The sequence below is a fragment of the Salipiger pentaromativorans genome, assembly GCF_024721115.1.
Taxonomy (GTDB): Bacteria; Pseudomonadota; Alphaproteobacteria; order Rhodobacterales; family Rhodobacteraceae; genus Salipiger; species Salipiger pentaromativorans.
Window position 1 is genome coordinate 1 of record NZ_JAMDHK010000018.1, and the last position, 57,054, is coordinate 57,054.

The following is a 57,054-nucleotide window of genomic DNA, read 5'->3' on the forward strand; positions in this document are numbered from 1 at the left end:
GCGGGCTGCTTGGGCATGATGGGGCTTCCTTCTTCGTCCCGCAAAGTCTATACCAAACCCCTCAGAGCGCGAGGTTTTTCAGACCTTCCTATAAAAAGGCCCGCCTGTTTTGTCGGGCCTTTTTATACGAGCCGAATGGGCGGCGCGTTGATTGGATAAATCCGGATGCGCACGGTCCGAAGCCGTGTGACGCCCCGTCAGAACGGCTCGGGTTCATTGTGAGAAAAAAACACTTGTTAGATTTTTTCAATGCAAGCATGACTCGATAGGAATAAAACATGTCTCTGATCAAGAACTCCCCGAGTTGGGCAGTGGATGAACACAAGATGTTCGCCGATAGTACACGCAGGCTTTTCGATGCAGAGATGGCTCCGAAGATTGAAAAATGGGCGGAGCAGGGAATTGTTGACCGCGACTTCTGGAAAACAGTCGGTCAGCAGGGTGTCATGGGTGGCTCGATTGCCGAAGAATATGGTGGGTTCGGTGGCGGCATCGGGTTCGACGCGATTACCGTCTACGAGCAGGGGCGCACCGGTGATACGGGTTGGGGCTATGGGATCCAGTCCATCGTAATCCATTATCTCAACGCATATGGCAGTGAGGAACAGAAGAAAAAGTGGTTGCCGAAACTGGTCAGCGGCGACAGCGTTGCGGCGATTGCCATGACCGAGCCTGGAACGGGCTCTGACCTCCAGAACGTACAAACCTATGCGGAAAAGGATGGCAACCACTACAAGATCAACGGTTCGAAGATCTTTATCACAAACGGGCACACGGCGGATCTCGTTGTTATCGTGGCAAAGACCGATCGCAACGCCGGCGCTAAGGGCGTTTCATTGATCGTTCTGGAAACCGAGGGCACCGAGGGCTTTCGCCGGGGACGGAACCTGAAGAAACTGGGTATGAAAGGTTCGGATACTGCTGAGCTGTTCTTCGAGGATGTGCGCGTGCCCACGGCGAACCTGCTTGGTCCGGAAGAGGGGCAGGGGTTCTACCAGCTGATGAAGCAGCTGCCTTGGGAGCGGCTGATGATCGGCATTACCGCCCTCGGTTTTATTGATTTTGCGATCGATGAAACGGTGAAATATGTTCAGGACCGCAAGGCATTTGGAAGCCGGATCATGGACTTCCAGAATACACGCTTCAAACTGGCGGAATGCAAAACCAAGGCCGAATTGCTACGTTCTTTCGTAAATGACGGGATCGCGCGTCTTGAAGCGGGCGAACTTGATGCGGCCACGGCTTCGATGGCGAAATGGTGGGGCAGCCAGACGCAGAACGAGGTCATGCATGAATGCCTGCAACTTCACGGCGGTTACGGTTTCATGATGGAATACCCCATCGCGCGACTTTATGCCGACAGCAGGGTCCAGATGATCTATGGCGGCACCAACGAGATCATGAAGGAACTGATCGCACGTTCGCTGGATGTTTGATCCGTCGGGTGCCGGGTCGGAGACTAGTCGCCCCCCGGACCGATGATCTCGTCGTTGTGTTCGCCCAGTCCGGGGGCGGGGCGCAGGTCATGCCGCGCCGGTGTCGCCGAGAATCGAATGGGCGGGCGTGTCATCCAGATCGTACCTTCGGTGGGGTGTTCGACCTTCTGAAAGAAACCGGTTACGGAAAGGTGCGGATCGTTCGGCAGATCCGACAGGGTGTTCACCGGCATGGCGGGAATGTCGGCCTGCTCCATCAGGGCCAGCCAGTCGGCGGTTGTCCGCGTCAGCGCAATCCGAGCAACCATGTCGTAAAGGGCGCCGATGTTACGGCTGCGGGTGTCCATGTCGGTGACCCAGACGTGGTTGATCATGTCGTCGCGCCCGACCGTCTTGAAAAACCGCGCCCATTGGGCGTTGGTATAGGGCAGGATCGTGATGAACCCGTCCGCCGTCTGGAGCGGGCGGCGGTGCGGCACCAACATGCGGGCATATCCGAAATTCCTCGGCACCTCGTCGAATGTCGCGCCGTCCATGTGTTCGGCCAGCAGAAACGCCGTCAGCGTTTCGAACATCGGCACCTCGACATGCTGTGCCTGGCCCGTGCGTTCCCGATGAAACAGGGCTGCCATGACGGCATAAGCCGTGGTAACACCGCCAAGCTTGTCGGCAAGAATGGTCGGGGAATAATCGGGTTTTGCCTCTGGATCGCGAAGGGTGGGCAGGCTGGCCAAACCCGAAACCGCCTGGACGATGTCATCAAAGGCCGGTTTCGAAGCGTAAGGCCCGTCCTGCCCGTATCCGGTTGCAGAAACCGTGATCAGGCTCGGGTTCTCGTTCCGTAAGGTTTCCGGATCCAAAGACAATCTGGCAAGCGCCGCGGGCCGGATGCTTGAAATCATCACATCGGCATCGACCAGCAACTTGCGCAGACGGTCGCGATCGGCTTGCGTTTTCAGGTCGAGTACGACGCTGCGCTTGTTGCGGTTGGCCCCTAGAAACGCAGCGCCCATCAACCTGTGCCGCGATGGCTGAACCTGGCGCAGAAGATCGCCCTCGGGCGCTTCCACCTTGATCACATCCGCTCCCAGATCTCCCAGCATCTGCGTGGCCAGAGGACCGAAGATGATCGACGTCAGGTCGATGATCCTGACGCTTTGCAGGATTGCGGTGTTCTTTGCATTGGTCATGGGTTGATTTCCTGTTCTAGGAACGAGAACCGAATTCCGCGCGAATGGCCGCTCCATCGGCGTCCAATGCGGGGGACGGTCCGATCGCGGCTTCGGTGCTGCCGCGTCGTATCGGGGGCATTGCGATGCTGACAGGTCCCGAGGGCGTGCCGATGGTCGCCCGATCAAGTTGCGGGTGATCCGACAGCGCGGCAACGTCGTTCACCGCCGCCGATGCAATGCCCGCGCCATCGAGCAGCTTCAACAATTCGGCACGTTCGTGCGCGCCGAACACGGTCTTGATAAGCTCTTCGAGTTCCGATTTGTGCGCGATCCTGGCTGAATTATCATGGAATCGCGGATCATCGGCCAAGGCCGGGTCGCCGAGAATCTGTACGCAGAACCGGTTCCATTCGCGGCTGTTCTGGACCGAGATGACGACCTGTTCACCGCCTCGGCAGTGGAATGCGCCGTAGGGGCATATGACAGAGTGACCAAGCCCGGTTCTGGGCGTGGGCTGATTGGCATAGTCGTGAAAAAGAAGCGGAACCGCCATCCAGTCCGCCATGACGTCGAACATGGCCACCGAGAGGCCGCTGCCCTTGCCGGTTCGATCACGCCCGACCAGCGCTTCGCAGATCCCGGCATGGGCTGTCATGCCGGTGGCGATATCGCAGACCGACACGCCGACCCGCCCCGGTCCATCCGGCGTGCCGGTCACCGATGCCAGGCCGCTTTCGCATTGCACCAGAAGATCATAGGCCTTGGCGTTGCGCATCGGGCCGTCCTCTCCGTAGCCGGTGATGTCGCAGGTCACCAGACGCGGAAACCTCTCTCGCAGACTTGCGGAATCGAGCCCGAGCTTGGCCAGCGCGCCGGGCAGCAGGTTCTGAATAAACACATCCGCGTTTTCCAGCATCCTGAGCAGGATTTCACGGTCTTCGTCGGCTTTAATGTCCAAGGCGACCGATTCTTTGCCTCGGTTCAGCCATGTGAAATAGGCGCTTTCACCGTTGGCGGCGGTATCGTAGGCGCGGGCGAAATCGCCGGCTCCCTTGCGTTCGATCTTGATCACACGCGCGCCGGCATCGGCCAGCCGCGAGGAGCAAAAAGGCGCGGCGACTGCCTGTTCCAGCGCAACGACGAGTTTGCCGGAAAGGGGGGCTAAATCTGAACCTGGCATGAGTTTCTCTCAATTGATCCTGAAAGGTTGACTAAATCTAACAATTGTTAGAAACATAATCAATACGATTAGACAAAGACTGGATCGCTTGAAGGAGAACGCCGGTGCAGGACGCCAAACGACCAGACCAGTTTTTCCAACGCGCGCTGGCAGAGGGAGAGATCCTGCTGCCCAAGTGCGACGACTGCGGGGGATATCACTTTTTCCCGAGAGTCCTGTGTCCCCATTGTCATGGCAGCGCGATTTCTTGGAAGAAGGCTAGCGGCAAGGGACGGGTCCACACCACAACAGTTGTGCGCCGAAAGCCCGAACGGGGCGGCGATTACAACGTATGCGTCGTCGAGCTGGATGAGGGTGTCCGGATGATGAGCCGGGTCGAGGGCATTGCTCCGGGTGAGGTCGCCATCGACATGCCGGTAACCGCCTTCGTGGGCGAGGCCGAGGGTGTTCCGGCCGTGCTTTTCAAGCCGTCGGAGGGATAAGCCATGACCACTGAACTTCGGGGGAAATCCGCCATCGTAGGTACCGGTCATGCCGGTTTCGGAGAAGCCCATGGCCTGACGGCCTATGATGTCATGGCGCAATCTGCGCTTGCGGCGCTTGGCGATGCCGGGCTGAAACTGTCCGACGTCGACGGGCTGTTTTGCACCATGATGGAAGACAGCATGCCGGCGCTTATGGCGGCGGAGTATCTGGGCATCCAGCCCCGTTTCATTGATGGCACGATGTCGGGCGGTTCGTCTTTCGTAAACTACCTGACGTCCGCGACCATGGCGCTGGACGCCGGTCTGTGTGATGTCGCGCTGATTGTTTATGGCTCCAACCAGCGCACCGCGTCGGGCAGACTCGTGACCGCTTCACGTCCGCCGGCCTACGAGGCGCCGTATAATCCGCGCTATCCGATCTCGGCCTATGCGATGGCGGCGGCGCGGCACATGCATGAATATGGCACCACCCGCGAACAGCTGGCCGACGTGGCCGTTGCTGCGCGGGCCTGGGCGCAGCACAACCCCGAAGCGTTCGAGCGCGGCCCGCTGACCCGCGAGGACGTGTTGGGTGCGCGCATGGTGGGCGATCCATTGACCGTGCGCGACTGTTGTCTTGTCACCGACGGCGGCGGCGCGATCGTAATGGTCCGCGCGGACCGCGCCCGGGATTTCCCGAAGGCGCCTGTCTATGTGCTGGGCAGTGCTGCGGCAAGCTCGCACCGGCAGATTTCGCAGATGAAGGATTTCACCGTGACCGCAGCCCGCGACTCGGGCGCGCGCGCCTTTGCGACGGCCGGCGTGACCCCTGCGGATATCCAGGCGGTCGAGCTCTATGATGCCTTCACCATCAATACCATCCTGTTTCTTGAAGATCTGGGGTTCTGCGCCAAGGGCGATGGCGGGGCCTTTGTCCAGGGCGGGCGCATCGCGCCTGGCGGGGCCTTGCCGGTGAACACGAATGGCGGAGGCCTGTCCTGTGTGCACCCCGGGATGTACGGTATCTTCACAGTGATCGAGGCTGCTCGTCAGATCCGTGGCGACGCGCCGGGCATTCAGTTGAAGGATATTGATCTGGCGCTGGCGCATGGCAACGGCGGTGTGCTGTCCAGTCAGGTCACGGCCATACTTGGATCGCAAAACACGCTCTGACGGCAACTAAGGGAGGAAAGATCATGCCACTGGATTTCGAAGCACTTTCGAATTGGGATTTCGAAGAGATCAAGCAGACTCTGACCGAGCGGGATACCATCCTTTACGCACTCGGGCTGGGGTTCGGCGAAGATCCGACAGACAAGAAAGAACTGGCCTTTGTCTATGAGGACGGTCTGAAGGCGGTTCCCTCGATGGCGGTCATTTTGGGGTATCCCGGCTTCTGGCTGCGCGATCCCAAGACCGGCGTAAACTGGCAAAAAGTGCTGCACGGAGAACAGTGGCTCGACATCTACAAGCCGCTGCCGACACATGGCCGGATTGTCGGCCGCAGCCAGATCGACTTCATCTCGGACAAGGGCGAGGGCAAGGGCGCTGTGATCTATCAAAGCCGCGAGATCATCGACGCGGACAGCGGCGACAAGCTGGCACGCGTCGCGATGTCGGCCTTCGCCCGGGGCGACGGCGGATTCGGCGGCGAGAACAGGCCCGGCCCGACGCCGGCGGTGCTGCCGGACCGGGTGCCCGATCACATATGTGATATCGAGACGCTTCCGCGCCAGGCGCTGATCTACCGGCTCAGCGGCGACATGAACCCGCTGCATGCCGACCCCGATGTCGCGCGGTCGGTCGGGTTCGACCGCCCGATCCTGCACGGTTTGGCGACCTATGGTCTGGCCGCCCGGGCGATTCTCAAGACGTTGCTGGACTATGATTCTGCCCGGCTTGTCGGTCTGGATGTTCGGTTCTCGGCTCCGGTCTATCCCGGCGAAACCGTGCGGTTCGAAATCTGGGAAGAGGACGGCGAGGCCCGGTTTCGAGCGTCTATTCCTGCACGCGACGTGGTTGTTCTGAACAACGGCGCGGCGCGCTTTGCCTGAGGCAGTGAAGATGGCTCAACCGCTCAAGGATATCCTGGTGCTGGATTTCAGCACACTTCTTCCCGGTCCGATGGCGACGCTCATGCTGTCCGAGGCTGGCGCCGAAGTGATCAAGTTCGAACGGCCCGGAGCCGGCGAGGACGCGCGCCACACGGAGCCAAAGATCGACGGAGAGAGCATCGGATTTGCTGTGTTGAACCACGGCAAGCGATCGGTGGCCATCGACCTCAAGTCAAGGGGCGCAGTGGAACGTCTGCGCCCCTTGATCGAGAAGGCCGATGTTCTGGTAGAGCAGTTTCGTCCCGGCGTGATGGACCGGCTGGGGCTTGGTTATGAAGCGGTGCGAAAGATCAATCCCGGTCTCATCTATTGTTCGATCACCGGCTATGGCCAGACCGGACCAAAGGCCAGCGCCGCCGGCCACGATCTCAACTACGTCGGTGATGCGGGTATCCTGTCGCTCAGTCGCGGACCGGATGACCAGCCAACAGCCCCGTTCGGGCTGGTCGCCGATATCGGAGGCGGAACCTATCCTGCGGTGATGAATATCCTGCTGGCCCTGATTGCGCGGCAGGCAAGCGGGCAGGGGACGCATCTGGATATCGCAATGGCCGAGGGGGCGTTCGCCTTTGCCTATTGGGCCCATGCCGAAGGTGTGATTGCCGGGCAGAACATCGAAAGCGGTGGCAGCCGTCTGACGGGTGGCCTGGCCCGGTATCGGCTTTATACGGCTGCGGACGGGCGTCAGATCGCCGTCGGCGCGTTGGAAGAAAAGTTCTGGCAGTCGTTCTGCGATGTCATTGGTTTGCCTGTGGCCCTTCGCGATGACTGGTCCGATCCAAATGCCTGTGCCGCAGAGGTTGCACGTCGTCTGAGGGAACACCCCTCGACCCATTGGGAGCCTTTGCTGGCTGCGGCAGATTGCTGCTGTTCGGTCGTGAAGACGCCCGCCGAGGCGGCGCGTGACCCGCATTTCAAAGCGCGTGACGTGTTCGGGCGGACCGTAAAAATCTCCGGCCGGGACGCGCCCGCTTTGCCGCTGCCAATTGCCCCGGAGTTCCGTTCTTCCGGAAATTCGGTCGGAGTTGCAGCCACTCTGGGCGAAGACAATCCGCGTTATGGCGTGGACCAACCGAAAACAGAGTAAATCCCGTTGACGGGCAGGATTTGAATCGGTAATCTAACATTTGTTAGAAAAAGGGGGGGCCAATGGACAAGTCTGACGATGACCTGCCGACTGAAGCTGAGCGTTATGTCATGCCATCGCGCTTTGTGGAAAGCGATAGCGTGGAAGTGCAGGGTTTCGTGACATCGGCTTTGCGTGATCTTCCTGTGGACGCAACCAATCGAGACAAGGCGATCCGCCTGTTCGAAGCGGTGCGCGACGATATTCGCTATGATCCCTATTGTTTTGCGCTGGATGAGGACTCTTACCGTGCCAGCCGTATCGCTGGCGCGGAAGCGGCGTTTTGCGTTCCCAAGGCAATTCTTCTGGCGGCTTGTTTGCGTGCTGTGGGTATCCCCGCCGCTCTGGGGTTCGCGGATGTGCGCAACCACCTGAATACACCCAAGTTGCAGGAGTTGATGGGGACCGATCTCTTTATCTACCACGGCTATGTTCAGCTGTGGTTGGGGAATGAGGCCTACAAGGTGACACCTGCATTCAACATGGAACTGTGTGAAAGATTCGGGGTCAAACCCCTGGTCTTCGACGGCTATCACGACGCGCTCTTTCATGAGTTCGACGAACAGAATCACCGGCACATGGAATATGTGAACGACCGTGGTCTCTATTTCGACGCGCCGATGGGTGAGTTCCTGATGGCGTTCAAGGAAACCTATCCGAAGCTGGAAGAATTCAACCGCATCCGGATATCCAAGGATGCGAGCGGATACGATGACGGTTTCGCAAAGGAGGGTGCCTCTTGAGGTATCTGGAAGACTTCTCGCCGGGCCAAGTCTATCGCTTTCGCAGCGCTCCGATGAGCGCGGATTCGATAAAGGCCTTTGCCAAGGAATGGGATCCGCAGCGGCTGCACACCGATGAAGACTATGCAACCGCCATACATGGCAGCCTGATCGCCTCGGGCTTTCAGACCATGCTTGAGGTGTTCAAGCCGGTCATGACCGAGATGATGGTCGATGTTGCCAATATCGGCGGCATGGGCTTTGACAATTTGCGCTGGCTGCGGCCTGTGCACCCGAACGAACCCCTTGATGTCGAACTGACGGTCAACTCGGTCACACCGTCAAAAAGCAAGCCCGACAGAGGTGTTTTGCACTATACGCTCAGCGCCAAAAACCCCGAGGGCGAGGTCGTTTTTTCGACCGACACCCCTGTGATGATCCAGCGAAAACAAAATGACACAAACTGAGTTCCTTTCCAGCGAACAAGAAGACCTTCGCCTGTTGCGCGAGAGCGTGCGCACGTTGTTTGAACGGGCGGGCGGAAGTGACAGAGCCCGACAACTCCGTGATGCCGGGGGCGGTTTCGATCCGGAGATGGTCCGGGAACTGGCCGAGGCCGGTGTTTTCGGCGTGGCGGTGCCCGAAGATCAGGGCGGGCTTGGCATGGGCCTAGCCGCCGGGGGTGTCATCGCCGAGGAAGTCGGCCGTGTGTTTGCCCCGGAACCGGTCGTGTCGACGATAGGTCTGAGCCTCGGCCTTCTGCGCCGCCTTTGTCCGGATCATCCGAAGATGGCACAGCTCATCGGCGGCGAAATTTCATTGGCGGTTGCCTGGCAGGAACGCGGCCCCGACGGGGCGCCTGCCGATGCGACCTGCCGATACGCGGACGGAAAGCTGACCGGTGGCAAGGCCTGGGTCGTCGGTGCGATCGGTTCGCACGGGTTCCTTGTCGTGGCCGAACAGGATGATGGTCCGGTTCTGGTTCTGGCTGAGGCAGACGCGCAGGGGCTTGTCATCGACAAGCGGACGCAGGCGGATGGCAGCTCTCTGGGCGAGCTTTCGTTTTCGGGAACTCCGGCCGCGGAATTGGCCAGCAGCGGTGCGGTTCTCACTGCACTGGCCGAGGCTGTCGCCGATGCAACGGCGCTTGCCGCGGCCGAGCTTGTCGGCGTGAGCGAGCGCGCCTTCGAGATCACGCTCGACTACATCAAGACGCGGGAGCAGTTCGACAAGCCGATCGGATCATTCCAGGTCATCCAGCACCGTGCCGTCGACCTCAACGTGATGTGCGAGGTCGCGCAGGCCGGAGTGCGGGAGGCGCTTGCGCAGATGGACAGCGAAACCGATCCAAAAGTCCGGGCGCGGCTTGCCAGCCGGGCCAAGGCTCGCGCGGTCACCGCCGCCAAGAAGATCACGCGCGACGCCATCCAGCTGCACGGGGCCGTCGGTTATACCGACGAGTTCGACATCGGGCTTTATCTGAACCGAGCGCTGGTTCTGTCCGCTTGGCTGGGCGATGACGCCTACCACAGACGGCTTTGGTTCGAGGCGCGAGAACAGGAAGGAGCCGCACAATGACCGACTGGAACGCAATGAGCGATGCGGATTTCCGCAAGGAAGTGCGCGCGTTCTTCGAGGCGGAATATCCCGAAGAGCTGCGCCACCTGCCGCACCGACCGAAGTTCGCCGAGATCGAACATTGGCACCGCAAGCTTCACGCCAAGGGCTGGGTTGCGCCAGCCTGGCCCGCTGAATTCGGCGGTATGGGCCTAAACGCTGCTAAGCTGCTGATCTTTTATGAAGAGCAGCAGCGCTGGGGCGTCAATCGCGGTCGCGACATGGGCGTGCAGATGGTCGGGCCCCTGATCATCAAATTCGGCACCCAGGACCAGAAAGACTATTGGCTGCCACGTATTCTGAGCTGCGAGGACATCTGGTGCCAGGGCTATTCCGAGCCCGGTGCCGGGTCCGATCTTGCCAATCTGCGCACACGCGCGGAAATTGACGGCGACGATTTCGTCATTAACGGCCAGAAGATCTGGACGACGATGGCGCATGATGCCACGCACATCTTCATGCTGGTGCGCACCGATCCCGATGCGCCGAAGAAACAGCAGGGCATCAGTTTCCTTCTTGCTCCGATGGATCAGCCGGGGATCGAGGTGCGCACGATCACCACCCTTTCGGGTGAGACCGAATTTTGCGAGGTGTTCTTCGACAATGCCCGCACTCCCCGGGAAAACCTGGTCGGCGAACTGAACAAGGGCTGGACGATGGCCAAGGCGCTTTTGAGCTTCGAGCGCATCTTCATCGGCTCGCCAAGTCTGGCCCAGAACGCTCTGGGACAGCTTGAAAGCTTTGCCCGTGGCCGTGGCGCGTTTGACGATCCGGTGTTCCGTGACCGCTTTGCCCAAGCGGCACTGGATGTGGAAGATCATGCCGCGCTTTATGCCCGTTTTGCAGATCAGCTCAAACGTGGCGAGACGCTCGGTGCGGATGTGTCCATGCTGAAGATCTGGGTGACTGAATGCTTCCAGCGCATCACCGAGCTGATGATCGAAGCAGCCGGTCCCGATGGCGGCTCCATCGGGCCGCTTCAGGTTGGCAATGTTAGCGTCGACGTTTTGTCGAGCTTCTACAAGGCCAGACCTACCACGATCTACGGTGGATCGAACGAAATCCAAAGAAACATCCTGTCCAAGGCCGTCCTGGGACTGCCTGGCTGAACCCATACCCTGAGGAGGAAAAGACCTATGTCGGAGCGTTACGCAAAGTACGACAAACTGAAATTTGACTACCCGGCGGATCGCGTCCTGCGCATCACGTTCGACCGGCCCGAGACATTCAACTCGGTCGATGCCGAAACCCACACCCAGATGACGGACATGTGGATCGACATCGACCGCGACCCCGACATCAACGCGGTCATCGTGACCGGCGCGGGCAAGGCGTTTTCGGCGGGCGGCGATTTCAGCCTGATTGAGAAGATGATCGGCGACTCGCACGAGATCATGAAGACGTGGAAAGAAGCCAAGGATCTCGTCTACAACATCATCAACTGCAACAAGCCGATCATTTCCGCGATCAATGGCCCTGCGGCAGGCGCGGGCCTTGTGGTTGCCATCCTGGCCGACATCTCGATCGCCGGGAAACGGGCAAAGATTGTCGATGGTCATCCGCGTCTGGGCGTTGCCGCTGGCGATGTCGCGGCGATTATCTGGCCGCTGCTGACCTCGATGGCCAAGGCGAAATACTATCTGATGACCTGCAAGCCGGTGTCGGGCGAAGAGGCCGAGCGCATCGGTCTGGTGTCAATGTGCGTCGAGGATGACGAGCTTCAGCAGATCGCTTTGGACACGGCTGTCGAACTGGCCAACGGCTCGCAAAGCGCGATCCGCTGGACCAAGTATTCGCTGAACAACTGGCTGCGCCAGGCCGGGCCGATCTTTGATGCGTCGACCGCGCTGGAGATGCTTGGTTTTATGAGCGAGGACGTCAAGGAAGGTGTGTTGTCGCACCGCGAGAAGCGCGCGCCAAACTTCCGCAAGGACTGCCCGCTTTAACGCCCGATTGGACGAGGAGGCATGGAAATGTCTGATGATATCTACAAAGATATAGCGCAAGCCTATGCCGCTGCGGCCGAAAAAGCTCCTGGCCTGAAATCGCGATTTACGGCTGCCGGATTCGATCCGGCAGCCGTCACATCGGTGGCGGACCTCTCGCGACTTCCAGTGATGAAAAAAGAAGAGCTTCTGAAGATCCAGCGCGAGAACCCGCCTTTCGGCGGATTCCTTGCCTCGGATCTGAAGGATATTGGACGGATCTACGTGTCCCCTGGCCCAATTTTCGAGCCGGCCCTTTCGGGCGAGGGAGGTCATGGCCTGGACCTGCTTTTCAAGGCGGCAGGCGTGGGGCCGGGGGATATCATCCTGAACACCTGGATGTATCATCTTGTGCCCGCAGGCTTGCTGTTCGACGAAGCGGCACAGGCCGCAGGTGCCACGGTGATTCCCGGCGGCGTGGGCAATACCGAGCTTCAGGCGCAGATCATCGTCGAAACCGGCGTGACTTCGATCTGCGCCTCGACCGCGTTTTTCCTGACGCTGGCGGACAAGGTGATCGAAACCTATGGCCGCGACGCATGGAAGGTGAAGACAGCCTTCCTCGGCGGTGAGATGGGCGACTGGATGGCCAAGCGCCGCCGGATCGAGGCCGAATACGGCGTGTCCACCTGGGCCGCCTATGCCACCGCCGATCTAGGCCTTGTCGCCTATGAGGATGGCGGCGAAGGCTATCTGGTTCATCCCGACCGCGTGGTGCAGATCTGCGATCCGGTCAGCGGCGAACAGGTCGCCCATGGCGAACCGGGCGAGGTTGTCGTGACCGCGCGCGATGCCACCTGGCCGATGATCCGGTTCGGCACCGGCGACAGCGCCTTTGCCCTGGAAAGCAACGCGGATGGCACCGTCAGCCGGATTTCAGCATTGCAGGGACGGGTCGGGGCAGCGGTCAAAGTGCGCGAGATTTTCGTTTATCCGCGCGTGGTTGAAGAAGTTGTCATCGGCACGCCGGGCGCAAAGGCCGCGCAGGCCGTGGTAACGCGCGAGAACGATCGCGACATGATCCGCCTCTCGCTTGTGCTGGAAGACGGTGCCGACGCTTCTGCTGCGGAAGCAGCCGCCGCCAAAAACTTCAAACTGCATACACGAATTCGTGTCGACGAAGTGAACATTGTTTCGGAACTACCCGAAAATGCAGAACTGATCGTCAACCAAAAGGACCGCTAAGATCGGGTCTCGATCATTCGCGACAACCGCAGAAACAGATGGGCGGCCGGGCAACCGGCCGCCCTCTTTCGTCAGGAACAGAGCGCATCTTTGGCGACCTGGTATTCCCGGTCGAGACGGTCGACGTAGTCCGCCGTGGTCATCACCTCTTTCACCGCTCCGATCCCCTGACCGCTGCCCCAGATGTCACGCCAGGCCTTGGGGCGAATGTCGCCGGTGGCCAGATCGAGTTTGTTGCCGATCCCGGCCAGGTTGTCCGGATCGAGACCGACCGCCCGCACCGACGGTTTCAGATAGTTGGCATGCACGCCGCTGAAATAGTCGGTATAGACAATATCATCGGCCCCGCCTTCGACGATCATTTGCTTGTACTCCTCCGACGCGACCGCCTCGGTCATGGCAATGAAGGGGGATCCGATATACCCAAAATCCGCACCCATGGCCTGCGCCGCCAGAATTGAGCGCCCGGTCGCGATGGACCCGGACAGGGCAAGCGGACCATCGAACCATTCCCGGATTTCCTGAACCAGCGCAAAGGGTGACAAGGCCCCGGCGTGGCCGCCAGCGCCGGCGCAGACCGCGATCAGGCCGTCGGCGCCCTTGTCGATCGCTTTCCTGGCGTATTTGTTGTTGATTACATCGTGCAGTACAGTGCCGCCGCACTCATGTGCCGCCTGGTTGACGTCTTCCCGTGCGCCCATTGATGTGATCCAGACAGGCACTTTCCAGCGCGCACATATTTCGACGTCCCGCTCAATCCGATCATTCGATCGATGGACGATCTGGTTGACCGCGAATGGCGCGGCGGGCCGATCGGGATTGGCCTGATTGTGCGCGTCAAGCTCTTCAGTGATGCGCTTGAGCCAGGCTTCAAGCAGCGGCGGTTCACCTTCGGACTCGCGTGCGTTCAGCGCCGGAAAGCTGCCGATGACGCCGGCTTTGCACTGGGCGACGACAAGATCCGGCCCGGACACCAGGAACATGGGCGAGCAGATCACAGGCAGGCGCAAGCGGCCGAGAGGGGTGTCGGAGTACATTGTCTATTTCTTCTTTGCTGTTTCAACAGGGGGTGCCGAGGCCCGTAGCCGTGACGGGCGCGCATGGGAAGGGAAGCCGAAAAAACGTGCCAGCAGACCGCAAGGAAATACACAGAACGGGTGAATTTTACACATGTCTGATTTTCCGCACCGGACTATTGCCCGTCGCTCAATGCCACTCCTATCGTGTTCCATGCTAGCCCATTCCTGGGAGGAGGAAGCGGTGCCATTGCTCTACAGCCGCTCGGAAAGCGTTGGTCGGATGACTTTCGATTTTCCCGAGAAGAAGAATGCCCTTGATCAAGACGCACGCAAAGAGATGGAACGCATCGTCACCCAGGTGCGCGACGATGACCGCGTGCGCGCGCTGTTGATCACGGGTGCCGGGGGCGCGTTTTGCGCCGGAGGCGATATCAGCACCTTCGCCGGTTCTTCGCCTGTGGCCATGCGGGACCGCATGAAACAACAGCACCGCGTAACCCGGATGCTATATGATCTTGAAAAGCCGGTCGTCGCGGCGGTTGCCGGGCCGGCCTTTGGCGTGGGGTTCAACATTGCGCTTCTGGCTGACGTGATCCTGGCCGCGCCCTCGGCCCGCTTTTGCCAGGCCTATGCGCGCGTGGCGATCGTGCCCGACGGTGGCGGGCTTTACTTGCTGGCGCGGACGGTCGGGACGCAGCGGGCGAAGGCGATGTTCCTGACGGCCCAGGTGATCGATGCCCAAGAGGCGCACGACCTTGGGATCGTCCACGCAATCCACGAAGAAGACGCGCTCGACGCAGAGGCCGATGCGCTGGCCGTGCGTCTGGCCGAAGGGCCGACCCGAGCCTTTGGGCTGGGCAAGTCGATGCTGAACCGTGGCATGGATTGCGATTTCGCGACCTATCTCGAGATCGAGGCAACCGCCGAAGCCCATATCATGCAGACCGCAGATCACCGCGAGGCGGTCGCCTCTTTCAAGGAAAAGCGCCCGCCGGGCTTTGTCGGATCATGAACGCGGCGCCCGATTGTGGCCCGCTGGCCGGTCTTCGGGTGATCGACCTCGGGCAGGTCTACCTTGGGCCCTATTGCGGTCTGATGTTCGCGCTCATGGGGGCCGAGGTCATCAAGGTCGAGCCGCCCGGCGGCGACAGTATCCGCGGCATCGCGGGCGGGCGCGAGAACCCCGCAGCGATGATGCTCAATTCCAGCAAACAGAGCGTGACGCTTGATCTGGGGTCCGAGGGCGGGCGCAGCGCCCTGCTGGCGCTGGCAGATTCGGCCGATGTTCTAATCGAGAATTTCCGTCCCGGTACGATGGAGAAACTGGGGCTGGGGTGGGAAACACTCTGTGCCCGCAATCCGCGCCTGGTCATGGGGTCAGGAAAGGGTTACGCGGCCGATTCCGTCTATCGCGATGCGCCGGCGATGGATTTTCCTATTCAGGCCCTGACCGGGCTGATGTCGGTGACCGGGTTTCCCGATGGTCCGCCGGTGAAATGCGGCGCAGCGATCACCGATTTTCTGGGCGGTATCCACCTTTTTGGTGGCATTATGGCGGCGTTGCATGCGCGCGGCGCGACAGGGCGCGGGGACTTTGTCCAGATCGCGATGCAGGACGTCACGCACCACGCGCTGGCGTCGAATATCGCAAGCTATCTGCTGGCGCCTGACGGGTTCGCCGACCGGGCCGGCAACAGTCAGGCCGTGCTCAAGGTCGCACCCTACGACCTGTTTCCGGCGCGCGACGGGCAGGTGGCCATCATGTGCCTGAATGATCGCCACTGGCAGCAGCTGACCCGGGCCATGGGTCGCCCTGATCTGGCCGAAGATCCCGAACTGGCCGCGGGACCCGCGCGCTGCGCGCGGCGTGCCCAAGTCGATGGCTGGGTGACGGCGTGGACCTCAAGTCAGACCCGCGCCGAGATTTTCGCGGCCCTGAGCAGCGCACATGTGCCGGGCGCCCCGGTGCGCACGCTCGCTGAGGTGGTGTCGGACGATGACATGCGCGCCCGCGGCATGATCCATGACCTTCCGCATCCAGACCTGGGCACGGTCCCTGTTCCAGGGCTGCCGATGCGTTTCGCGGCTCACCCACAGGTCGCCCCTATCCCCGCACCAACCGTAGGCGCCGATACGGCGCGCATCCTGGCCGCGCTGGAACAGGACCTGCCCTCTGCTCAATCAAAGGACACCTACTGACATGTTCAAGCTCGATCCGGAATTGGAGGATTTTCGCAACGAGGCACGCAAGCTGGCTGAGCGCGAGTTTGCTCCCAGGGCCGCCCATTGGGACGAAGCCGAAGAGTTTCCAGCCGCGAACCGCGACAAGCTGGCCGAACTTGGCTATCTGGGAATGTTCATCCCTGAAGAATACGGCGGCTCCGGCGCGCCAGTGATCCAGGGCACGGTGTTTCTGGAAGAAATGGCGCGGGTCTGTTTCAACACGGCGCTGGTCTCGCAACTCTACCTGAACGGCCCATCCCGGGCAATCAGCGTTCTGGGCAGCGACGAGCAGAAAAAGCGGTTCCTGCCAGACATGGCGGCCGGCAAGAAATTCATCGCAATCGCCATCAGCGAGCCAGAGGCGGGGTCGGCGGTGACAGACCTGCGCACCACGGCCACAAGGGACGGCGACGGATGGGTGCTGAATGGCAACAAATGCTGGTCCACGGGCGCCCATGTGGCCGATTATGCGCTGGTCTTCTGCCGTTTCGGCAAGGCCAGCGGGGCGAAGGGGATTGGTGCCTTTGTCGTCGATCTGAAGAAGCCGGGCGCGCGGATCGGCCACATATCGCTGAAGATGGGTGGCCGGGGGCTGACCGAGGCCGAGATTATCCTTGAAAACTACAAGGCCGGTCCCGAGGATGTGCTGGTCGAAGGGGACCCGGAAAGCTCGCGCTCCTTCGCGCTGTTGATGAGCAGTTTCGGACCCGAGCGGGTGGGCAACGCAGCGATGTGCGTGGGGCTGGCGCAGGGCGCTTTCGATGCTGCAAAGTCGTATTCCGAGATTCGCCATCAGTTCGGGCGCCCGATCAAGGAATTCCAGGGCCTGCAATGGAAAATCGCCGACATGGCCACACAGATCCATGCTGCGCGTCTGATGGTCTATCGGGCCGCGACCAACCCCGCGCCGAACGGCTTTCCCGATCCGATGGATGCGACCATGGCCAAGCTTTACGCCAACGAAATGGCGCAGAGGGTCACGAACGAAGCGCTGCAGATCCACGGTCACAATGGTTACACGCGCGAATACCCGCTGGAACGTATGGTGCGTGACGCGCGCGGCTTCGCGCTTGGCGGTGGCACCGTCGAAATCCTGCGCAATACGATCGCCGCCATGGTCTACGGCCACAGCTTCGACCAGCGGCGGGGGTAGGGCGGATGCATCCCTCGTTGCTAACGACAGAACAGGTCGCTCTCAAGGATGCCGCGCGCAAACTGGCGCTCGGGGAATTCCGGGACCGCGCCGCACGCTGGGACCGCGACGGCATCTACCCCGAGGAAAACCACCATCGCCTGGGCGCGCTTGGCTATCTGGGCATGACCATTCCCGAAGAATACGGCGGTGGCGGTACGCCGCTGGTGGATTGCTATCTCGTGATCGAAGAACTGGCCAAGGTGGATTTCAATACCGCGCTGATCGTTCACGATCAGAACGTCTCGCCCCGGATCATCGCCACCTGCGGCAGCGAGGCGTTGAAGCAGGCTTTCCTGCCCCGCTTCGCCGCGGGCGAGATCGAATGCGCGATCTCCTGGTCCGAGCCCGAGGCCGGGTCGGACGCCACCGCGGTGACGACATCGCTGCGCCCGGACGGGGACGGGTTTGTGCTGAACGGCGGCAAGATCTTTACCACTTTCGGCGACAGGGCCGATTACCTTCTGGTCTATGCTCGGTTCTGCGAAAGCAAAGGCGCGCGAGGCATCGGAACCGTTTTGGTGCACCGCAAAAGCCCCGGCGTTTCGGTCCATATTCTTGAACAGAAGATGGGCGCGCGCGGCTGCAACGAATGCGAGATCCATTTCGACGATGTGCGGGTGCCGTCCGAAAACGTCGTGACCGAAGGGCTGGCCGGCAACTCCAGCGGCTTTGTCCGCCCGCTGGGTGTCTATAACGCCACGCGCGTCGGCATGGGGATACTGGCGCTTGGTGTCGCCGAGGGGGCGTTCGACCTTGCACGCGACTACATGAAGACCCGCCGGCAATTCGGCAAGGCGCTGTCCGAGATGCAGGGGCTGCAATGGATGATGTCGGACATGAAGGTGCAGATCGAGGCCGCGCGGTCGTTGTGTTATACGGCGCTGTCGCTGATCGACCGCGGCCAGCCCGATCCAACATTGTCTTCGATCGCCAAGGTTCAGGCCACCGAAATGGCACAGCGCGTCACCCATGACGCCATGCAGATGTTCGGTGGCTACGGCTATTTCGGTTCGCTTCCGTTGGAGCGGATGGTGAGGGATGTGCGGATGCTGACGATCACCGGGGGAACGACCCAGATACATAAGAACGGGATTGCTCGGGCGCTGTTCACTGACTGACGAATCTTCGCCAAAGGGAGGGGTGGTCATGACAAGCGATATCACTGTGGAACACTCAGAAGGTCTGGCCGTCGTGTCGTTGAACCGGCCCGACAAGCTGAATGCGCTGACCCTCGACATGCGCGTCGAACTCCTGGACGCGTTTCGCGATATCCAAACTGACCCGCGGATTCGCGCCGTATTACTGCGGGCCGAGGGCCGCGCTTTTTGTGCGGGTGCGGATATTTCGACCATGGGCAAGGACGATGTCTGGGGTGATCGGGCGCGCTTGTACAGGGCGCACCAGATGATCCTTTCCATATTCAATTGCGAGAAGCCTGTGGTTGCCGCGGTGCGCGGTCCGGCGGTCGGGATCGGTCTGAGCATGGCGCTCGCCTGCGACGTTATCCTGCTCTCCGAGACGGCAAGATTCGGTCAGGTTTTTCGCAAGATCGGGCTGGCCCCCGATGGCGGCGCGGCGTTTTTCCTTCAGAATCTGATCGGTCGGCAACGTGCGACGGACCTTGCCTTCTCAGCGCGGATGGTGCCGGCGGATGAAGCCCTGAGCCTGGGATTGGCAAGCCAGGTTCATCCCGATGATGCCCTCGACCGGGCGGCCCTGGACTATGCGACAGACCTGGCCGCGGGGCCAACCTTTGCCCTGGCCGGTACCAAGCGGCTGATGCGCGCCGCGATGCAACCGTCTCTGGAGAGCTTTCTTGAAACAGAAGCCATCATTCAGGGGCAAATCATCAAGAGCGCGGATCACGCCGAAGGCATCGACGCCTTTCTGAGCAAGAGAAAACCGGTTTTCCGTGGCGTATGACCAAGCGGATTGGCCCTTTTTACGACAGGGAAGAGATAGTGATGGAAACAGTCATTGCACGACTTGGCAGGGTGTCGCGGATTATCACCTATATTGCGACTGCCCTGGCGGCCCTGATGATGGTCCACGTCACGCTCGATGTCATCCTGAGCCAGTTCATCGCCGAGCCCCTGCCGGGCACGGTGGATTACGTGTCGTATTATTACATGGTCGGGCTGGTCTTTCTGCCGCTTCCCTTCGTCGAATACACCAACGAGCACATCAAGGTCGACCTGATCCACGATCTGCTCCCGACGGGGGCGAGGACCGCTCTCGACATGCTGGCTCTGGCGCTGTCTGCGGTGTTCTACGGGCTGCTCACCTGGCAGACCTGGATCGATGCCGTCGAAAAATACCTCATCGGCGAGCAATCCATGGGCATGGCGGCGGTGACCGTCTGGCCCGGTCGCTTCTGTCTGCCTCTTGGTGCGGGGCTGATGGTTCTGCTCTTGCTGGCCAAGCTGATCCAGAGGCCTTTCACCGACGCTGGCATGGCCGGCCCCAATCACGACATGTACGAATAGGAGTGGAACGGTGAGCTTTTTCCAGATCGGCCTTTGCGGCATCGTTTCTGTCATCCTGCTGGTCTTGCTGCGCGTTCCGATCGCGGTCGCGCTGGGTATCGTGTCCTTCTTCGGGTTCTGGGCGATGCTGGGAAGCGGCGCGGCTTTCGGCCTGCTGACGGCGGTGCCCTATGATTTTGCCGCGCACTGGACCCTCAGTTCGATCCCGATGTTCCTGTTGATGGGATACGTCTGTTACCAGACCGACATCACGCGCGGGATCTTCAAGGCCGCCCGGGTCTGGCTGTCATTCCTGCCGGGCGGGCTGGCGGTCGCCAGCGTGGGCGGCGCGGCGCTGTTTTCGGCGGCGGCCGGCTCCAGCCTGGCCTGCGCCGCGGCAATGGGCCGGATCGCGGTGCCGGAAATGCTGAAGCGCGACTACGATCCCGGGCTGAGTACCGCCGTGGTTGCCGCAGCCGGCACCATGGGGTCGCTCATCCCGCCGAGCATCCTTCTGATCATCTACGGTATTTTTGCCGAGGTCGCGATCAGCAAGCTGTTTCTGGCCGCGATCGTGCCGGGCGTACTGACGATGCTGGGGTACTGGGCCGTGATCATCGTTCGTGTGTGGATCAATCCCGCGCTCGCGCCGTCGCTCGACGAAAGCGCGACATGGTCCGAACGGCTGGAGGCCCTGAGCGAGACATGGCCCGTGATCTTGCTGGTGGTGGGCGTTTTCGGCGGTCTGTTCACCGGGATATTCACACCCACGCAGGCCGGGGCTGTCGGGGCGGCGTTGTCCTTCGTGATTGCGGCGGCGCGCGGCACCCTGAACTGGAAAGTTTCCAGGATCGCGCTGATGGACACTGCAAAAATGACTGCGGCGATCTTCATCATCGCGGTCGGTGCCAACCTGTTTTCGAGGTTTCTGGCGATCAGCGGTATCCCCGAAGCGATGACCGACCTGGTGATTGATATGGGGGCCAGCTATGTGATGCTGGTTTTCGGCACGGCCGTGATCTTTTGTCTGCTGGGCATGATCCTCGATCCGCTGGGCATCCTGCTGCTGACGCTGCCGATCCTTCTGCCGATCTACGAGGCGAACCATATCAGCCTGATCTGGCTGGGCGTGCTTGCAACCAAGCTGGTCGAGATGGCTCTGATCACCCCACCGGTGGGGCTGAACGTGTTCGTGATCAAGGGCATCGTCGGTGATGCGGTCCCGATTTCACTGATTTTCAAGGGTGTTTTGTGGTTTTTGGCTGCGGATGTGGTGGTCCTGATCATCATGGTCGCCTTTCCCGAACTGATCATGTTCCTGCCAGAGCTCGGCAACTGATTTGGCCATCCCGGCCGTGACGAACCCCGCGCAATAGCGGGGTCTTGAAAAAGAGGAGGAGACCACATGAAACTGACCAATGCGTTTGCCGCGCTGGCGGCGACGACCGTTCTAGCGGCGACACCGGCCCTGGCCGAAAAGCGGGTGACTATATCCAACTGGACGTCACCCAATCACGCGACATCGCGTGGCCATGCCGCCTTTGCCGAAATGACCGAATCTGAATTTCCGGATGCCTTCGACTTCAAGCTGTTTGCCGGCGGCGCCTTGCTTGGCCCCAAGCCAACACTGTCCGGCCTGCGCGACGGCGTCGCCGATGTAGGTCTGCTGGCGTTGACCTATTTCAGGTCGGAAATGCCCTATGCGCAGCTCGTCGCCGATCTCGCTCTTTTGGGCGAGGACCACTATGCCATGGCCGGCGCGACCAGCGAATTCGTGATGCTGCACTGCCAGCCGTGCAAGGACGAGTTCGCAAAGAACGGCATGGTGGCGCTGAGCGGGATCAGCACTGCGCCTTATGTATTGCTGACCACCAAGCCGATCGTCGAAATCAGCGATATGCAAGGGGTCAAGCTGCGCACGGGCGGGTCGGTCTGGGACCGCTGGGCGACACGCCTTGGGGCAGAGCCGGTAAACGTGCCGTCGAGCGAGATGTACGACACGATGAGCCACGGTGTCGTCACCGCTGCGGTGCAGCCGGTCGGTGCGCTCAAGGGGCACAGTCTGATCGAGGTTGCCAAGCACCTGACGGAGTTGCCGTTGGGCACCTATCATTCCGGTTCGATCTTTGCCGCCGGCCCGAAATTCTGGATCTCACTTTCGCCGGAGCAACGCGAGCAATTCGTCAAGAACATACCCGAGGCCGTGGCGCAGACCGAGGTGTACTACGAAACCGACGATCTCGACGTGCTGAAAGAGGCGGGTGGGCTTGGCCTGCAGGTACACCAGCCGTCGCCTGAGTTTCTTCAGGATCTCATTGATTTCCGCACCGCCGATCTTGAAGAGATCGCCCGCATCTCGCGCGAGGAACGCGGCATCGAAGATCCGGAACCGCTGATCGCAACCTATCGCGAGCTGATCGAGAAATGGCACGGTCTGGTTGAGCCGCTGCAACCGATCCGGGACAATCATCAGCCTTATGCAGACCTTCTGCGTCAGGAGATTTATTCCAAGATCGACTTCGCAACCTACCCGAACTGAGCCGTTTCAGGCCTGAATACACAGCGGCCCTTCGCAAGAAGGGCCGCTTCATTGCTTCCTTCGTCTGTTCAGAGGGTGGCTTCGGTGCCCAGGATATTCGTCACCTGGCTGGACAGGACACCGCCGTTGCCGTGGGCCAGGGCCAGTTCGGCACTGCCGATCTGGCGATCGCCAGCATCGCCGCGCAGTTGCCGCACCGCCTCGACCAGCGTGAAGATGCCGTACATCCCGGGATGCACGCATGACAGGCCGCCACCATTGGTATTGACCGGCAGGTGGCCGCCAGGCGCGATGCCGCCGTTCGCCACAAACGCACCGCCTTCGCCTTTCTTGCAAAAGCCCAGATCTTCTAGAAAAAGGATCACATTGATGGTGAACGCGTCGTAGAGCTGGACCACGTCGATGTCCGCGGGTTTGACACCCGCCATGTCCATGGCCGTTCGCCCTGATTGCGCAGCGCCGGTCACGGTCAGGTCCGCCATTTCGGAGATGTCGCGGTGCGTCGTGCCCTCGCCGCCGCCCAGCAAATACACCGGAGGTCTGGGGTGATCCTTGGCCGTCTCGGCCCGGCGCATCACAATCGCGCCACCGCCATCGGTCACAAGGCAGCAGTCGCGCACCCGCAGAGGGTCGGAAACCGGCCGCGAGGCGATGACATCCTCGCGCGTCAGAGGATCGCGCATGAAAGCGTCGGGGTTCTTTTGGGCCCAGGCCCGGGCCGCCACCGCCACGTCGGCCAGCTGTTCGCGCGTTGTGCCGAATTGCGTCATGTGACGGTCTGTGGCCAGCGCATAGGACGACAGCGGGAACAACGGTCGGTAGGGGGCCTCGTAGGTCGGCAGGCCAAGCGCAGTCATCAGCTTGCCCGAGGCGGTGCGCTGGTTCGATCCGTAGCAGATCAACACGGTATCAGCGAGCCGCAATTCGAGCAGCATCGCGGCCCAGAGCGTGTGCGACAGGAACGACGAGCCGCCCATGCGGTTGTTCATCGTGAACCTGGGGTTCAAGCCCAATTCCTGCGCCAGTGTAAGACCCGACAGCATATCCAGCGGCTGGCAGGTGGCAACGGCATCGACCTCGCCAAGTGCGATCCCCGCATCGGCAAGCGCGCCGTGCACCCCCTCGATTGTGATCTCCATCGAGCTTTTGCCATGGGCCTCGCCGCAGCCTGCCAGCGCTGCACCGACGATGGCGGCTTTTCCCCGTAAACTCAATTTGCTTCTCCTTCTGGCCGGAAAACCACGGCGGGGTCACCTTCGGCGCCTTCGCCGATCGACGCGGTTACTTTCAGCCCGGCGACAATCTGGTCATGCGCGATACCGTCGATGCGCGACATCATTCGTACCCCTTCCTCCAGGTCCACCAGAACCACGTTGTAATCGCCGCCTCGTTCCGGTTTTCGGCGCACGACCGTTCGCGCATAGACGGTGCCCCTCCCGGTTGGCGCGAACCATCCCAGATCCGCGCTGCCGCAGGCCGGACAGATCACGCGCGGATGGAATACATGGGTGCCGCAGCCGCCACATTTCTGAATCTCGAAGACGCCCTCGGCCAGCTTCGCGGCGAAGACGGCGTCCGGCCCTGGGCCTTGTCCAATGCCGGCCATCTCAGAACCCGATGTGGAAGCCACCGTTCACGCTCAGGTGCTGGCCGGTGATATAGGATGCCGCGTTGGACAACAGGAAACAGACGGGCTGCGCGACTTCTTCAGGGGTGCTCATCCGTCCCATCGGAATCTGCGCCATATACCTGTCGGCGAATTTTTCAGAGCGGATGGTCTCAGTCATTGGTGTCTCGACCATTCCGAAACAGACTGAATTGACGTTGATGCGGTAACGGCCCCATTCACGCGCGGCGCTCATTGTCAGGCCCAGAACCCCGGATTTTGCCGCGCCATAATTGATCTGACCGATGGTGCCGCGACGCCCGGCATCGGATGAGATATTCACGATGGCACGGCGCGCGGCGCTTTCGGGGTCTTTTTCGACCCGGTCCTTGTAATAGGTCCCCACGGCCTGAAGGCAGGCGAAGACACCGGTGAGGTTCACGTCGATGACCTGTTGCCAGGTGGCCCGGTCCATCTTGTGGATCATCGCGGCGCGCACGATCCCGGCGTTGTTCACAAGCCCGTTGATGTCGCCGAATTCGTCGAAGGCGAATTTCACGAGCTTCCCGGGAAAGTCCGGGTCGGCCACATTCCCCACGATGGCGCGGGCATTGCCACCGATCTGTTCGGCGGTTTCCTTGACGCCGTCCTCGTTCAGATCGTTCACCACGACCTTGGCGCCCAGCTCTGCCGACAGCGCCGCCACACCGCGGCCGATACCCTGTCCGGCGCCTGTGACGATAACCACTTGATTGTCCAATGCCATCGGGTTGATCATTTCTGTCTCCTTTTGTCCTTCGTTTGTTTGGTCTCGCTCACCATCGGTTCACTCAGGTGGTCACGACGGTGGTGCGAGCCGCTTGATCACGGCATCGCCATGGGCCAGATGGTGCCCGTCCTGATTGAAGATCTCGCCCTGTACAAAAACCAGTTTGCGTCCGCCCCCGACAATGCGCGCGCGGGCCGTCAGCGTGTCTCCTTCGGTCGCCGGGGCGACGAAACTGGTGGTAAGCGAAAGCGTAAGGCAGCGATGACCTGGGCGGCCATCCCCCGCGTAGGCCGCGCAAAAGGTGACCGCGTTGTCCAGCATGGTCGCGTAGACACCGCCATGCACCGAAAAAGCGCCGTTCAGGTGATCGCGTCCGATGGCCAACCGCAGCTCGGCTTTGCCATCGGACCACGAGACGAAGCGCACGCCGAGCAATGCGTTGAACGGGGCGGGGATGTCCGGTCTGCCGTCTTGTGCGCTCATATTACGCTGTCTCCTGCTTGGCCGAGACCATCACCAAAGCGACAGCCACTGCCGCCATAGCGGCACCTGCGCCCACCGCGCCGAGGATCGGAACCGCCAGACCCGCGTTCGAGGGAAAGGCGAAGGCCAGACCGGCAATACCAAGAAGGACGCGGGCGATTGTTCCTGGCAGTCCGGTTTCGATCCGCCCGACGCCAAACAGATACCCCTGAATACCGGCGCAGATCAGCAGAATGCCGAGACCGGCGCGCAGAACCGTAAGCAGGCTTTCGAGTGGACCGGCTTGCAGGATGAACGCCGGATCAAGGACGAAGAAGAAGGGAATTATATAGACGATGCTTCCAAGCTTCATCGCTTCGAAGGCCGTCGCAAAGGGTTTGGCCTGGGCGATGGCCGCCGCGGCGAAAGCCGCGAGCGCGACGGGGGGGGTGATATAGCTCAGCATGCTCCAGTAAAGGATAAATAAATGGACGCCGATCGGATCGAGCCCGCCGGCGACCAGGGCGGGTGCCAGCGACACCGCCAGAATCACATAGGCGGCGGTCACGGTCATGCCCATTCCAAGAATGAAACTGGTCAAAGCCCCCAGCAGCAGAAGCAGAAAGATGTTGCCGCCCGCGATGAACAGCAGATCGTTCGAGATCGTCCCGGACATCCCGGTCACCGCCAGTCCGCCGACGATCAGCCCGACCGCCGCAAGAATGGCAACAAGTTCGACGAACAACTGTCCCGTGGCGATCAGAAAATTCATCAGCTCCTTTCGCCCCCAGCGTGATTTTGAGAGCAGCTGGTTCAGGACAAGAAGCAGCGCGGTCGCATAGAATGGAGCGATCGCCTCGCGCTTGAGGTAGAGCAACATCCAGATCAGCAGCCCGAAGACGGCGAGAAAGTACCAGCCTTCGCGCAGCACCTTGCCGATCCTGGGAAGGTCGGCGCGCGGAACGCCTTTCAGTCCGTTGCGCGCCGAGTATGCGTCGATTTGTGCGAACAGGCCGAAAAAGTAGAACAGCGAAGGAAGCACCGCCGCCACAACGATGTTGGTGTAGTCGGTCGCCAGGAATGTCGCCATGACAAAGGCCGTGGCGCCCATGATAGGGGGCATCAGCACCGCCCCCGTCGACGCCGCCGCTTCGATCCCCGCCGCATAAGTGGGCCTGAACCCCACCTTTTTCATCGCTGGAATGGTAATTGATCCGGTCGTCAGCACATTGGTGATCACGCTGCCGCTCATCGAACCGGTCAGCCCGCTGGTCAGAACTCCTACCTTGGCCGGCCCGCCCCGGACATTTCCGAGCGCGGCAAAGGCGATGTCGATAAAAAACGGACCTGCGCCGGTATGTTGCATCGCAACGCCGAAGATCATGAACCCCACGACAAGATTGACAAAGCTGCGCATCGGTATGCCCAGCACACTTTCGCCGCTCATCGCGTGGAAGATCGCCGTTTCGACGGGCGAGCGCTGGAAGCCCTGGATCGGGCCGGGCGCATAGTTGGCGATCATGGGGTAGATGGAAAATACCAGGATTACCGCGAACAGCGTCCAGCCGCCGGTGCGGCGCGCGGCCACGAGCAGCAGGAACCAGAAGGCGAAGCTGGCGATCACGGCATTAAGAGGAGCGGCGAAATCCCACCCTTTGTTCACCACGCTGCGCCCGTAGTAGGCAAAGAAGGCGCAGGTGATCAGGGCCAGCAGGGCCAGAAAGTAATCCCACCATCGCGTCGATCCGTAAGGATCTGACTTTGAACAGGGAAAGACAAGGAACACCAGTGGCAGCGTCAGCAGAAGCATCACGTAGAGGTAGTGAATTTCAAGCAACCGGACGTTCATGAAGAAGCCCAGATTGAACAGATGGTTGACCGACGCCGCGGTCAAAAGCAGCGCCGAGACGACGAGCGACCAGCGAACAAACGCGGGCAGGGTGCCCATACCGGTCGGTTGCGCCGGCGCTTCCTGTGTTTCCTGTGCCATGCCCGTATTCCAGTTTTGTGCTGCGTTGCTTTGTGCAAGGCGCCTGTGGGGCGCCGCGCTGTGTCGCATCAGCGGAAAAAGACTTCGTGGCCGGCCGCTTCCAGTGCGTCGGCACGGGCTTTCATCCATGCAGCGGCAAATTCTTCTTCACCCTCTGGAGCGTCCCCGACAAATGTGCCCCAGGCCCGCAAGAGCACCTCTTGCCGTTCCACCAATTTGTCCTGGTTTGCCTGGGCTTCCGGTGTCCACAGACCCTTTTCCTTGAAGTAGGCAACGCTGCCATCGCTCCATGGCATCACCCAAGACAGGATCTGGCGATCAATCGCATACGCATTGGCACCGGGGGCGGCATCCTTGTAATCGTCGAACCCTGCGTCAAGCGCGGCTACGATGTTGCGCACCTCGGTGGAATCCTGATCGGAGTTAGTGACCAGGATCGGATAGGGGTACTGCGCCATGGGCAGTGGGGAGGCAGGGTCGATGCCCGGCCCCACAGACACCATATGCGGTGTCACGAAGGGCGTTACGCTGGTGTAGCGTTCCCATGCTTCTGTCTGGTCCGCGGGTGTTTCAAGCCATTTCAGGCCGCGCGGGCTTGACTCGATCTGGTAGTTTACGGTGGTCGTCGTCAGTGCAAAGGCGGCATCCACACGGTCTTCGAGAATGCCCTGGAGCGTGTTCACATAGCCCGAGAATTCCACTGCCTCCACGTCGTCCCATGTCAGGTCCGCAAAGGCCAGCAGCCCCTCCATGTTGACATCGATCGCCGGCGAACTGACGGCGCGACCGACCCGTTTGCCCTTGAGGTCCGTAATCGTCTCGATGCCGGCATCGGCCGCGACGGCGACACCCAGACCGTAGTCGCCGACAGCCTGAAGCACCGCGCGGATCGGCTGCGGGCCCCATTCAGGCGCAGCAAAAAGGAAAACCCCTTCGGCAGCGAAATAGGAGGCGATGCCGCACAGGCAATAATCGACCGTCCCGTTTTTGAGCGGCGTCATCCGCGAGACGTCGTTTCGCCCCGGAAGCACGCGGACCGTCGATCCGTATTTGCTGCGCATCATGTTGCCGATGGCTATGGAATGCGCATGACCGGCCGATCCCGTGTCATAGGCCGACCAAGCGATCACGTCAGGCAGATCGATGTCTTGCGCGCCAGCCGAGGTGGCCATTGCCAGGCATGCGGCAGCGATCCCGGTTATCTTGAACTTCATGATATTCTCCTCCTTGTTGGTCGTTGGTCCCGGGTGGCGCCCATTCAGATCAAAGCTCTGAAAACGCGACATCCTTGTCGACGCGTATTTCAGGCGGCAGCCCGAGAATGCGTTCGCCAATGATCGTGCGCTGGATCTCGTCCGATCCCCCCGCGATCCGGTTGCCCGGCGCGGTCAGGTATTCGTTTCGCCAGCGCGCCACGTCATCCCCGACCTTGGCTGATATGCCCGCCGAAGTTCCCGCCAGATCCATCCCGAAAGCGCCCATTTCCTGCCGCAGCTTGCCCAGCAACAGCTTGCCGATCGAGCCCTCTTCACCCGGTGCCTGGCCGCGCGAAAGCGACGTCATGACCCGGTAAGAGGTGAATTCCAGTCCGCGTTGACGCGCGATGAAATCGGCAATGCGCGCGCGCACCTCGTCGTCCTCGATGGCCGGGCGACCGTTCCGTTCGACACGGGTAGCCAGATCAATCAATTCCTCGGCCCGCGCACCGCCACTGGCCCGGCCGACGGAAATACTGAACCGTTCGTTCATGAGTGTGGTCAGCGCCACTTTCCACCCTTCGGATACACCGCCCAAGCGGGCGCTGTCTGGCACGCGCAGGTTGTCGATGAACACTTCGTTGAAACTGGAGCTGCCCGAAATCTGGCGAATAGGACGGGTTTCGATGGCCGGGTCGGACATGTCCACAAGGAACATGGTCATTCCCTTGTGCTTGGGCACCTGTGGATCGGTGCGCGCCAGCAGGATGCCGTGAGTGGAATAATGCGCCCCCGAGGTCCAAACCTTCTGACCGGAGATCACCCATTCGTCGTCTTCGCGGCGTGCACGGGTGCGGATACCGGCCAAATCGGACCCGGCGGCGGGTTCGGAAAAAAGTTGGCACCAGATGTCTTCGCCCGTGAGAGCCCGGGGCAGGAATCTTGTTTTCTGGTCTTCGGTGCCGTGGATCATGACCGTAGGCCCGACCAGCCCGATCCCGATCAGAAAGACGTTGGGCGGGACGGCGTAGCGCCCTTCCTCTTGATTCCAGATCACTTGCTCGATCGGAGTGGCGTCACGCCCACCGAAAGCACGGGGCCATGTCAGCCCCGCCCAGCCTGCGTCGGCCTTTCGTGCCTGCCAGTCGCGCGCACGGGCAACTTCGTCGGCGTCGCGGGCCATGAAATGGTCCTGGGCCTTTTCGCTTCCATTGCGGCGGGTCGCGGTGGCATCAAGCCAGTCGCGCGCCTTGGCGCGGAACGCGGCTTCTTCCGGGCTGTCGCTGAAATCCATCTGCACTTTGTCCTTGTCAGTTCGCGGCCCTTTGGCCGTCCGCCAGATTGCAAAGCAGCCGCTCGCGCCACAAATCGGCCAGGCCGAGTTCGGCCTTCAACTGCCATCCTCGCCGCAGAAACAAATGCGGGTCGGCCGCCCAGGTGAACCCGATCCCACCGTGAAGCTGCACCGATTCCTCAGTGGTGAATTGCACTGCATCGAGAGCCGCGAGGCGTGCTACCGCCGCCGCTTCGGACAGCCGTTCATCCCCGCTCGCCAGCGCCCAGGCGCCGAAAAAAGCATTGGACCGTGCCAGCTCGATCTTGGCGAACATGTCCGCGAGCCGGTGCTTGACCGCCTGAAAACTGCCGATCTGGCGTCCGAACGCCTGCCGCTCGCAGGCATAGTCTCTGGTCAGGAAAAGCGCCCGCTCGGCCAGGCCGATCTGTTCGAAGGCGGCCAACACTGCGGCGCCGTCCAGAAGAGTCCGGATCGCTGCGGGATCGGACCCGGGAAGCAGTTCAACCGGCGTGTCGTGAAAGACGATCTCGGACGTCGGACGGGTGCGGTCGATCGCATCCAGCGCGCTGATCGACACCGAGGGGTCCGAAAGATCCGCCAGATAAAGGCGCGCGGTGCCGCCTTCGTCCAGGGCGGCGACGATCGCGAATGACGCATCGGATGCGAACGAAACTGGCGATTTCCGTCCCGAAAGGCGATCCTGCAGCACTTTTGCCGAGACCCGTTCCGGTGCAGACCCTCCATCCTCGGCAAGCGCGACGGTAACGATCATGCGGCCTTCGGCGATCCGGGGAAGCAGATTTTCCCTTTGGCTTTGCGTGCCCAAGTCCTGAATCGCGGGGATCGCCAGGCCAAGAACCGGGCCAAAAGGTATGGCGGCCAGGCTACGGCCGATCTCTTCGGCGACAATGGCCAGTTCGATCGCCCCCATCGCCGCCCCCCCGTAGTCTTCGGCAATTGCAAGGCCCAGCCATCCGCCGTCCGCCAAGGCGGTCCAGGTTGCGGAATCGAACCCGTCGGCAGCCTCAAGACAGTCATGCGCCACCGCGAGAGTGGCGTGATCGCTCAGCATTCGTGCCAGCGTGTCGCGTATGGCATCGTGTTCGTCGGAAAAGCCGAAATTCATGCTGGTCCTCTTCGGGTCATGGCATTTGGCGCCTGTTCACAAAAAGGTAAGGTACGCGTTCGGTATGTCCCAAACGCTATCCGGCACCAGCCGCGTAAAACCACATATGTGCTGTGGCGTGGAAAAAGGGGCCACTGGAGCGAAGAATGCGATTCATCAAGAATGTGCTCAATCGACGTGAAAGCCGCAAAAACGAGGCAGTCGATTGATTGCTGCGGAGCTTGCCGCCTAACGTGAAGGAACCGGGGCGTGTTCCGGGCGCAGGACAGATGTGGCCGAACCCTCTCAGAAAATGGAACTGATCAAGGGAATTGTGCGAAATGGAAACTGTAGGACTCGGGTTTTGTTATGAAGATTTGCCAGTGGGGCGCAGGTTTCGGACCATTGGCCGCACCGTCACCGAAACCGATATCACGAATTTTGTAAGTGTTACCGGCATGCTTGAGGTCTTGTTCATCAATCGTGACTTCCGAGAGAAGGAATCCAATATCCCCGGTTTCGCCGCGCCCGGTGCGCTGGTCTATACCTTTATGGAAGGGCTCTTGACCCAATCCACAATGCAACATACCGGCTTTGCCTTTCTGGACATGGAACTGAAGGTCATGGGGCCCACATTTGCCGGGGACACCATCCATTGTGAGGTCGAGGTAACAGAATCGCGCCGGTCGAAGAGCCGTCCGAACCGCGGATTGGTGCGGACGCGAAACAAGGTGTTCAAGCAAACCGGAGAACAGGTATTGGAGTATACGCCGTTGCGGATGATCAAGGCCCGCATGACGGATAAAGAGCCAGGAAAGGCATAGGGCTGTTCCGGATAGCGGCACTGGAGACATGACTATGAAAACCGCGCAATCTGGCCCAGCCGAAGCCGCCGGGCGCACATCGGAAGGGCCCCGGTCCTTGACGCGTATCCTTGCGTTGTTCGATCTTTTGGCGCGCTGCAAACGTCACATGTCTCTTTCGGAACTCAGCATCGCGATTGATTGCCCCAAGAGCAGTTTGCTGGTGCTGCTTCGGCCCCTCACCGAGAAGGGGTATCTGATGCGCGAGGAAGACAATTACTTTCTGGGTCCGAGGATTTTTCAGTTCGCCCAGTCAATTCTGACCAACCACCCGTTCGAATCGGTCCTGCGCGGGGTGATGAATGATGTGGTTAACCAGACCGGTGAAACCATCCTGTTTGCTGTCCGGGACGGCGAGAAAGTCATTTATTCGTCGGTCATCGAAAGCCCCCAGCCCGTTCGGTATGTCGCCCAACAGGGGATCAACCGGCCATTGTTCTGTTCGGCATCGGGGCTGGTCATGCTGGCCTTTGACACGCAGCAGGAACTGGACGATTATTTTCGGCGCACTGAATTAAAGCCGCTGACGCCTAATTCGATCACCGATGAAAATGAACTGCGCGGGTTAATTTCGGAGATTCGCAAAACCGGGTATTCCAGTACAGCTGGAACCGCGCATGTAGATGCAGCGGGGTTCGGGGTTCCGGTCTTTCGCGCCGACGGACACTTGGCAGGAGCATTGGTGATTGGTGCTCCTCTGGAGCGCGCCAAGCGTAACAAGAAGCGATATGTTGCCGCTGCCAAAACGGCCGCTGAACAGCTCTCCCGAGCACTCGGCTATCGTTCGGAGGTTGGGGAAACCGGCCGGCACTAGACGTGTGCCGCCCGCCGTTGTTGTCATTCCGCAGGCGGGATCATCTCAGTCCGAGTCCCCGCGCAATGATACCGCGAAGAATTTCGCGTGTGCCGCCGCGCAACGAAAACGACGGAACGGCGAGTTCGGTATACGCCAGAACAGCCGCATAGCTATCGCTCCCGCCAGGCACCGCCGGGCGCGACACAAGACTTCGGGCCAGGCGCGGAATGTCCTGTTCGAAAAGCGCTCCCAGATCCTTGACAATGGCAGCCTGAAGTGACGGGTTCTCTCCTTCGTTCAACATTCCGGCCACCGATCGTGACATCTGCCGCAGCACCATCAGATGCGCGGACAAACGGCCAATCTCGGCCTGCTGCGCTTCGGTTGCGTCGTCGCGCAGCAATCGGATCAGTTCCTCGATCAGGGCAAACGACGACAGGAACCGCTCGGGGCCGCTGCGCTCGAACGCCAGTTCGCTCATGACCTGCGACCAGCCCTCGCCCTTTTCGCCCAGCAGCGCATCGGAGGGCAAAAAGGTATCGTCGAATACCACCTGGTTGAAATGATGCTCACCGCCCAAGTCGATGATCGGGGTGATCTGAATGTTGTCGGTGGCCTTGAGATCGACCAGAAATTGGCTCATCCCGCCGTGGCGGTCGTCGCTCTTGCCGGTGCGGCAGAACAGGATCATGTAATCGGCGACATGCGCATAGGTCGTCCAGACCTTCGTGCCGTTGATCCGGAACCCCCCGTCGACCTCGGTGGCCATCGTGCGCGTCGCCGCCAGGTCCGAGCCGGAATCCGGCTCGCTCATCCCGATGCAGAAACACAGTTCGCCCGCGGCGATGCGCGGCACGATCCGGCGTTTCTGATCGTCGGTGCCCTTGGCAAGTATGAGCGGACCGCTCTGCCGATCTGCGATCCAGTGCGAAATCACCGGGGCACCGGCGGCCAGTAGCTCTTCGGACACGACATACCGCTCAAGCGCGCTGCGCGCGTGGCCGCCGTATTCCTTTGGGAAGGTCATGCCGACCCAGCCGCGCTGCGCCAGCTTTCGTGAAAAATCACGGCTGAACCCATTCCACGACTGCGCGCGTTTTATGGGCGGGAAATCGGCCAGTTCGTCGGCCAGGAACGCGCGGACCTCTTGCCGGAGGTCGTCATAGTCGGCGCCGGGCGGGGGGGGAGAAAAAGCGGTGAGGGTCATGCCTGGGTCCCTTTTGCAGCGCTGTCTGTGATGAAATGCCAGAAGGTGTCGTGGGGGCTCGACAGGGCGGCCCGCCCAAGTTCCCTGGTCCAGTCAAGCTCGGTGCCGAACTCGTCACGCCAGCCCCAAATCCGTTTGGTGAAATGGTGAAGCGCGTGTTCCTGGGTATAACCGATGGCCCCGTGAATCTGGTGGGCCAGGGCCCCGACCTTCTCGGCCGCTTCTCCGGCGCGGGCCTTGGCGGCGGCAACGGCCAGCGCAAAGGCCGGTGTGTCATAGCTGCCGGCCGCCATCTCGGCGGCCGTGCGCGAGGCTGCGGTTTCTCCGGCCATTGTCGCAAGATTGTGCTGGATCGCCTGGAACCTGCCGATTGGCCGTCCGAACTGCACCCGGTCGTTGGCGTATTGAACGCTCATCTTCAGGATGGTCTCCATCGCCCCGGTGGTGGCAAGACTGCGGATAAGTGCACCAAGCCCGCGCATCCCTCCCACGGGTCGTGGCAAGGGGGTGACATCGGTCTCTGTCAGGGTATAATCGAGTTCGATGTCGTCGCGTGGCATCCCGGCAAAATCCTGCGCCGGGTCAACGATCAGATCCTTCACCGGCAGGGACAGGACGTGATCGACACCGTCCAGGACGCCAATGGTCACGATCCGGTTCGCCCAGCGGGCAAAGGGCACCAGTGTCAGATGCCCGCTCGCATGGATCTTCTTGCCGCGCCGTTCCAACCGCAGCGCTTCGCCTTCGGCGATGGTCAGCCTGCCACCGGGAAGGGCCATATTCGCGGCCGCCAGAACGGCGTTTGCGATCAGGGTTTCAGCCAGAGGCAAGGGCAGGCCATGCGCCCCGACAATACGCACAAGACCGAGCGCCTCGGCCGGTGGCACGCCGAAACCGCCTGCGTCCTCTGGCACCAGCGCCATGGTTAACCCTGCCTCCTCGATCTGCGTCCAGAGCGCCTCGGGGCATTGTCCCGAGGCGGCGTCTTCGCGCATGCGGTGGGTGACATGGTCGCGGAACAGTCGCTCTGCCATGTCATGAATCATCGATTCCATCAGACGGTCCTTTCAGACGGTGTTTGATCGGCGCTGGACATTTCCTTCACGGGCTTGTCCTGCCGCGCATGGTTTTTTTGCCCGTCGGGGGCCGACGCCTCTCGCAGTGGCGGCAGATGCAGCCGCGTGCGCAGATCCCGGCGGAACGCACTGGCAGAGGGCGCCGCGCCCCCGTCCCTGCGATATTTTCCGAGGCAATCGGCGATTTTGTCGCCGATCGCGGCAGGGGTTGCCGGATCCGAGGGAGAGCCGGGGTGCGCCGCGACCGAGGTTTCGGCCAGGGTTACGTTCCCTTTGCGCAGGCGGACATGGACCGTCCCATGGTCCACGCCAGCGTGATCCCGCCCCGCTTCCGGCATGGTTTGGATATGCACCATGTCCATAAGCCGGCGCACCGCGGGGCGATGGGGGCTGTCCCCTTCGAAATCCACCAGCCCGACCTGGCCCTGCTGCAGGGCCACGGCGAGCGTATAGGCGGCACAGAACTTGGCCTGCATTCCATCTTTGGGGTCGGTGACATGCAACGGGACCATGACGCTTTCGGGCACTGTCATTTCAATCACCGATCCTTCGGGCACCGCCTCGCCGCCGCGTTCGGCGTGAAGGTGCCGCCCGGCGGCGATCATCCTGTGGGTGAGGTAGCAGCAGGGATACAGCTTGCGGGACACCGTGCCCAGATCGATCCGCGGTTCCACCGCTGCGGGGTCGGCCGCAATCCCGTCCGGGCCGGCATAAAGGTCGAAGAAGCCGCGCGCCGCGAAGATGTCCGGGGCGCCCGTGATGCCGGCCTCGGCCATCCGGGTGGCCCGCAATCCGACAAGGGCGGCGTTTCCGGCCTGGATCGGTTTCGCCATGGCGCCGAAATTGATCTGCATTCCCCCGGCCAGCGACGCGGCCAGGGACAGGGCGTTGCGGACTGCGTCGTCGTCGAGCCCAAGCTGATGCGCGACCGCTGCCGCCGATGCCAGAACCCCGATGGTCGACGTTGCGTGCCAGCCCTTGTTGTAGTGGCCAAAACCCAGGATCTGACCGAGCGCGACATTGACGGCTGTTCCGACCGCAAGCGCGGGGGCAATGCGGCCGGCCGTGTCCGGCCGGACATCCACGGTGGCCAGCAGCGCCGACACGATTACAACACTGGGATGGGTGACGCTGACCGTATGGACATCGTCGAAATCGAGCGCATGACCGGCAACCGCGTTCAGGAACGCGGCCTGTTCGGGACTGCCACCTTCAGCAGCTCCTGCCGGGACTGCCGGTCCGCCCGCGTCAAGCGCCGCCAGCCGGCGAACCACCGGTTCATGCCACCCGCCATAGATGGCGGCTATGGTATCCTCAACGCAAAGCGCGGCCTGCTCGGCGTCTGCAACGCTCAGCCGGTGCGGCGCGGCGACGAACCGCGACAAACGGATGGTGAAATCGCTGATCATCCACTTCTTTCTCTGACACTGCATATTGCCTCATCAAGGCGGGCGCTATCAACTCTCGGCCCCACTCTTTCGCACATATGTGTTGGAGCGGGATGCTTGCGTTGTGATCCTTGCTGCCGTTGGATATTCTGGGTGCTCATCCTTCCTCTGTTTCCGTGCAGGATCGGGCGTTGGACGTGACCGTAGAACTTCGGAAAGAAGAACAGACGTGGTTGAGGGTATCGGCGTGAAAAGTCGGGCAGACAAGCACGCATGTGCGGAGAGACATTTCGAGGCATCGTTGTGTCATTGACCGCCAGACGATGTATCCTCGGAGGCCCGGAACCAAGGCGGTCAGTGCCACCACAAATCCGGGCTAGTCCGCCCTGCGCCGACAAGATGAGCACCTTGTGTGTCCTTGCCTGTGAATGGGAAATTGTCGGCATCGCATTTCCGCCGTCGTGCCATGAAAGACCGCATCTGCCGTTGCGTCACAGACACAACGAGCGCCTTCGGAAAAGGGGGGGCAGATGTCGCCTGTCGAGCGCCTGAAACGTTCCGGCAAGCGCAACAGGTTTACGGCCATTTGTCTGCTGATTTGTCTTGGCGCTGCCATCATTCAGGGTGTCTTGCCCTCCGCCGTCGCGTCCATCGCTGCCGCGCCGTTTTTCTGCATCTATCTTGCCATTTCGTCCCGCTACATCGCCCGTGTCGGATGGGTGCTGCTTTTCTTCTCGCTCGCGATCGCCCTTCTGGCGCTGGCCAATGGAATCGACCCCGGCATCTTCGTCCAGGCGGCGGGGCGCGTCGTGTTCCTGTCCGCTCTGCTGACGGCTGTCGCCTTCCTGCGCATCGCGGCCACCCAAGACCCGATTGTCGAGGTTGCCGGTGAATTCCTGACACTGCAGCCGCCGACCCGTCGCTACGCCTCTCTGGGTGCGGGCGGGCATCTGTTCGGGGTGCTTCTAAATCTCGGCGGGCTTGGGGTGATGCTGGAGATCATAATGAAAGGGCTGGCGGCGCATCGGCACGAGATGGACGAATTCGTGTTCCAGGCTCGCAAGCGCAGGATGGTGAGCGCCTGTATGCGGGGGTTTTCCTCGATCGCGTTCTGGACGCCGTTCGGAATCGCTCTCAATCTGATGATTCTCACAATACCGGGGCTCGAATGGACGACCCTGGCGCCTTACGGGATTGCTCTGGCCGGGATTCTGTTTCTTCTGGGATGGCTGTTCGACACGGTGGAATGGTGGCGCCCGCCCTCGGCGCGCGGCCGGGCACCGGCCCTGAGCGGTGACTTGCCGGACTGGAGCCCCTGGGCCGTCCTGATCGTGTCCGGGCATGTGCTTTTTTTGGGCGCCGCCGTGGTCACGCTGGACCGGTTGACCCAGTACAGTTTCCAGACCGTCCTGATCACCATCGTGCCGATCTATGCGCTGCTCTGGTCGGTTATGCGCAGCGGCAGTGGCAGCCTTGCCGGTATATCGCGCCGGTTTGTGACCCAGGCACCGGGTTTCGCGACCGAAATGAGCGTCATCGCGTCGGCGGGGTTCATCGGCCTCGTCGCGCTGGAGGTCGTTCCGGTCGAATGGATTGCCGACCATCTTGGCTGGATCGCAACGCGGCCTGTGCTGACCGTCGTGCTGTTGATCATGACGGTGTTTCTGACGGGGCTGCTGGGCGTGCATCCGATGATCTCGGTGGTCCTGCTGGCAGAGGTGGTCAACCGCGTCGGCGTGGAAGGTTTGTCGCCGCTTGCTCTGGGCCTTGCACTGGCTGGTGGCTGGAGCAGCATCATCTGCATGGGACCGGCCATCACGGCGGTGGTCTACGCCTCCTCCATCGTGGGCGAGCGGCCGCTGACCATCGGCTTGCGGTGGAACGGGATCTTCGGTGTTGCGAGCATCCTCCTCATCACGCTCATCGTTGGCGGCGGTGTCGCGGCAGGGTGGTTCTGACCGGTCTCAATTGCCTGTCAGGAACCGGGCGCAAGCATTTCCACATATGTGTTCGATCAGGCTTTGCGCTAGTCGGAAGGTGATGGACCCCATAGCGTCAACTAGGATGGGTCAGCGCAATCACTATCGGAGTGGCACGCCCAACGATGGAAGGCCAAGCGAAACCCACACGTCGCAGCAAGGTCACAGGCCTGCAAGACGCAGCCCGGCTGGCACGAGGCGCTTTGGAAGAACGCCCCGAGCTTTGTCTCGGTGGTCTGTTCAAGCAAAGCCGCCCTGTCGCACTGGTGCGCGCGTTGCTGGCCGCGGGCGCAGATGGTCTGCATGTGTATTCCTCGCCGGGCGCGGGGTATGATGTCGACCTGATGATTGCGGCAGGCGCGGTCGCACAGGTCTTTATTCCCGGCGTTACGCTGGAAAACCGGCTTTGCCCCAATTTCCGCCGCGCGGTCGAGGCAGGGCAGGTGACCGCGCACGCGCTGGATGCGCTGACCGTGGTGGGCGGGCTGATGGCGTCGGCTCATGGCGTGCCGTTCCAGCCAATCGACGCGCTGCGCGGATCGGACGTTCTGAAGCACAACCCGCTTTTGCACGAAATCGACTGCCCGTTCTCCGGCCGCCGTATTCACGCCGTCGGGCCGATCCGCCCCAGAGTGACGTTCTTGCACGCGCAGGAAGCCGACCGTTGGGGAAACCTGCGCCATCTCAGCACGATGGTCTACGCCGATCAGCTGATGGCACGCGCGTCTGACATGGTCATTGCCAGCGTGGACCGGATCGTGCCGGACGAGGTCGTTCTGGACGATCCCTCGCGGGTTACCGTGCCGTCTTATTATGTCGATGCCGTGGTCGAGGTGCCCTATGGCGCGCACCCAACCGCGAGCTTTCCCAACTATGCGATGGACGAGGACCATATCGACGCCTACGCCGATCTGGGGGATGCCGCCCGGACCGGCGACAGCACGGGGCTGGACACCTATATCGCCCGCCATGTGACCGGACCGAAAAACCAGAGCGACTACATCGAAGCGGTCGGGGGAGCCGGGTATTTCGCCGTGCTCGAAGCCGAGGCACGGAACGAATGAGTGCAGCGGTTTCCCCAATTGAACAGATGGTCGTCGTGTTGGCCCGCGATCTGGCCGACGGAGAACTGGGTGCGGCGGGTGCAGCCGCGTTGGTGCCGATGGCGGCCATTGCGCTAGCCCGCGAGCTGCATGCACCGAACCTGACGGTCGGCGGCGAGATGTTCTTCAACCCCGAGCCGGGGCGTTTGTATCCGTCGATGCTGGACGATCGTGCGCTCGGCCGCTGCGAGGCCGCCGAGACCTTTATCGAGTTGTTCGGCCACAGCCATCACGGGCTGGATTTTTTCTTTCACAGTGGCTTGCAGCACGATGTGTACGGCAACATCAACCTGCACCACGTCGGCGGCACGCTGCACGCACCAAAGATGCGCGGGCCGGGGGCAGCAAACCTGTCATACTGCCACACCTCGTCGCGGTATTACATTTGCCCCACCGTGCATACGGCGCGAAACTTTGTGGAAACGGTCGATTTCATCACAATACCCGGACATCTGTCCGGGCCTGCCGCGAAACGCGACGCCGGGCTGGTCAATGAAGGACCGCGCCTGGTGGTGACACCGCGAGCGGTTATGGATTTCGACAAGACGACGCTGCGAATGCGACTGAAATCGGTGCATGCGGGAAATACGCCCGAAGAGGTCCAGCGTCATACGGGGTTCGATCTGGCGATCAGAGGCGAGGTGCCGCAAACGCGGCCACCAACGGAGGAAGAATTGCGCGTTCTGAGAGAGCGGATCGATACATCGGGGGCCCTGCGTGCTTAAGCGACCGGGCTGACGTTACTTTAAAGGCAAAAACGGGAGGATAAAATGATCCAACGCAAGTTGACCGGATACCGGGCGGCGGTGGGTGCTATCGCGGCCATGGGCGCGATAGCCCTTGGCGGCGCGGCATCTGCCAAGGATCTCACGATGGGCACGACCAGCCCGACGTCGAGCCATTTCACCATTTCGGTTGCGATGAGCAAGGCGATCGAGACCGGCATGGAAGGCACCAATGTCAGCGTGATCGAAACCGGGGCCAGCGTGGACAATGTGCTGCGGCTGGCGCGCGACGAGATCGACCTTGGGCTTGCCACCACCGACATTCTGATCTCCGCCAGAAACGGGACCGGCAAGTTCGAAGGTAACGCAATCCCAGATACGGTTGCGCTTTATCCTTACAGCGCCTCGATCCTGCTGATCGCGGTCACCGAAGAGTCTGGTGTGACGACGCTGGACGAACTGGACGGAAAGAAGTTCAATCCCGGCATCCGCGGATCGGCGGCCGAGACGTTGACGACCGGTGTCCTGTCCATGTTCGATATCAACGCGGACCTGGTGCATGGCGCCGTTGGCGACGCGGTGGAAGGCATCAAGAACCGCCAGATCATCGGTTATAGCAAATACGGGGCCGCAAACTCTGTCGATGCAACCCTGCAAGAGTTGATGACAAGCACCAAGATGCGGTTGATCGGCTTCACCGAAGAGCAGGAGAAAGCGGCGACAGAAGCCATGGAGGGCGTCGGTTTCACGACTCTTCCCGCAGGGCTTATTCCGGGATCCGAGGAAATGCGGGTACCCAAGCTCAACGTCTTCTTCCTGACCCGCACCGGCGTCATGGATGACCAGAGCGCCTATGACATCGCTCGCAGCATCCACCAGAACATGGACCTGCTGGTCGAAGCCTGGCCGCAGCTTGCGGATTACGACATCGCCGCCGATGCCGTCGCCACAATCGAGACCGGTATACCCTATCATCCAGGTGCGGAACGTTACTGGAGAGAGGCGGCCGGAAGCTGACCGGAATCGCGGGCCGTCACGACGGCGGCCATAGGCTGATCCAGACGGGGTGCTGCGGGCACCCCGCCGTTACCGCTCTCGGAGAGAACATGACGCAGACATCGACCGCAATACCCAATTGGGAACGGCGCGGAGGGCAGGCGCTTGGAGTATTGTTGGCGGCATTCGTCGCTCTGCATTTCTACAATGCCTTATTCGGGCAGTTCGAACCGCTGGTTCAGCGGCCGATCTTTATCGGTTTCGGTATCGGCGGCGCGTTCTTTCTTTATGCGGCACGCGCCTCGCGGACCGGTGCGCGAAGCGGGATTGAACGGGCTGTGGACATCATGCTGGGACTACTGGCGTTCGCGGTTTGCCTCTACGTGATCCTGAACCGGGATCGCTTTTCGGATATCATGGTGCGCTATGGGCCGATCGACAAGGCGGCAGGTCTGATAGCTGTTCTGCTGACCCTCGAGGCCGCGCGCCGGGTGATCGGATGGTTCCTGCCGCTGCTGGCCCTTTGCACCGTGATCTATTTCTATTTCGGCTATGACCTGATCGACGGCGCCTGGCGCCCGCCGCGCGTTTCGGCACGTACCGCTGTCGAGACATTTTACAGCTCGACCACCGGCCTGTTCGGCTACCTTGCGGATATCGGGGCACGGGTCATCGTGATCTATGTGCTTCTGGGGGCGCTCCTGCTGTCGACCGGGGCAACGGATGCTTTCATGAAAATGGCAACGTGGATCGCCGGTCGAACGTATGGCGGCCCGGCAAAGGTCTGTGCCCTGTCTTCGGCGATGTTCGGGACGGTGACCGGTTCGGCAGTGGCCAACGTCATGGCGACCGGCTCGATCACCATTCCCACGATGAAGCGGCTGCGCTATCCACCGGCCTTTGCCGGGGCGGTCGAGGCCGTTGCCTCCTCCGCCGGCCAGCTTACGCCGCCGGTGATGGGGGCAGCGGCCTTCATCATGGCTGAGTTCCTGAACATTCCCTATACCGACATTGTCGTTGCGGCGATCGGTCCGGCATTTCTCTACTACCTGGCGGTATGGCTCGGGGTGGATCTCTATGCGCGTCGCACAGGGTTGCAACCGACACCGAGGAGCGAAATGCCCGAACCGGCGGAATTCCTCGCACCGGACAAGTCAATTCCCTTGTTTCTTCCCATCGCGGCGATGGTCTACTTCCTGTTCAACGGCTACACGCCGAGCTTTGCAGGTGCCGGTGCTGTTATCATACTGGTTTTGGCCTGTGTGGTGGTGCGCCCGTTCGCGCGTGACGGAAGAGAGCAGGGCGTGCTGGCCTCTTGGGCCAAGCTGGCGCGCGACCTCTATGAGGGGATGATCGAAGCAGGGCGGGCGTTGGTGATGATCGCCGCGCTGCTAGCCTGCGCCGCCATCGTCGTCAAGGTTCTGACGGCGACGGGTGCCGGGGTCAAAGTCTCGAACCTGTTGTTCTCTGTGTCCGGTCAGGGGTTGATCGTGGCCCTGTTGCTGGCGGCGGTGCTGGCGATCTTGCTGGGTATGGACGTGCCGACGACGGCCTCCTATGTGCTGGCGGCGGCAATCGCCGCGCCCAGTCTCGTGCGGCTTGGCCTACCCGAACTGACGGCTCATCTTTTTGTCTTCTACTATGCGATCCTGTCGGCCATCACGCCACCGGTCTGCGCCAGTGTCTATGCCGCCGCCGCCCTGGCAGGGGCCAATTTCTGGCGGGTGGCGGGTCGCGCGCTGATGTTGGCCGGAGCGATCTATGTGGTGCCGTTTCTCTTTGTGTTCCGGCCGGGCATACTGGCCCAGGGCGGCACGGTGCAAATCCTACTGGATATGGGCGTGGCCTGCGCCGCGGTTTTTGCCGTCAGCGTCGGCACAAGCGGCTGGTTTCGTGGAAAGGTGCCGGTCATCGGCCGGTTGCTGTTCCTGTCGGCTGCCGGCTTGCTGTTTTACGCCGCGCCTGCGGCCGACATCGTTGGTGGGCTGGCGCTGGCCGGGCTCTTGGCGTGGCGGTTTTTGCGCGGAGCACCGCAGCCCGGCCGCGCCGGGTGACCTCCGAAAAGCGAAGAGCCACCGCAGACAACCTCTGCGACGGCTCTTCCACATTCGGCCCCGAAGTGGCGGTGCCTCTGGCCTCAGGTCATTTTGAAGTAGGGAAAAGTCACTTCGTCGGTTGCCTTGACGAACGTCACTTCCACCTTGGCCCCGATATGAACCTTCTCGGGGTCGCCGGTCTGGATCCGGCTCATCATCCGGGGGCCTTCCTCCAGCTCGATCAATGCCACGACATATGGCACGTCATCCGCGAAAGTCGGCCCTGCCGGACGGCGCGCGATGGTGAAGGTATGCACCTTGCCGCGTCCGCTCACGGTGTTGAAGCGCAGATTGTCGGAATGGCAATACGGGCAAATAGAGCGGGGATAGAAATGATGTTTGCCGCAATCGCCGCAAAGCGGGATGTCGAGGCGGCCCTCGCGCGTGGCCTCCCAATAGGGGGCACTGTCATGGTCGATCACCGGAAGCGGTTTTTCAATGCTCATCGTCTTAGCCCTTCTGCAAAATCACGGTCGCACCTGAGGAAAGCGTACCCCCGGTACCATGCACCAGAGCGGTCTCGGCGCCCTTGACCTGGCGCTCGCCGCCTTCGCCGCGAAGCTGCCGGACGGCCTCGATCAGCAGGAACATTCCGAACATGCCCGGATGCAGCGCCGAGAGGCCGCCGCCGCTGGTGTTCATTGGGAACGCCCCGCCTGGTGCCGTGCGCTGGCCCGACACGAAATCCCCGCCTTCGCCGATCTTGCAGAAGCCGAGAGCCTCGAGCGAGAGCAGCACGGTGATGGTAAAGCTGTCATAGATCTCGACCAGGTCGATATCCGAATGGCTCACCCCGGCCATTTTTATTGCGCGTTCCCCGGCCTTTTGCGCGGGAAGCAGGCGGGCGAGGTCCGGCATTTCGCCGATGGCCCAGTGGGTATGCGCCTCGCCATAGCCCTTGACCGCGACGGGACGGGTGTTGAGGTCCTTGGCCCGCTCGGCGGTGGTCATGACGAGGGCGCCGGCCCCGTCGGTGACGAGACAGCAATCGAGCAGATGCAGCGGCTCCGAGATCATCGTGCTGGACAGCACGTCGTCAATGGACAGCGGATCGCGACGCGTCGCCTCGGGGTTCAACTGTGCCCATTTCCGCGTCGCGACGGCGATTTCGGCCAGATTCTCGGACGTGGTGCCAAATTCATGCATATGGCGCTGTGCGGCCATCGCATAGCCGCCCACAGGCGTGGGCATTCCGTAAGGCGTTTCATGCTGCATGGACAGGACTGAAGGCCGACCCCCTAGATTGCGGCTGCGCAGGGATTTCTGGTCCGAGCTGTAGACAATCAGCGCAACCTCGCAATAGCCTTCGCGAAGAGCCATGGCGGCATGTGCGATATGGGCCTCGAATGCCGAACCGCCAATATTCGTGCCATCGACGAATGTCGGCATGATGCCCAGATATTCGCCCAGCGTCACCGTGGCCAGTTGGCCGGGGCCGGGGACCCCCCACATGCCGGCCGTCAGAAGACCGTCGACATCGCTCAACTTCAGTCCTGCTTCTTCGACGGCGGCTTTTGCCACAAATGCGGCATGACCAAGGACCGAAGCCTTGGTGACGAACTTGCCGTCCTTCAGCGGCGCGTCGGCGATGCCGACGACCACCGGTTCTCGTCCGTTCTTCATATGCTCTTTCTCCTTCTTGTCGGGCTGTCCCGGTGCGCCCCGAACTGTTAGCCCGGGCGCATGGTCTTGGCGATGAGCGTACGCTGAATCTGCGAGGTTCCGCCGCCGATGGTGCTTTGCATCCCTTCGCGGAAATACCGCTCCATATCTGCTTCGGGCAGCATCGAGTGGCCACCCAGGATCTGCATTCCGTTGCGCGTCACCGTCTGCAGCGTCTCGGAGGCATAGAGCTTTGCCATCGAGACCTCTCGCGTGCAGGGCGTCTTGGCTGCGGCCAGGCTGGCGGCGCGATAAACCAACAGCCGGGCGGCATCGACCTGGGTCTGCATGTCGGCCAGCATGTGGCGGATCACCTGAAAGTCGAAGATCGGCTTGTCGAACTGAATCCGTTCGTGGGCGTAGCGCAGAGCATCGTCTACGGCTGTCTGGGCATTGCCCACATAGGCGGCGGCCACGGCCACGCGTTCCAGTTCCAGATGGTCGGTGATGATCTTCCAGCCATCGTTTTCCGTGCCCAGCAGCGCATCGGCCGGCAGTTTCACGTCGTCCACGAAAATCTCGGTGGTGCCGGTTGCGCGGCGCGCCATGGTCGGCAGCTTGCGGATGTCCAGACCTTCGGTGTCATTGGGGATCAGGAAAACCGACAGCCCCTTGTGTTTGGGCGCGTCGGGGTCGGTCCGGGTCAGCATTGCAAGGATTGCGTTATCGGCCGCAGCGCCCGAGCACCACAGTTTCTGCCCGTTGACGACCCAGCCGTTGCCGTCGCGCCGCGCGCGGGTCTTTGTCGATGCCGCATCCGACCCCGCGCCCGGTTCGGAAATCGAGATCGAAAAGCGGATGTCGCCATTGAGGAAGGGCTGGATGTACCGCTCTTTTTGCTCGGGCGTGCCGAATTTCTCGACATTCATCGCGGTGAACGTCGCCACCATCAACCCGGTCGAGAAGTCAAAGCCGTATTTGGCCAACCCTTCGCACATCAGGGCATAATCCATGATGTCACCGCCAAGACCGCCGCTCTCTTCTGAAAACAGGATGCCGAGCCAGCCCTGCTTGGCCACTTTTTCATAGGCTTCGTAGGGGTATTTGCGCTCGCGGTCGCAATTGCGGATATAATCGCGGCCGATCTCTTCGTCGACGAAACGCTCGACGGTGGCGCGCCACATCTCTTGCTCGGGTGTCAGAAAGTTCATGCGCTCTGTCCTTGTGTCTTGTCGTGCGCCGCACGGATTTTGGCCGGTTCTCCGGGGCGATCCAGACGCGACTTGCGGATCAGCAGGCTGAACTCGCAGCGCAGGACCGTTTCGTCCCGCTGGTTGATGCCTTCCAGTTTGCTGGTCACGACGCCGTGCCTTTCGTCATGGTCCTTCAGGTCGATGATTTCGGTGCGGGCCCAAAGGGTGTCGTTGATAAAAGTGGGCCGCAAAAAGCGTAGCTTGTCACAGCCATAGAAAGCGGCCAGCACGGAACTGTCGAAGGGGATCATCGCATTGACGATCGAGAACACGAGGCTGCCCTGCACGAGGCGCTGGCCATACAGAGACGATTTGGCGTGCTCGACGTTGGAGTGAAGTTCCAGCCAGTTCCCGGTCAACATGCAGAAATTGACGACATCGGTTTCGGTCATCGTCCGACCGCTCGAAATGCCGGTCTGGCCAAGTGACAACTCTCCAAAAGGGTGACGTATCACGTTGATTTCTCCTGTCCGTCCGCCTTTGATGACAAAACGATCAAGGCATCGGCGGCGACCAATCCCTTCCCGTCGGCCCGAACCATCACAGGGTTGATTTCAATTTCCGAGATCAGATCGGCGTTCTCGGCAAAGAAAACAGATATGCGTGAAATCAGGTCTGCCAGGGCATCTTTGTCGGCCGGTTCTGCGCCGCGTAGTCCAGTCAGCAACCGCGCCCCCGGACCCGATCGCAGCATGGCCGCGGCAGTTTGCGGGGTGGCGGGCGCAAGCCTGATTTCGGCGGCATCAATCAGTTCTACAAGGATGCCGCCAGGACCGGCCAGAACGATCGGACCAAAGGTGTCGTCGCGTTTGCAGCCGATAATCCATTCGGCCACGGACCCTTCTTCCATTTCCTCGATCAGCGCCGTGCCGCCCGCAAAACGTTCCGCCATTTCCGCGGCGGCCTGTTTCGCCTCGTCGGGGGAAAGACCCAAACGGACGAGCCCGTGATCGGACTTATGCGGATAGTCATCGTGACACAGCTTGGCGACACAGCGCCCGTGGTCGGGGTCACGTCGGGGCACCGGGATTCCAATCCGTTGCAGCAGATCCTTCGCATCGGCCTCGTGGATAACCGTGCGCCCGGCACGCTGCCAGTTTTCCAGCGTTTCTCTTTGGGTCATGCCACTTCTCCTGTCGCGACCGCGAGTGCGGCGAGGCCCGATGCCGCCCGAGCGGGCGAATCATAGACAGGAACGGCTCGTTCGCGCAGCGCCTCGCCCGAGGCATTGCTGCGTGCCGAACCGGTCCAGACGATCAGAATCGGCTTGTCTGTGCTGTCGAACGCCTCGGCCAAGGCCTCGATGAACTGCTGATCTGGCACAAATGTGATAATTGCGATGGCAATATCCACGCCCGGATCGGCGGCAACGGCCTCCAGACAGCGTCCGACATATGTGGGATTCGCCAAAACCACACCGGTCAGATCGACCGGGTTTGTCACCGACCCATAAAAGGGCACATAGCGCGACAGCGCCGTCTGCGTCGTTTCATCCAGCACCGGAACCTCGAAGCCGGCGCTTTCGGCCAAGTCGGTCATTTCGACGCCAAGCCCGCCGGTGACAGAAATGATCCCGACCCTGTTTCCGGCAGGTCGTCGACCCGCGGCGAGCGCCGTCACGGCATCGACGGCGGCGACGGATTCACGGGCGCGGATGACACCGGTTTCGCGAAAGACCGCGCTGATCACCCGGTCGTCCCCGGCCATGGCGCCGGTATGCGACTGGACCGCGCGTGACCCGGCGCGGCTGCGCCCACCCTTGACCGCGACAATATGCTTCCCCGCCTGTGTCAGCCGCTGGGCCGCTTCGGAAAAACGGCGTCCGTCGCGCAGTTCCTCGACGTAGCAAAGAACCACCCGCGTCTGGGGGTCGTTGCCCAGATAATCCAGCAGGTCCGCTGCGGTCAGGTCGGTTTCGTTGCCGCTGGAAACGATGGCGTTGATGCCCACGCCGCGTTCGCCCAGGCGCAACGCCATAAGGCCCGCAAGCGCGCCGGACTGGGAAATCATGGCCACGGGACCAGGCCGAAGATCGTTGAACATCGGGCTGAAGGTCAGTTGCAGGTCCGCCGCGGGGCGCACCACGCCTTCGCAGTTCGGTCCGACCAGTCTGAAGGGCGCGTCTTGCATGATCCGGCGCAAGCGCTCTTCGTTGTCATGCCCTTCTTCCCCGGCTTCGGAAAAGCCCGAGGTGACCCCGACCACGACCTTTACATCGAGCCTGGTGCAGGTCTCCAGAGCGTCCAGCGCGACCCCGACCGGCGTTGCCAGCACAACCACGTCGATCGGGCTGTCAATCTCGTCCAGACTGCGCACAGCCGGAAGGCCTTCGATCTCGCCGCCCGAAGGGTTCACGGGGATAATCGTGCCGCTGTAACCGTTGCTCTTCAGCAGGGCCATGACGGCCTGCCCCAACTTGCCCTTGGTGCGGGACGCGCCGACCACCGCAATGGTGCGAGGGTCGAACAACCCGTCCAGTGCGTCGGCTACCGTGGGCCGGCATGCCGTCATTCGATTCGTGTTTGGCTCTGCCATTCTTTCCTCCGTCAAGTGAAAAAACATCGGCTCGTTTCGGCGATCTAACGGTTGTTCGATTGTTCTCGCAATGGATTCTAGTTCCGAGCAGAATGAGGCTTTCAGAGCCGCAAACTAGGGCTTGACGTCGGAAAATTCGCAGAACGAGGCAGACACGTGAAAATGGAAAATGGGCCACTGAGCGATGTCAGGGTGATTGAACTGGGGCATGTGATCGCAGCACCGATGTGCGGCGCATTGCTGTCCGATTTTGGCGCCGACGTGGTCAAGATCGAGCGTCCGGGGCAGGGTGACATGCTGCGGGTACTGAGCGCGCGGGCCAGTGATGGCGTTGGCGCCTGGTGGAAGACCCTGGCACGAAACAAGCGTCTGATGGCGCTGGATTGGAAGAGTGAAGACGGCCGCGCCATTCTGCGCCGGCTGGTCGAAAACGCCCATGTGCTTATCGAGAACTTTCGACCCGGTGTTCTGGAACGGGCAGGGTTGGCCCCAGAGGTCCTGCATGAGTGGAACCCCGATCTGGTGATCGTGCGGATCTCGGGCTATGGCCAGACGGGGCCGCGCGCCTCGTGGCCGGGTTTCGGTCGGGCCGGCGAGGCCATGAGCGGACTGGCGCACATCACCGGCTTTGCCGACAACGCGCCGATGCACCCCGGCTTTCCCGCTGCGGATTCGACCACAGGCCTGATGGCGGCCTACGGCGCGATGATGGCGCTGCATGCGGTGCAGAACGGCCGCGCCCGGGGGCAAGTGGTGGACCTGGCTATTTTCGAGCCGCTGTTGCGCCTGATCGACTATCACGTTCCGACGCGAACCGGCGCGGGGCTGCCGGTTGACCGAAACGGGCTCCAGGCGCCCAATTCCTACGCCCCGGCGGGGGTGTTTCGCGCCCGCGACGGGAAATGGGTCACAATCAGCGCAGGCAGTGCCGCGACCGGGCGGCGGCTTCTGGAAGCCGCGGGCGGAAAGGAATGGGCGGAACAGCCGCAATTCCAAAGCCTCGATGGCTTCGCGGAGCACATGGACGAGATTGTGGACCGTCTCGGCGCATTTGTGGCACAGCATGACGCGCAGAAGGCGATTGACATCTTCCAGGCCCACGATGCCGTGGCTGCGATGGTCTATGACGTCGATGACATCCTGGCCGATCCGCAGATCGCCGCGCGAAGGGACATTGTTGGGGTGGAGGGCGACGACACCAAGGTCGTCGGACCCGTGCCAAAGCTGGACAAGACGCCGGGACGGCTGCGCTGGCTTGGGCGCCGCGAACTGGGTGCTGACACCCGGGCGATTTTACAAGAGCTCGCGTACGACACCGGGCAAATCGACACCCTAATCGAACAAGGCACTGTGGCCGAACCGGGCCGCTGAGCCGGGTCTGCAAGACGTGAGGAGAAAATCATGACCTATCAGATGACATCCGAACAGCAGGGAATCCGCGATGCGATCCTGCGGATCTGCGAAGAATTCGACGACGAATTCTGGCTGACACGCGATCGCGTAGGCGGTTTCCCGCGAGAGCTGCATCAAAAGCTGGCCCGCGATGGCTGGCTGGGGATTGCAATCCCCGAAGAGTACGGAGGTGCCGGTCTTGGCATCGTCGATGCCGCGATCATGATGCAGGCCATTGCGGAATCCGGCGGCGGCAACAGCGCCGCATCGGCGATTCACATGAATATCTTCGGTCTGAACCCAGTCGTGAAATTCGGCACCGATGACCAGAAAAAGAAATACCTTCCGCCTTTGGTGGCAGGCGATGAACGTGCGTGTTTCGGGGTGACCGAGCCGACAACCGGTCTGGACACCACCAAACTGAAAACACGCGCCGTGCGACAGGGTGACCGATATGTGGTGCACGGCCAGAAGGTCTGGATTTCAACCGCCCAGGAGGCCGACAAGATCCTGTTGCTGGCGCGCACGACCCCGCTTGAGGACGTCAAGAAACCGACAGAAGGATTAAGCCTTTTTTACACCGATCTGGACCGATCTTTCGTCACCGTGCGCGAGATCGAAAAGATGGGCCGCAAATGTGTCGACTCGAACGAACTGTTCATCGACGGGCTTCCGATCCCCGCCGGGGATCTGATCGGCGAAGAAGGCCAGGGCTTTCGTCAGATCCTGCACGGGCTGAACCCCGAACGGGTTCTAATTGCCGCTGAAGCAGTCGGAATCGGGCGGAATGCGCTTCGGCGCGCCGCGGATTACGCCAATGAGCGCGTCGTTTTTGGCAGACCAATCGGTCAGAATCAGGGTGTACAGCACCCCCTGGCCGCCAGCTGGGCGGAACTGGAGGCGGCCAACCTGATGGCGATGCACGCCGGCGCGCTCTACGACGCGGGCAAGCCCTGCGGAAATGAAGCCAACGCAGGAAAATATCTGGCCGCCGAAGCGGCGGTGAAGGCGACACAGACCGCGCAGCTGACCTTCGGGGGGTTCGGATACGCCAAGGAATACCATGTCGAGCGTCTTGTTCGCGAGGCCATCCTGTTCCGCATCGCGCCGGTCACCCCGCAGCTGGTGCTTTCGTTTATCGCGGAACATGCCCTCGGCCTGCCAAAATCCTACTAGTTACGAACATCAAAGGAAGTCCCATGCGAATTCATGGAATGGATGCCATTTTCAACCCTCGCTCGGTAGCGGTGATTGGCGCCTCAAGCGATCCCAAGCGCATCGGCGGAAGGCCGGTGGATTTTCTCAAGCGGCACGGTTTCGACGGCCCGATCCTGCCTATCAACCCGAAATCGCCAGAGGTGCAGGGCCTGACGGCGTATCCGTCGATCTCGGAGGCACCCACGACACCGGACCTGGCCGTGATCGCGCTGCCCGCGCCGCTGGCCGTTCAGGCGGTCGAACAGTGCGCGGCCCAAGGTGTGCGGGGGGCGGTGATCTTCAGTTCGGGGTTCTCGGAGGTCGATGCCGACGGGGCCGCCCTTCAGGCGCGCATGGTCGACATCGCGCGCGAGGGCGGCATGCGGCTTGTGGGGCCGAACTGCCTTGGCATCGCGAATGTGCGCCACAACCTCTATGCGACATTCACGCCCGGGGTCGAAAAACACCTGCCAAAACCCGGCGGCGTGTCGATCGTCAGTCAAAGCGGCGCGTTCGGCTCGTATTGCATGACGCTCGTTCGAATGCGCGGACTTGGGGTCAATATCTGGGCGACGACGGGCAATTCCTGCGATGTCGATTTTGCCGATGCCGTGGCCTATTGCGCGCAGGATGACGATACCCGCGTCATCATGGGATATCTCGAAGGGGCAACCGATCGCGACAGGCTGGTCGAGGCACTTGAGCTGGCGCGGGCCCGGGGAAAGCCGGTGGTCATGATGAAGGTCGGGCGCAGCGCGGTCGGAGCAGAGGCCGCGCAGTCGCATACCGCCTCATTGGCTGGGGCAGACGCGGTTTATGACGCGGCGTTCCGGCAGTACGGCGTTTACCGGGCGCAATCGGTCGATGAAATGTTCGATGTGACTTATGCCTGTGCCGAATCCGCGTCGATGATGCAGGGCGACCGGCTGGGCCTTGTGACAGTCTCGGGCGGGGTCGGGGTGCTGATGGCCGACGAAGCCGAAAAGCTGAAACTGGACGTGCCTGCGCTTCCCGATCATGCACAGAAAAAGCTGAAAGAGGTGCTGCCATTTGCCGGTGTCCGAAACCCGGTCGATGTGACGGCGCAGCTGGTCAACCAGATCGATCTTCTGGAAACCAACATGGATGTGTTGTTTGGTGACGGCGAGATCGATGGGGCCATCATCTTCATGTCGACGGTCGGACTTGTCGCCGACCTGAACGAAGCCATTCGGCGCGGACTGGAGCGCATTCGCGAGAAATATCCCGATCGGCCAATGCTGTTCTGTTCGCTGACAGAGCCAGAGGGGCGCGCCGCGTACGAAAAGTCGGGGTTCATCGTGTTCGAGGAACCGACCCGTGCAGTCCGGGCGATGGCCGCATTGCGCTATTTTGCCCGTTCCTTCGCGCGGGCAGGCGAAAAGGACCCGATACCCGAACTCTCCAACCTGTCGCCGTTGCCGGACGGAATTGTGAACGAGATCGAGGCCAAGGCCCTGCTTGCAGAGGCCGGAATCGGGATCGTGCGCGAAACCCTGGCCACCACCCCCGAAGCGGCAGCTCAGGCAGCGCAAGAAATGGGATTCCCGGTCGTGCTGAAGATTGCCTCGCCCGACATCTTGCACAAATCCGACATCGGGGGCGTCGCGCTTGATCTGCGTTCGGCCGAAGATGTCCGCTCTGCCGGGGCACGAATCTTGGAATTGGCGTCCGAGAAGATGCCCGGTGCGCGGATCGACGGGCTGGTCGTGGCGGAACAGGCAGCACCTGGACTGGAGGCTATACTCGGCGTGACCCAGGACCCGGCTTTCGGCCCGGTGGTCATGTTCGGTCTGGGCGGGGTGTTTGTCGAGGCCCTCGAAGACGTGTCTTTCCGCGTCGCACCATTCGGACCTGTCGAAGCGCGCCGTATGATTGACGAAATCCGCAGCCGCAAACTGCTGGACGCATTCCGGGGCGCGCCCGAACGCGACATCGACGCCCTCGCCGGCGCCCTTGCCCGACTGTCTGCTTTTGCCGCCCATCACGGGGCCGCGCTTGAGACCATTGATGTCAATCCATTGATCGTCGGAGCAAGCGGGCAGGGAGCCGTCGCCGCTGACGGTGTGATCATACCCGCCAATCGAGGAGGCCACTGACAACCGAACCCGAAATCTTTCCTGATCCCCAAGCCGCTTGCGGCGTGCCCCCGGCAGTTTTCTAACAGTTGACAGAATTTACAAGCGCGGCCATCCTTCCGTATGGAACGCTGTGCATATAACTGCACACGAAGGGAGGAGATCATGGAAACCGCGCATCAGACTTCAGCAAGAACAGGCGGCGATCAAATTGTGAAATCGGTGGCGCGCACCTGTCAGACTTTGGTGTATTTCGATGAAGTTCAGCGACCGCTTTCGGTCGTGGAAGTGTCCAAGGAACTGGGGTACCCGCAGTCAAGTACCTCGGCGCTGCTCAAAAGCTTGGTGAAGCTTGGATTTCTGACCCACGATGCCCGAAAGAAGAGTTATTTTCCCACCGAGCGCGTTCCGCTTTTAGGGTCGTGGATGAATCCAGATCTGTTCGGCGAAGGCACCATCCACCGGCTGCTCAAGGCAATTTCGGAACGCACACGGCATGTGGTGGTTCTGGCAACCAAGAATGGGGACGAAGCCGAGTACGTGCAAGTTGTCCGCCCGAAAGATTCGCCGATCCACCACATATCGCTCGGGACACGTCGTCCGCTGGGTAACTCAGGTGTCGGGCGCGTTCTGATGAGTCGTTTCAGTGACGACGAAGTGCGCAGTCTGTTCCGCAGGATCAACGCCTATCGCGCGCCCGACAAACCGGCAGTGGATGTGAAAGCTTTCGTGGCCTCGTTGGCAGAAACCCGTGCCAAGGGCTATTACCTCTCAACCGATCAGGTGGTTCAAGGGAGCGGCTTGATTTCCATGCCGTTTCCTAACCATCTGAACTCGCGGCTTTTCGCTGTCGGGGTTGGCGCTCCAACTGATGTTATCTTGAGATCCGAAAAAGAGATCGTAGGGATCATGCACGAAGAAATCGTTCGAAATCTGAAGAAGATGGGTCAACAGTCCCTGACCGCCTGACCGCCTGGATCAGCCAGCGCCGTAAAAAATGGCCCGGCTTGACGAAGACGGGACTTGGGGGGCGCGGACGAAACGCGCCACTTGCCAATGTCAGGGTCCGTTTTCAGGCGGCGGAAATAGCCTCTTCGCGTCAGGCTCAAGGTTGAGCCTGACCGGCGGGGCGTCGTTAGCACCGGCATCCCCGAAGGCCGGGCGGTGTAGGATGCGCTGCCCAGAGCAGTGCGACCACGGTTTCGGCCCGCCCCAAGAATACCGGCTTGAAGAGAGGCGCCGCGAAAGAGGCCGACCATCATCGTGTTGATCGTAAGCGGCGTCTACGCCCCACCGGAGTTCAGCTCGACGGCTTGAAGTTCCAGGGTAGCAACTCGTCGATCCGGTTCGCGGGATGCCCTGCCGCGATCGCCTCGAGCGTCGCCTTGAGATAGACAAAGGGTACGATTTCGTTGATCTTTGCTGTGGCGATGAGCGAGGCGATGCGGCCCCAGGTCCGACCACCTTCGTCGTGGCCGGCGAAGAGTGCGTTCTTCCGCGTCAGGGCGATCGGCCTGATGAGATTCTCCACGGCATTGGAGTCGATCTCGACGCGTCCGTCCTGCAGGAAGGTCTGTAGCCCGTCCCACTGCCGGTGGATATAGGCGAGTTTCTCTCCGAGGCGGGACTTGGCGGAGATCCGGCGGCGCTGGCTCTGCAACCATTCGCCGAACTGGGCCACCAGCGGCGCGGTGCGTGTCTGTCTCGCCGACAGGCGCTGTCCCGGTCCCATGCCGCGGATCTCGGTTTCGATCCGGTAGAACTCGGCGATCCGGCGCAGCCCCTCGGCGGCGATCTCCGATCCATCACGGTCGAAGACTTCCTTCAGCTTCCGGCGGGCATGTGCCCAGCAGTGCGCAACCGTGATCGGCGCGCCGCCCTTGCGCGAGGGGCGCGTCAGCCGATCGTAGCCGGGATAGCCGTCCAGCTGCAGGATGCCGTCGAAGCCCTGCAGGATCTGCTCCGCGTTCACGCCGGCGCGGCTCGGGCGGTAAGTGAAGACCACGCCGGGCGGGTCATCGCCGCCCCAGCCCCGATCATCTCGGGCCAGCGCCCAGAGGAAGCCAGTCTTCGTCCTGCCTCGCCCGGGCTCCAGAACCGGCGCCGTCGTTTCGTCCATGAAGAGTTTGCCCGAGCCCTTCAGGTGCTCGGCGAGCCGGTCGACCACCGGGGCAAGGTGGAAGGCCGCGGTGCCGACCCAATCGGCGGGCGTGCTGCGCCGAAGGTCGATCCCGGAACGCGCGAGGATCTGGCTCTGGCGATAGAGAGGCAAATGGTCGGCGAACTTGGCGACGAGCACATACGCAATGGCGCCCTCGGTCGGCAGCCCGCCCTCGATCAGGAAGGCAGGGGCTGGCGCCTGGGTGACCCCTTCGGCGTAGGCACGGCAGGCATACTTGGGTCGAACCGTCACGATGACGCGGAGCTGGGCCGGCACGATGTCCAGCCGCTCGCTGCGGTCCTCGCCGATCCGGTGCATCGTGCCGCAGCCGCAGGGACACTCCAGGCTGGCCGGCTCGATCATCTGCTCGATCCGGGGGAGGCTCTCAGGCAGATTGCCCCGATTGCGGCGGGCGACCTTGGATCGCCGCGGACCGGACGAGGCCGTGGCGTCTTCATCCTGCTGGGCCTCTGCCTCGACGACGGCAGTTTCCAGATCTTCGAAGGCCAGCTGCCGCTCGTCCTCACTCAGTTTCTCGGACCTTTTGCCATGCACGACCTGGTTCAGTTCGGCGACGAGGTGCTCGAGGCGCTTGTTGGCTTCCCTGAGTGCATCACGCTCGCGCAGGACGGCCAGAACAGCGTCACGCTGGTCTTCCGGAATGGCCGACAGGTCGAGGGATAGGGCGCTGGACATGGCGGCATCATATCCCGCTCCTGCGTTTGTCAGGCCGGCTTTCCCCGCCCTGAGTCACTCTGCCACAGCGGGGGCGCGCGTCTCCAGAGACCGCACCCGCCGCCAGTCCAGCCCGGCGAACAGCGCCTCGAACTGGGCGCGATTCAGGGTCATCGCACCATCCCGGATCGCGGGCCAGGTGAAGGTGCTCTCCTCCAGCCGTTTGTAGGCCATGACGAGACCGCTGCCGTCCCAGAACAGGATCTTCATCCGGTCTGCGCGCTTCGCCCGAAAGATAAAGACCGTCCCGGTGAACGGATCTTCGGTCAAGGTCGACTGCACCAAGGCTGCCAGTCCATCATGCCCCTTGCGGAAGTCTACCGGCTTCGTCGCCACCAGGATGCGGACCCCTTGAGACGGCATCAGCATGCAGGCGCTTCCAGAGTGCGCACGATCGCGGCGATCTGACCTGCCGACGTGTCAGAAGACAGCTCGATCCGGGTTGTTCCCTTGACGATCCGGATCACCTGCTGGGGCTTCGCGTCGGAAAGCTCGGGCGTCTCAGTCGGATCGCAAATGACCAGAGGCGCGAAGACCGGCTCTCCGAGTTCCGCCGGAGGAAGAACCAGCTGGCCCTGCTTTGCCAGACGCCGCCAAGCCGAGAGCTGGTTTGGGCGGATGTCATATCGCTCGGCAATCGCATTCACGGTCGCTCCCGGCTCCAAAGTCTCTGCCACAGCGCGAGCCTTCACGTCGTCCGGCCAGCGCCGATGACCTGACCCGTAGATCTCGACGCCCAGAGATCTGAGAAACGAATTTGTCGCGCACATTGCGAAACACACTCCCCATCATGAGATGGATATCACCTCGCAGTGCCGGAGCTCATCTACAACGTGGGGCGCAGCCGCCGCTTACTGTTGATCGGCAGGCCACGGAATCCTTTCTTTCGGCCGTGAAAGCGCTGGAGATTCCCACCCACGATTGGCGTTCGATCTTCTCTGTTGCGTCGCCGCGGATTCAGTTCGCGTATTCGCATATATGTGTGAT

Annotated in this window: 53 protein-coding genes; 30 read left to right on the forward strand and 23 right to left on the reverse strand. The window is 61.5% G+C overall.

The window, feature by feature from the left end; translation table 11 throughout:
* Positions 1-278 precede the first annotated feature (278 nt).
* The gene (locus M4578_RS21425; RefSeq protein ID WP_027264312.1) at positions 279-1,436 is read left to right on the forward strand and encodes an acyl-CoA dehydrogenase family protein; all 1,158 of its coding nucleotides are present in this window, start codon (positions 279-281) and stop codon (positions 1,434-1,436) included.
* Between the two features lie 23 nt (positions 1,437-1,459).
* On the opposite strand, the gene M4578_RS21430 is transcribed toward M4578_RS21425, so the two are convergent.
* Both M4578_RS21430 and M4578_RS21435 read right to left on the reverse strand, forming a co-directional pair.
* Positions 1,460-2,683 (reverse strand): CaiB/BaiF CoA transferase family protein, encoded by a 1,224-nt coding sequence (locus M4578_RS21430; RefSeq protein WP_258095271.1) that lies wholly within the window; start codon positions 2,681-2,683, stop codon positions 1,460-1,462.
* Positions 2,643-3,788 carry a CaiB/BaiF CoA transferase family protein gene (locus tag M4578_RS21435; protein WP_027264314.1) on the reverse strand — a complete coding sequence of 382 codons (1,146 nt, stop codon included), beginning with the start codon at positions 3,786-3,788 and terminating at the stop codon, positions 2,643-2,645. Before M4578_RS21435 ends, M4578_RS21430 begins: the two co-directional genes overlap by 41 nt.
* 104 nt (positions 3,789-3,892) lie before the next feature.
* Between M4578_RS21435 and M4578_RS21440 the strand changes: the two genes are divergently transcribed.
* The 10 genes from M4578_RS21440 (at position 3,893) to M4578_RS21485 (ending at position 13,001) form a co-directional block, all read left to right on the forward strand.
* Positions 3,893-4,270 carry a Zn-ribbon domain-containing OB-fold protein gene (locus M4578_RS21440; RefSeq protein WP_027264315.1) on the forward strand — a complete coding sequence of 126 codons (378 nt, stop codon included), beginning with the start codon at positions 3,893-3,895 and terminating at the stop codon, positions 4,268-4,270.
* A 3-nt stretch (positions 4,271-4,273) separates the two neighbouring features.
* Complete coding sequence (locus M4578_RS21445; protein WP_027264316.1) at positions 4,274-5,425, forward strand: thiolase; 1,152 nt, start codon at positions 4,274-4,276, stop codon at positions 5,423-5,425.
* Between the two features lie 23 nt (positions 5,426-5,448).
* On the forward strand, positions 5,449-6,306 hold the full coding sequence (locus M4578_RS21450) for a MaoC/PaaZ C-terminal domain-containing protein (RefSeq protein WP_027264317.1): 858 nt from the start codon (positions 5,449-5,451) through the stop codon (positions 6,304-6,306).
* 10 nt (positions 6,307-6,316) lie between these two features.
* Complete coding sequence (locus M4578_RS21455) at positions 6,317-7,453, forward strand: CaiB/BaiF CoA transferase family protein (RefSeq protein ID WP_027264318.1); 1,137 nt, start codon at positions 6,317-6,319, stop codon at positions 7,451-7,453.
* A 62-nt stretch (positions 7,454-7,515) separates the two neighbouring features.
* Positions 7,516-8,235: a transglutaminase-like domain-containing protein gene (locus M4578_RS21460; protein ID WP_027264319.1), complete on the forward strand. Its 720-nt coding sequence runs from the start codon at positions 7,516-7,518 to the stop codon at positions 8,233-8,235.
* On the forward strand, positions 8,232-8,681 hold the full coding sequence (locus tag M4578_RS21465; protein WP_027264320.1) for a MaoC family dehydratase: 450 nt from the start codon (positions 8,232-8,234) through the stop codon (positions 8,679-8,681). Before M4578_RS21460 ends, M4578_RS21465 begins: the two co-directional genes overlap by 4 nt.
* Positions 8,668-9,792, forward strand: coding sequence for an acyl-CoA dehydrogenase family protein (locus tag M4578_RS21470; RefSeq protein ID WP_027264321.1), 1,125 nt, complete (start codon positions 8,668-8,670; stop codon positions 9,790-9,792). The genes M4578_RS21465 and M4578_RS21470 overlap by 14 nt, the downstream gene beginning before the upstream one ends.
* Entirely contained in the window at positions 9,789-10,940 is a 1,152-nt protein-coding gene (locus M4578_RS21475) for an acyl-CoA dehydrogenase family protein (protein WP_027264322.1), read from the forward strand. The genes M4578_RS21470 and M4578_RS21475 overlap by 4 nt, the downstream gene beginning before the upstream one ends.
* Before the next feature lie 27 nt (positions 10,941-10,967).
* Positions 10,968-11,777 carry an enoyl-CoA hydratase/isomerase family protein gene (locus M4578_RS21480; protein ID WP_027264323.1) on the forward strand — a complete coding sequence of 270 codons (810 nt, stop codon included), beginning with the start codon at positions 10,968-10,970 and terminating at the stop codon, positions 11,775-11,777.
* A gap of 27 nt (positions 11,778-11,804) precedes the next feature.
* Positions 11,805-13,001 carry a phenylacetate--CoA ligase family protein gene (locus tag M4578_RS21485; protein WP_223228105.1) on the forward strand — a complete coding sequence of 399 codons (1,197 nt, stop codon included), beginning with the start codon at positions 11,805-11,807 and terminating at the stop codon, positions 12,999-13,001.
* A 71-nt stretch (positions 13,002-13,072) separates the two neighbouring features.
* Here the strand turns inward: M4578_RS21485 and M4578_RS21490 are convergent, their stop codons facing one another.
* Positions 13,073-14,038, reverse strand: a complete 966-nt coding sequence (locus tag M4578_RS21490) for an NAD(P)H-dependent flavin oxidoreductase (protein ID WP_027264325.1) — start codon at positions 14,036-14,038, stop codon at positions 13,073-13,075.
* Positions 14,039-14,261: 223 nt separating this feature from the next.
* On the opposite strand from M4578_RS21490, the gene M4578_RS21495 reads away from it, so the two are divergent.
* The 8 genes from M4578_RS21495 (at position 14,262) to M4578_RS21530 (ending at position 22,442) form a co-directional block, all read left to right on the forward strand.
* Positions 14,262-15,032, forward strand: a complete 771-nt coding sequence (locus M4578_RS21495) for an enoyl-CoA hydratase/isomerase family protein (RefSeq protein WP_223228104.1) — start codon at positions 14,262-14,264, stop codon at positions 15,030-15,032.
* Positions 15,029-16,219 (forward strand): CaiB/BaiF CoA transferase family protein, encoded by a 1,191-nt coding sequence (locus M4578_RS21500; protein WP_027264327.1) that lies wholly within the window; start codon positions 15,029-15,031, stop codon positions 16,217-16,219. Before M4578_RS21495 ends, M4578_RS21500 begins: the two co-directional genes overlap by 4 nt.
* Before the next feature lies 1 nt (position 16,220).
* Positions 16,221-17,396, forward strand: a complete 1,176-nt coding sequence (locus M4578_RS21505) for an acyl-CoA dehydrogenase family protein (RefSeq protein ID WP_027264328.1) — start codon at positions 16,221-16,223, stop codon at positions 17,394-17,396.
* Between the two features lie 17 nt (positions 17,397-17,413).
* Positions 17,414-18,556, forward strand: a complete 1,143-nt coding sequence (locus M4578_RS21510) for an acyl-CoA dehydrogenase family protein (protein WP_027264329.1) — start codon at positions 17,414-17,416, stop codon at positions 18,554-18,556.
* Between the two features lie 28 nt (positions 18,557-18,584).
* Positions 18,585-19,361: an enoyl-CoA hydratase/isomerase family protein gene (locus tag M4578_RS21515; RefSeq protein ID WP_027264330.1), complete on the forward strand. Its 777-nt coding sequence runs from the start codon at positions 18,585-18,587 to the stop codon at positions 19,359-19,361.
* A 116-nt stretch (positions 19,362-19,477) separates the two neighbouring features.
* Complete coding sequence (locus M4578_RS21520) at positions 19,478-19,924, forward strand: TRAP transporter small permease (RefSeq protein WP_254698503.1); 447 nt, start codon at positions 19,478-19,480, stop codon at positions 19,922-19,924.
* A gap of 10 nt (positions 19,925-19,934) precedes the next feature.
* Entirely contained in the window at positions 19,935-21,242 is a 1,308-nt protein-coding gene (locus tag M4578_RS21525; protein WP_027264332.1) for a TRAP transporter large permease, read from the forward strand.
* Between the two features lie 66 nt (positions 21,243-21,308).
* Entirely contained in the window at positions 21,309-22,442 is a 1,134-nt protein-coding gene (locus M4578_RS21530) for a C4-dicarboxylate TRAP transporter substrate-binding protein (RefSeq protein WP_027264333.1), read from the forward strand.
* 68 nt (positions 22,443-22,510) lie between these two features.
* Here the strand turns inward: M4578_RS21530 and M4578_RS21535 are convergent, their stop codons facing one another.
* From M4578_RS21535 to M4578_RS21570, 8 genes are all read right to left on the reverse strand, one after another.
* Positions 22,511-23,656, reverse strand: coding sequence for a thiolase (locus M4578_RS21535; protein ID WP_027264334.1), 1,146 nt, complete (start codon positions 23,654-23,656; stop codon positions 22,511-22,513).
* Positions 23,653-24,048, reverse strand: a complete 396-nt coding sequence (locus M4578_RS21540; protein ID WP_027264335.1) for a Zn-ribbon domain-containing OB-fold protein — start codon at positions 24,046-24,048, stop codon at positions 23,653-23,655. The genes M4578_RS21535 and M4578_RS21540 overlap by 4 nt, the downstream gene beginning before the upstream one ends.
* 1 nt (position 24,049) lies before the next feature.
* Entirely contained in the window at positions 24,050-24,826 is a 777-nt protein-coding gene (locus M4578_RS21545; RefSeq protein ID WP_027264336.1) for an SDR family NAD(P)-dependent oxidoreductase, read from the reverse strand.
* 60 nt (positions 24,827-24,886) lie between these two features.
* Positions 24,887-25,300 carry a PaaI family thioesterase gene (locus tag M4578_RS21550; RefSeq protein WP_036051569.1) on the reverse strand — a complete coding sequence of 138 codons (414 nt, stop codon included), beginning with the start codon at positions 25,298-25,300 and terminating at the stop codon, positions 24,887-24,889.
* Between the two features lies 1 nt (position 25,301).
* Entirely contained in the window at positions 25,302-27,269 is a 1,968-nt protein-coding gene (locus M4578_RS21555) for a TRAP transporter permease (RefSeq protein ID WP_027264338.1), read from the reverse strand.
* A gap of 68 nt (positions 27,270-27,337) precedes the next feature.
* The gene (locus M4578_RS21560; protein ID WP_027264339.1) at positions 27,338-28,483 is read right to left on the reverse strand and encodes a TAXI family TRAP transporter solute-binding subunit; all 1,146 of its coding nucleotides are present in this window, start codon (positions 28,481-28,483) and stop codon (positions 27,338-27,340) included.
* A gap of 49 nt (positions 28,484-28,532) precedes the next feature.
* On the reverse strand, positions 28,533-29,759 hold the full coding sequence (locus M4578_RS21565; protein WP_027264340.1) for an acyl-CoA dehydrogenase family protein: 1,227 nt from the start codon (positions 29,757-29,759) through the stop codon (positions 28,533-28,535).
* Positions 29,760-29,775: 16 nt separating this feature from the next.
* Positions 29,776-30,888: an acyl-CoA dehydrogenase family protein gene (locus M4578_RS21570; protein WP_027264341.1), complete on the reverse strand. Its 1,113-nt coding sequence runs from the start codon at positions 30,886-30,888 to the stop codon at positions 29,776-29,778.
* 320 nt (positions 30,889-31,208) lie between these two features.
* On the opposite strand from M4578_RS21570, the gene M4578_RS21575 reads away from it, so the two are divergent.
* Both M4578_RS21575 and M4578_RS21580 read left to right on the forward strand, forming a co-directional pair.
* Positions 31,209-31,691: a MaoC family dehydratase gene (locus tag M4578_RS21575; RefSeq protein ID WP_036051571.1), complete on the forward strand. Its 483-nt coding sequence runs from the start codon at positions 31,209-31,211 to the stop codon at positions 31,689-31,691.
* 34 nt (positions 31,692-31,725) lie between these two features.
* A complete protein-coding gene (locus M4578_RS21580; RefSeq protein ID WP_071974435.1) occupies positions 31,726-32,544 on the forward strand; it encodes an IclR family transcriptional regulator in 819 nt (272 codons plus the stop codon).
* Between the two features lie 40 nt (positions 32,545-32,584).
* Here the strand turns inward: M4578_RS21580 and M4578_RS21585 are convergent, their stop codons facing one another.
* Genes M4578_RS21585 through M4578_RS21595 form a run of 3 tightly spaced genes read right to left on the reverse strand, consistent with a single transcriptional unit; the run spans position 32,585 to position 36,218 of the window.
* Positions 32,585-33,733 carry an acyl-CoA dehydrogenase family protein gene (locus tag M4578_RS21585; RefSeq protein WP_027264344.1) on the reverse strand — a complete coding sequence of 383 codons (1,149 nt, stop codon included), beginning with the start codon at positions 33,731-33,733 and terminating at the stop codon, positions 32,585-32,587.
* Complete coding sequence (locus tag M4578_RS21590; RefSeq protein ID WP_027264345.1) at positions 33,730-34,788, reverse strand: acyl-CoA dehydrogenase family protein; 1,059 nt, start codon at positions 34,786-34,788, stop codon at positions 33,730-33,732. Before M4578_RS21590 ends, M4578_RS21585 begins: the two co-directional genes overlap by 4 nt.
* Positions 34,788-36,218, reverse strand: a complete 1,431-nt coding sequence (locus M4578_RS21595; RefSeq protein WP_027264346.1) for an MmgE/PrpD family protein — start codon at positions 36,216-36,218, stop codon at positions 34,788-34,790. The genes M4578_RS21590 and M4578_RS21595 overlap by 1 nt, the downstream gene beginning before the upstream one ends.
* A 509-nt stretch (positions 36,219-36,727) precedes the next feature.
* Between M4578_RS21595 and M4578_RS21600 the strand changes: the two genes are divergently transcribed.
* From M4578_RS21600 to M4578_RS21620, 5 genes are all read left to right on the forward strand, one after another.
* Complete coding sequence (locus M4578_RS21600) at positions 36,728-38,155, forward strand: hypothetical protein (protein WP_027264347.1); 1,428 nt, start codon at positions 36,728-36,730, stop codon at positions 38,153-38,155.
* A gap of 146 nt (positions 38,156-38,301) precedes the next feature.
* Positions 38,302-39,240 carry a CoA transferase subunit A gene (locus M4578_RS21605; protein ID WP_027264348.1) on the forward strand — a complete coding sequence of 313 codons (939 nt, stop codon included), beginning with the start codon at positions 38,302-38,304 and terminating at the stop codon, positions 39,238-39,240.
* Positions 39,237-40,004 (forward strand): CoA-transferase, encoded by a 768-nt coding sequence (locus M4578_RS21610; protein ID WP_027264349.1) that lies wholly within the window; start codon positions 39,237-39,239, stop codon positions 40,002-40,004. Before M4578_RS21605 ends, M4578_RS21610 begins: the two co-directional genes overlap by 4 nt.
* 45 nt (positions 40,005-40,049) lie before the next feature.
* A complete protein-coding gene (locus M4578_RS21615) occupies positions 40,050-41,021 on the forward strand; it encodes a TAXI family TRAP transporter solute-binding subunit (protein ID WP_027264350.1) in 972 nt (323 codons plus the stop codon).
* Positions 41,022-41,110: 89 nt separating this feature from the next.
* Complete coding sequence (locus tag M4578_RS21620; RefSeq protein WP_223228103.1) at positions 41,111-43,054, forward strand: TRAP transporter permease; 1,944 nt, start codon at positions 41,111-41,113, stop codon at positions 43,052-43,054.
* Between the two features lie 83 nt (positions 43,055-43,137).
* On the opposite strand, the gene M4578_RS21625 is transcribed toward M4578_RS21620, so the two are convergent.
* From M4578_RS21625 to M4578_RS21650, 6 genes are read right to left on the reverse strand one after another with little or no spacing between them, the layout of a single operon-like run.
* A complete protein-coding gene (locus M4578_RS21625; RefSeq protein ID WP_258095272.1) occupies positions 43,138-43,518 on the reverse strand; it encodes a Zn-ribbon domain-containing OB-fold protein in 381 nt (126 codons plus the stop codon).
* Between the two features lie 28 nt (positions 43,519-43,546).
* Positions 43,547-44,719, reverse strand: a complete 1,173-nt coding sequence (locus M4578_RS21630) for an acetyl-CoA acetyltransferase (protein ID WP_027264353.1) — start codon at positions 44,717-44,719, stop codon at positions 43,547-43,549.
* A gap of 47 nt (positions 44,720-44,766) precedes the next feature.
* The gene (locus M4578_RS21635; RefSeq protein WP_027264354.1) at positions 44,767-45,909 is read right to left on the reverse strand and encodes an acyl-CoA dehydrogenase family protein; all 1,143 of its coding nucleotides are present in this window, start codon (positions 45,907-45,909) and stop codon (positions 44,767-44,769) included.
* The gene (locus tag M4578_RS21640) at positions 45,906-46,343 is read right to left on the reverse strand and encodes a MaoC/PaaZ C-terminal domain-containing protein (protein WP_051372686.1); all 438 of its coding nucleotides are present in this window, start codon (positions 46,341-46,343) and stop codon (positions 45,906-45,908) included. The genes M4578_RS21635 and M4578_RS21640 overlap by 4 nt, the downstream gene beginning before the upstream one ends.
* A gap of 59 nt (positions 46,344-46,402) precedes the next feature.
* A complete protein-coding gene (locus M4578_RS21645; RefSeq protein ID WP_027264356.1) occupies positions 46,403-47,074 on the reverse strand; it encodes an acetate--CoA ligase family protein in 672 nt (223 codons plus the stop codon).
* On the reverse strand, positions 47,071-48,486 hold the full coding sequence (locus tag M4578_RS21650) for an acetate--CoA ligase family protein (protein WP_223228102.1): 1,416 nt from the start codon (positions 48,484-48,486) through the stop codon (positions 47,071-47,073). The genes M4578_RS21645 and M4578_RS21650 overlap by 4 nt, the downstream gene beginning before the upstream one ends.
* Positions 48,487-48,648: 162 nt before the next feature.
* Here M4578_RS21650 and M4578_RS21655 point away from each other — a divergent pair, with 162 nt between their 5' ends.
* The 4 genes from M4578_RS21655 (at position 48,649) to M4578_RS21670 (ending at position 54,140) form a co-directional block, all read left to right on the forward strand.
* Positions 48,649-49,857, forward strand: coding sequence for a CaiB/BaiF CoA transferase family protein (locus tag M4578_RS21655; protein ID WP_027264358.1), 1,209 nt, complete (start codon positions 48,649-48,651; stop codon positions 49,855-49,857).
* A gap of 30 nt (positions 49,858-49,887) precedes the next feature.
* A complete protein-coding gene (locus tag M4578_RS21660) occupies positions 49,888-51,054 on the forward strand; it encodes an acyl-CoA dehydrogenase family protein (protein ID WP_027264359.1) in 1,167 nt (388 codons plus the stop codon).
* 38 nt (positions 51,055-51,092) lie between these two features.
* Positions 51,093-53,192: an acetate--CoA ligase family protein gene (locus M4578_RS21665; protein ID WP_036051580.1), complete on the forward strand. Its 2,100-nt coding sequence runs from the start codon at positions 51,093-51,095 to the stop codon at positions 53,190-53,192.
* A 144-nt stretch (positions 53,193-53,336) separates the two neighbouring features.
* Positions 53,337-54,140, forward strand: coding sequence for an IclR family transcriptional regulator (locus tag M4578_RS21670; protein WP_027264361.1), 804 nt, complete (start codon positions 53,337-53,339; stop codon positions 54,138-54,140).
* Positions 54,141-54,471: 331 nt separating this feature from the next.
* Here the strand turns inward: M4578_RS21670 and tnpC are convergent, their stop codons facing one another.
* From tnpC to tnpA, 3 genes are read right to left on the reverse strand one after another with little or no spacing between them, the layout of a single operon-like run.
* Complete coding sequence (gene tnpC, locus M4578_RS21675) at positions 54,472-56,028, reverse strand: IS66 family transposase (RefSeq protein ID WP_027264362.1); 1,557 nt, start codon at positions 56,026-56,028, stop codon at positions 54,472-54,474.
* A 54-nt stretch (positions 56,029-56,082) separates the two neighbouring features.
* Positions 56,083-56,436 carry an IS66 family insertion sequence element accessory protein TnpB gene (tnpB, locus tag M4578_RS21680; protein ID WP_027264363.1) on the reverse strand — a complete coding sequence of 118 codons (354 nt, stop codon included), beginning with the start codon at positions 56,434-56,436 and terminating at the stop codon, positions 56,083-56,085.
* Complete coding sequence (gene tnpA / locus M4578_RS21685) at positions 56,430-56,837, reverse strand: IS66-like element accessory protein TnpA (RefSeq protein WP_027264364.1); 408 nt, start codon at positions 56,835-56,837, stop codon at positions 56,430-56,432. Before tnpA ends, tnpB begins: the two co-directional genes overlap by 7 nt.
* Between the last annotated feature and the right edge of the window lie 217 nt (positions 56,838-57,054).

Excerpts from the sequence above, each read along its gene's own strand:
- M4578_RS21425 (WP_027264312.1), top strand. The coding sequence starts at position 279 with ATGTCTCTGATCAAGAACTCCCCGAGTTGGGCAGTGGATGAACACAAG.
- M4578_RS21430 (WP_258095271.1), bottom strand. The coding sequence starts at position 2,683 with ATGGAGCGGCCATTCGCGCGGAATTCGGTTCTCGTTCCTAGAACAGGA.
- M4578_RS21435 (WP_027264314.1), bottom strand. The coding sequence starts at position 3,788 with ATGCCAGGTTCAGATTTAGCCCCCCTTTCCGGCAAACTCGTCGTTGCG.
- M4578_RS21445 (WP_027264316.1), top strand. The coding sequence starts at position 4,274 with ATGACCACTGAACTTCGGGGGAAATCCGCCATCGTAGGTACCGGTCAT.
- M4578_RS21450 (WP_027264317.1), top strand. The coding sequence starts at position 5,449 with ATGCCACTGGATTTCGAAGCACTTTCGAATTGGGATTTCGAAGAGATC.
- M4578_RS21455 (WP_027264318.1), top strand. The coding sequence starts at position 6,317 with ATGGCTCAACCGCTCAAGGATATCCTGGTGCTGGATTTCAGCACACTT.
- M4578_RS21460 (WP_027264319.1), top strand. The coding sequence starts at position 7,516 with ATGGACAAGTCTGACGATGACCTGCCGACTGAAGCTGAGCGTTATGTC.
- M4578_RS21470 (WP_027264321.1), top strand. The coding sequence starts at position 8,668 with ATGACACAAACTGAGTTCCTTTCCAGCGAACAAGAAGACCTTCGCCTG.
- M4578_RS21475 (WP_027264322.1), top strand. The coding sequence starts at position 9,789 with ATGACCGACTGGAACGCAATGAGCGATGCGGATTTCCGCAAGGAAGTG.
- M4578_RS21480 (WP_027264323.1), top strand. The coding sequence starts at position 10,968 with ATGTCGGAGCGTTACGCAAAGTACGACAAACTGAAATTTGACTACCCG.
- M4578_RS21485 (WP_223228105.1), top strand. The coding sequence starts at position 11,805 with ATGTCTGATGATATCTACAAAGATATAGCGCAAGCCTATGCCGCTGCG.
- M4578_RS21490 (WP_027264325.1), bottom strand. The coding sequence starts at position 14,038 with ATGTACTCCGACACCCCTCTCGGCCGCTTGCGCCTGCCTGTGATCTGC.
- M4578_RS21500 (WP_027264327.1), top strand. The coding sequence starts at position 15,029 with ATGAACGCGGCGCCCGATTGTGGCCCGCTGGCCGGTCTTCGGGTGATC.
- M4578_RS21505 (WP_027264328.1), top strand. The coding sequence starts at position 16,221 with ATGTTCAAGCTCGATCCGGAATTGGAGGATTTTCGCAACGAGGCACGC.
- M4578_RS21515 (WP_027264330.1), top strand. The coding sequence starts at position 18,585 with ATGACAAGCGATATCACTGTGGAACACTCAGAAGGTCTGGCCGTCGTG.
- M4578_RS21520 (WP_254698503.1), top strand. The coding sequence starts at position 19,478 with ATGATGGTCCACGTCACGCTCGATGTCATCCTGAGCCAGTTCATCGCC.
- M4578_RS21530 (WP_027264333.1), top strand. The coding sequence starts at position 21,309 with ATGAAACTGACCAATGCGTTTGCCGCGCTGGCGGCGACGACCGTTCTA.
- M4578_RS21540 (WP_027264335.1), bottom strand. The coding sequence starts at position 24,048 with ATGGCCGGCATTGGACAAGGCCCAGGGCCGGACGCCGTCTTCGCCGCG.
- M4578_RS21545 (WP_027264336.1), bottom strand. The coding sequence starts at position 24,826 with ATGATCAACCCGATGGCATTGGACAATCAAGTGGTTATCGTCACAGGC.
- M4578_RS21550 (WP_036051569.1), bottom strand. The coding sequence starts at position 25,300 with ATGAGCGCACAAGACGGCAGACCGGACATCCCCGCCCCGTTCAACGCA.
- M4578_RS21555 (WP_027264338.1), bottom strand. The coding sequence starts at position 27,269 with ATGGCACAGGAAACACAGGAAGCGCCGGCGCAACCGACCGGTATGGGC.
- M4578_RS21560 (WP_027264339.1), bottom strand. The coding sequence starts at position 28,483 with ATGAAGTTCAAGATAACCGGGATCGCTGCCGCATGCCTGGCAATGGCC.
- M4578_RS21565 (WP_027264340.1), bottom strand. The coding sequence starts at position 29,759 with ATGGATTTCAGCGACAGCCCGGAAGAAGCCGCGTTCCGCGCCAAGGCG.
- M4578_RS21570 (WP_027264341.1), bottom strand. The coding sequence starts at position 30,888 with ATGAATTTCGGCTTTTCCGACGAACACGATGCCATACGCGACACGCTG.
- M4578_RS21575 (WP_036051571.1), top strand. The coding sequence starts at position 31,209 with ATGGAAACTGTAGGACTCGGGTTTTGTTATGAAGATTTGCCAGTGGGG.
- M4578_RS21580 (WP_071974435.1), top strand. The coding sequence starts at position 31,726 with ATGAAAACCGCGCAATCTGGCCCAGCCGAAGCCGCCGGGCGCACATCG.
- M4578_RS21585 (WP_027264344.1), bottom strand. The coding sequence starts at position 33,733 with ATGACCCTCACCGCTTTTTCTCCCCCCCCGCCCGGCGCCGACTATGAC.
- M4578_RS21590 (WP_027264345.1), bottom strand. The coding sequence starts at position 34,788 with ATGGAATCGATGATTCATGACATGGCAGAGCGACTGTTCCGCGACCAT.
- M4578_RS21595 (WP_027264346.1), bottom strand. The coding sequence starts at position 36,218 with ATGATCAGCGATTTCACCATCCGTTTGTCGCGGTTCGTCGCCGCGCCG.
- M4578_RS21600 (WP_027264347.1), top strand. The coding sequence starts at position 36,728 with ATGTCGCCTGTCGAGCGCCTGAAACGTTCCGGCAAGCGCAACAGGTTT.
- M4578_RS21605 (WP_027264348.1), top strand. The coding sequence starts at position 38,302 with ATGGAAGGCCAAGCGAAACCCACACGTCGCAGCAAGGTCACAGGCCTG.
- M4578_RS21610 (WP_027264349.1), top strand. The coding sequence starts at position 39,237 with ATGAGTGCAGCGGTTTCCCCAATTGAACAGATGGTCGTCGTGTTGGCC.
- M4578_RS21615 (WP_027264350.1), top strand. The coding sequence starts at position 40,050 with ATGATCCAACGCAAGTTGACCGGATACCGGGCGGCGGTGGGTGCTATC.
- M4578_RS21620 (WP_223228103.1), top strand. The coding sequence starts at position 41,111 with ATGACGCAGACATCGACCGCAATACCCAATTGGGAACGGCGCGGAGGG.
- M4578_RS21630 (WP_027264353.1), bottom strand. The coding sequence starts at position 44,719 with ATGAAGAACGGACGAGAACCGGTGGTCGTCGGCATCGCCGACGCGCCG.
- M4578_RS21635 (WP_027264354.1), bottom strand. The coding sequence starts at position 45,909 with ATGAACTTTCTGACACCCGAGCAAGAGATGTGGCGCGCCACCGTCGAG.
- M4578_RS21640 (WP_051372686.1), bottom strand. The coding sequence starts at position 46,343 with ATGACCGAAACCGATGTCGTCAATTTCTGCATGTTGACCGGGAACTGG.
- M4578_RS21645 (WP_027264356.1), bottom strand. The coding sequence starts at position 47,074 with ATGACCCAAAGAGAAACGCTGGAAAACTGGCAGCGTGCCGGGCGCACG.
- M4578_RS21650 (WP_223228102.1), bottom strand. The coding sequence starts at position 48,486 with ATGGCAGAGCCAAACACGAATCGAATGACGGCATGCCGGCCCACGGTA.
- M4578_RS21655 (WP_027264358.1), top strand. The coding sequence starts at position 48,649 with ATGGAAAATGGGCCACTGAGCGATGTCAGGGTGATTGAACTGGGGCAT.
- M4578_RS21660 (WP_027264359.1), top strand. The coding sequence starts at position 49,888 with ATGACCTATCAGATGACATCCGAACAGCAGGGAATCCGCGATGCGATC.
- M4578_RS21665 (WP_036051580.1), top strand. The coding sequence starts at position 51,093 with ATGGATGCCATTTTCAACCCTCGCTCGGTAGCGGTGATTGGCGCCTCA.
- M4578_RS21670 (WP_027264361.1), top strand. The coding sequence starts at position 53,337 with ATGGAAACCGCGCATCAGACTTCAGCAAGAACAGGCGGCGATCAAATT.
- tnpC (WP_027264362.1), bottom strand. The coding sequence starts at position 56,028 with ATGTCCAGCGCCCTATCCCTCGACCTGTCGGCCATTCCGGAAGACCAG.
- tnpB (WP_027264363.1), bottom strand. The coding sequence starts at position 56,436 with ATGCTGATGCCGTCTCAAGGGGTCCGCATCCTGGTGGCGACGAAGCCG.
- tnpA (WP_027264364.1), bottom strand. The coding sequence starts at position 56,837 with ATGTGCGCGACAAATTCGTTTCTCAGATCTCTGGGCGTCGAGATCTAC.